Genomic DNA, 56,471 nt, shown 5'->3' on the forward strand with positions numbered 1-56,471 from the left:
TCAAGGCCAGCCAGCTGGACCTGGCCCTCTACCTCTCCGCCACCAAAACGGACAGTGATCTGGAAGCCGCGCTCCGGCTGATGCAGAGTTACTGGACCTGGCCCTCTACCTCTCCGCCACCAAAACGGACAGTGATCTGGAAGCCGCGCTCCGGCTGATGCAGAGTTACAGCCCCTCCATGTTCGTGGCCATGTTCCAGAAAGCCACCGACCCGGACGCCCGGCAGGTCATCCACGACGAGCTGGTGCTCCAGACCGCCCAGAGCCAGGACATTGCCGATGTCCGCGCCCTGAAAGACAATCTGGCGCAGATCCAGTTCTTTGTGTCCAGCGTGGGCCAGTACGCTGACGGTGTGGCCGCCGCGGCGGATGGTGCCCACGCCGCCAAGGACGGCAGCACCCAGCTGGTTGCCGGGGCACAGGCCCTGCTCAACGGTGCCAACCGGCTTTTGGACGGCACCCACCAGCTCCACAGCGGCCTGAATCAGTTCAACGAGGAGGGCATCTCCCAGCTGACCGGCGCGCTGGACACCGACCAGCTCCACGCCCTGAAAACGGTGCTGGACGCGATGATGGGCCGCATGGAGGAGTACACCAGTTTCTCCGGCGCTCCGGAGGGCGCTGTTTCCAGCATGAAGTTCCTCTACAAGACGGCCGAGAACGTGGAACCCGCAGCCTCTGTGGTCCAGCAGGCTGCCCCTGCCGAGGCCGACAACTTCTTCGTCCGGCTCTGGAAAAAGTTTATCGCTCTGTTCCAGTTCTGATTTCCCCCAATCTTTCTCAACATGCAAAAACGCCCCGTGCAGTGCACGAGGCGTTTTTTGATTCCTCCCAAAGGTTTGAAACGGATTGTTTGATCATAAACTACCGCACCTGAAAAATTCCCTCAGCGCGGACGCGCTGGGGGAATTTTTGCAGCTTGTGCTATCCAGCGGGGCGTCTCAGCCGCCCAGGTATGCGCTGCGGACCCGCTCGTTGGTCAGCAGCTCGGCACCGGTGCCGTCCATGACGACACGGCCCGTCTCCAGAACATAGGCACGGTCGGCCACGGAAAGAGCCATCTGTGCGTTCTGCTCCACCAGCAGGATGGTCATGCCCTCCTTGTGGATGTTCTGGATGATATCGAAGATCTCCTGTACCAGCAGGGGCGAAAGGCCCATGGAGGGCTCGTCCAGCATCAGCATGGAGGCATTGCTCATCAGGGCGCGGCCCATGGCCAGCATCTGCTGCTCGCCGCCGGACATGGTACCGGCCAGCTGCTTCCGGCGCTCTTTCAGGCGGGGGAACAGCTCAAAGACTTTCTCTTTGTTGGGGCCGATGGTGGAGGCGGGCTGAGTATAGCCGCCCATATCCAGGTTCTCCTCCACGGTCATGTGCAGGAACACATGGCGGCCTTCCGGCACATGGGCCAGGCCCTGCTCCACGATCTTGTGCGCGCGGACGCCCTTGATGCTCTTGCCCTTGTACAGCACATCACCCGTTTTGGGGTGCAGCAGGCCGGAGATGGTCTTCAGGGTGGTGGATTTTCCTGCACCGTTGGCACCGATCAGGGTGACGATCTCGCCCTCGTTGACCTCGAACGAGACGTTCTTCACGGCGTGGATGTTGCCGTAATACACATTGATATTGTCTACTTTCAGCATCGTCTGTGCCATGGTTCAGCCCTCCTTTTTGCCCAGGTAGGCCTCAATGACCTGCGGGTTGTTGCGGATCTCGTCCGGGGTGCCCTTGGCGATGACGCGGCCAAAGTTCAGCACGGCGATGCCTTCGCAGATGCCCATGACCAGGCTCATGTCGTGCTCGATCAGCAGCACGGCAATGTTGAACTCGTCGCGGATGCGGCGGATGGTCTCGGTCAGCTCGGCCGTCTCAGAGGGGTTCATACCGGCAGCGGGCTCATCCAGCAGCAGCAGCTTCGGGCTGGTAGCCAGTGCACGCATGATCTCCAACCGGCGCTGCGCGCCGTAGGGCAGGCTGCCGGCCAGGGTATCGGCCAGGTCTGCCATGTGGAAGATATCCAGCAGCTCAAAGGCACGCTCGGTGCAGTGCTTTTCCTCTTTCCAGTAGTTGGGCAGGCGGATGAGGGAGGAAGCCAGATCGTACTTCATGGACTCATGCAGGCCCACCTTGATGTTGTCGATGACCGACAGCTCTTTGAACAGGCGGATGTTCTGGAACGTGCGGGCCACGCCCATCCGGTTGACCTGATAGGTCTTCTTGCCCGCCGTGGGCATTCCGTCGATCAGGATGGAACCGCGGGTGGGCTGGTAAACGTTGGTGAGCAGGTTGAAGACAGTGGTCTTGCCCGCGCCGTTGGGGCCGATCAGGCCGGTGATCTCGTTGCGGCCGATCATCAGGTTGAAGCCGTCCACAGCGGTCAGGCCGCCAAAATCGATGCCCAGCTCACGGACGTCCAGAATGGGTTTTTTGTCCTTATCACGGTCGGTCAGGAAGCCGCCGGAGGGCACACTGTGTAACTTGGTCTGAAACTCACTCATGGTCTGCACCCTCCTTTGCTTTCTTATGGAACAGTTCGCCGTTCATAGCCTTTTCCACGATGCGGCTCATGGAGAAGTCGTAGCTGCCCAGCAGGCCGCCCGGACGGAAGATCATCATGAGGATCAGCACCAGAGAGTAGACCACCATGCGGTAGCTCTCAAAGCTGCGGGTCGCCTCAGGCAGGATGGTCAGCACGGTAGCGGAGAGGATGGAGCCCAGCATGGAGCCCATGCCGCCCAGAACCACCATGACCAGGATCTCGATGGATTTCATAAAGCCGAACGTGGAGGGGTCCAGAACGCCCAGATAGCAGGCGTACAGGCCGCCCGCCAGGCCTGCAAAAGCGGCGGAGAACGCAAAGGCCATGACCTTGTAATAGGTGGTCTGGATGCCGCAGCTCTCAGCGGCGATCTCGTTATCGCGGATGGCGAGGACCGCACGGCCATGGCGGGACTTCATCATCGCATGGATGAGGAAGCAGGTGATGACCACGCAGAGGAAGACATTCATGAAATTGGAGTACTTGGGGATGTTTTTCAGGCCCTTGGCACCGTAGAACAGCTTGAATCCCAGCACATCGTCGATGTTGTTCAGGGTGATGCGGATGATCTCACCAAAGCCCAGTGTCAGGATCGCCAGATAGTCGCCGGTCAGGCGCAGAGCCGGGATGCCGATGAGGACACCGAACAGGCCAGCCATCACGCAGGCCAGCACCAGGCCCAGCACAAAGGAGACGGGGCCGGGCAGCGGGCAGTACTTGGTGAACAGGGCGCAGGTGTAAGCACCCACAGCCATAAAACCGGCATGGCCCAGCGGCAGCTGGCCAGGTAACCGGTGGCAACGTTCAGGGACACGGCCAGAATGATGTTGATGCCCACGGTCATCAGCACTTTGTTCTGGTAGGTAGAGAGCATGTTCCCGGTCATGTAGGAGAGGGCCAGGAACAAGAGCACCACCAGCACGGCGTTCATGAGGTAACGCACGGGCATTTTGAGGGTTTTGCGATTCTTATTCATCTTTCCATTCCCTCCTTACACCTTTTCCTGCACCTGACGGCCGAGGAAGCCAGTGGGCTTGACCAGCAGCACAACAATCAGGATGGCAAATGTAACGGCGTCTTTCCAGGCAGAGAGGCCGATGGCGGAGACGAAGCATTCACACAGGCCGATGGCGATACCACCGATCATGGCGCCAGGGATGGAGCCGATGCCGCCCAACACGGCGGCGACGAATGCTTTCAGGCCCAGCATGGAACCCATGGTGGGAGTAGCCTGCGGGTAGGAGCAGCAGTACAGCACCGCACCGATGCCAGCCAGCGCGGAGCCGACGGCAAAGGTGAACGAAATGGTGCTGTTGACGTTGATGCCCATCAGGCGGGCGGCGTCCATATCCTCCGAGACGGCACGCATGGCCTTGCCAAGCTTGGTCTTCTGGACCAGGAACGTCAGGACCAGCATGGACAGCACCGTGACCACCAGCGTAATGATGGAGGTCAGGCCCACAGGCACCTTGCCGGCGTAGAACGTCTTAGCGGGGAAATACGCGGGGATGACTTTTGCGCCGGAGCCCATGATCAGCTCTGCGGTGTACTCCAGGAAAAAGGAGACGCCGATGGCGGTGATCAGCAGCGAGATACGGGGCGCACCGCGCAGCGGGGTGTAGGCAACTTTCTCGATCACCACGCCCAGCAGCGTGCAGGTGACGATGGTGGCGCACACGGCGGTGACCGGGCCGAGGCCCAGCTGGTTCATGACGAACCAGGACATGTAAGCGCCCACCATAATGACATCGCCATGGGCAAAGTTCAGCAGCAGGATGATGCCGTACACCATGCTGTAACCCAGTGCGATCAGTGCATAGATGCTGCCCAGGGAAAGACCGTTGATCAGCTGACTAAAAAACACTGTCATGGTTTGATTCCTTCCTTTCTTGATCCGGATAGAAATAATACAAAAATGCGGAGACGGTCGAAGCAAACCTCTACCGACGGTCTCCGCAAGTGGATCATTGAAAACTTTGCAGCTTTCCGGGCCGCGGCCCGAAGCAGCTTAGAACATCTCTTTCAGAACAGGCGCGCCATCGACATAGGTCAGGATCGCGGTGCTCTTGACGGGGTTGTTGTGCTCATCAAAGGTAAAGGTACCGGTGATGCCCTCGATGGTGCCATTCTTGATGCCATCGATCACAGCCTGCTTGTACTCATCGGTGCCTGCTTCCAGACCAGCGTCCTCAGCAGCCTGAATGCCGTAGCACAGGGTAATGGCCGCATCGTAGCCAGAGGAGAGAAGCCGTTGGGGTAGTCCTCGCCGTACTTCTCCTTGTAAGCGTTCTCAAAGTCGGGGCTGGAGCCCTTTGCGTAGTTGGCGCAGAAGTAGGTGTCCTTCAGCTGGTCGTTGGTGGCATAGCCTCCAGGCCGTCCCAGCCGTCGCCGCCCAGGAACGGAACGGTCAGGCCGACGCTCTCGGCCTGAGACAGGATCTGGCCCACTTCCTGATAGTAGTTGGGGCAGAAGACGGTCTCGGGGCCCTTGCCCAGGATGGTGGTCAGCTGCGTCTTGTAATCCACATCGCCGTCGGAGTAGCTCTCCTCATCGACGATGGTGCCGCCCAGAGCCTCAAACTCGTTGACGAAGTTCTCAGCCAGGCCCTCGTTGTAGTCAGCGCCTTTCTTGTAGATGACGGCTGCCTTGGTGTAACCCAGCTTCTGGTAAGCGTAGTCCGCCATCTTGATGCCCTGGAACGGGTCGGTAAAGGTGGCACGGAAGACGTTTTCATACACGGTGTCGGTCTCGGCATCGTAGGTAACAGCCTCAGCGGTAGCGGAAGCAGTGACCATGGGCATGTTGTAGTCCTGGCTTTCAGCGGCAACAGCCAGAGTCGGGGTGGTGGTCACGTCGCCGATCAGACCAACGATCCCCTCATCCACCATCTTGGTGAAGCACTGGACAGCCTGAGTCGCGTCGCCCTGCTCGTCCATGGTGATGGACTCGATCATCTTGCCATTGATGCCGCCGTTGGCGTTGACCTGATCCAGATACAGGTTCGCACCGTTGATAACAGCCAGACCGTAAACGGAAACATCGCCGGTCATGGGGCCCATGACGCCGACCTTGATGGTATCACCGGAAGCAGCGGCAGTGGAGCCAGCAGTGCTTGCAGCGGTGGAAGCAGCGGTGCTGCTGGAAGAGCCGCCGCAGGCAGTCAGGGCCAGAGCAGCAGCGGAAACACCAGCGGCAGCCAGAAAGCTGCGGCGAGAGATCATCTTTTTCATAATCGTATATCCTCCTTGTGTTGGAAGTTTTTCGTGTAAAAGTATGAAGCAGAGTGGCTTCCCTCAAAGCTCCTCTGCCTCGATAGGCTTATTATAGACCCTCGCCGCAAAGTGTGCAATTCACAAACCGTCCATAGTTTTTGGGGCATTTTCGGGCATTTTCTTCTATTTTAAACAAAATGAATGCATTGTTTTTGTTTACTTTTTCAAGTTATTCATCTCGTGCAAGCACGAAATGAAAGCGCTTCACCCATAACAAAAAAGTTACACAGCTCCCGCAGGCTCGTTAAGTTTCTATCAACTAACATCTTCCCAGCCCCTTGCATACAGGCCGGAAACGTGATAGGATAAAGGCGGTTAGTTAGCGCATACTATCCAATAATGCTGAGAACGTATTCAGGAGGGCAACTCTTATGAACTATCTGGAAATTGAATCCGTCATCGGCCGCGAGATCCTGGACTCCCGCGGAAACCCCACCGTTGAGGCTGAGATCACTCTGGCCGACGGCACCGTAGCCCGCGGCTGCGCCCCGTCCGGTGCTTCCACCGGCGAGTTTGAGGCGCTGGAGCTCCGCGACGGCGACAAGAGCCGTTACCTGGGCAAGGGCGTGACCAAGGCTGTGGAGAACATCAATACCGTTATTGCTGACGCTGTGGTGGGCCTGGACGCTTCCGACATCTACGCAGTGGACGCCGCCATGCTGAAAGCCGACGGCACCAAGGATAAATCCAACCTGGGCGCAAACGCCATCCTGGCTGTTTCCATTGCAGCCTGCCGCGCTGCCGCCACCTCGCTGGACATGCCCCTGTACCGCTTCCTGGGCGGCGTGAACGGCAACCGCCTGCCCGTCCCCATGATGAACATTCTGAACGGCGGCGCGCACGCCACCAACACCGTGGATACTCAGGAGTTCATGATCATGCCCGTGGGTGCTCCCTCCTTTAAAGAGGGCCTGCGCTGGTGCGCTGAGGTCTTCCATGCTCTGGCTTCCATCCTGAAAGCCAAGGGCCTGGCTACCTCCGTCGGCGATGAGGGCGGCTTTGCGCCCAACCTGTCCAGCGATGAGGAGACCATCGAGACCATTCTGGCCGCCATTGAGAAAGCCGGCTATGTGCCCGGCAAGGACTTCATGCTGGCCATGGACGCCGCTTCCTCCGAGTGGAAGAGCCCCAAGGGCAAGGGCTTCTACAAGCTGCCCAAGGCTGGCACCGAGTACACTTCCAGCGAGCTGATCGCGCACTGGAAGAAACTGGTTGAGAAGTATCCCATCATCTCCATTGAGGACGGTCTGGATGAAGAGGACTGGGAGGGCTGGCAGGAGATGACCCGCGAGCTGGGCGGCAAGGTCCAGCTGGTGGGCGACGACCTGTTCGTCACCAACACCGAGCGTCTGGCCAAGGGCATCCAGCTGGGTGCCGGCAACGCCATCCTCATCAAGCTGAACCAGATCGGCTCCGTTTCCGAGACGCTGGAGGCCATCAAGATGGCACACAAGGCTGGTTACACCGCCATCAGCTCTCACCGCTCCGGCGAGACCGAGGATACCACCATTGCAGACCTGGCCGTGGCTCTGAACACCTGCCAGATCAAGACCGGCGCTCCCAGCCGCACCGAGCGCGTGGCCAAGTACAACCAGCTGCTCCGCATTGAAGAGCACCTGGGTGCCAGCGCTGTTTACCCCGGCATGGGCGCGTTCAACGTCAAGCGCTGAAACACAAGCCATCCATTTTCTTTCCTTTCTTTTCCAGTTAAACCCATAAATCCAACCCCCTGGCAAAAAACACCCGGCACCGCAGTTCACGGTGCCGGGTGTTTTTTATGCATTCAGGTACTTAACAGGAAACGCTTCCCGCAAAGCTTACAGAGCGAAGTAACGCTTTGCGTTGTCGAAGCAGATCCCCTTGACGATCTTCTCCAGAGCCTTCTCGTCGTTGGGATACTCGCCGTTCTCGACCCACTCGCCGATCAGGTTGCACAGGATGCGGCGGAAGTAGTCGTGGCGGGTGTAGCTCAGGAAGCTGCGGCTGTCGGTCAGCATACCAACAAAGTTGCCCAGCAGGCCCAGGTTTGCCAGGCTCTTCATCTGGTTCTCCATGCCGATCTTCTGGTCGTTGAACCACCAGCCGGAACCGTGCTGGATCTTGCCGGGGATCTCATCGTTCTGGAAGCAGCCCAGAATGGTGCCGATCTGCTCATTGTCAGCCGGGTTCAGGCTGTAGATGATGGTCTTGGGGCACTCGTCGGTGTCGTTCAGAGCGCTCAGCAGAGAAGCGATCTGGCCGCCGCAGCTTGCGGTGTTCATCATATCAAAGCCGGTGTCGGGTCCCAGCAGAGCGTTCATCTTGCGGTTGACGCCGCGCAGGCAGTTGTAGTGGATCTGCATGGCAACGTTCAGGCGATGATACTGCTTGCCCAGGTGGATGAGGATGTAGGTCTGGTACTTCTCAGCCTCTTCGGTCGTGCAGGCCTCGCCAGCCATGACTTTCTGGTAGATGGCGTTGACCTCTTCCTTGGAAGCTTCACGGTAAGGCACATAGTCCAGGCCGTGGTCAGAAGCGCGGCAGCCCATCTCCACGAAGAACTCGATGCGCTTGGTCAGGGCGTCGGTCACGCAGTTGATGCAGGCCAGCTTCTCCTTGCCCACAACAGCAGCCAGCTGCGCCATGTACTCTGCAAAGCCGGGCTTCTGGATGTTGAGGGCCTTGTCAGGACGGAAAGACGGAGCCACGGTAAACTTGATGGTGGGGTCTTCCTTGATCTTCTTGTGCCACTCCAGGCTGTCGATGGGGTCATCGGTGGTGCCGATGAATGCCACGTTGCTCTGCTCGATCAGGCCGCGGACGGTCAGCTTGGGGTCGTGCTGCAGCTTGTCGTTGCACAGGTTCCACACTTCCTCAGCGGTGTCGCCGTTCAGCACGCCGTCATAGCCGAAGAAGCGGTGCAGCTCCAGGTTGCACCAGTGGTACATCGGGTTGCCGATGGCCATGGGCAGAGCCTCTGCAAACTTCTGGAAGCGCTCGCGGTCGGGCTTATCGCCGGTAATGTACTCCTCAGGCACGCCATTGGAGCGCATCACGCGCCACTTATAATGGTCGCCAAAGTAGCTGCCGTCCGGGTTGCGGCCGCCCAGCCACACCTGAGTGATATTCTCAAAGCGGCGGTTCTCATAGATCTCGCGGGGAGGGATATGGCAGTGGTAATCGCAGATGGGCATATCCTCAGCATAAGTGTGGTACAGGTGCTGAGCGGTAGGGTTCTGGAGCATGAACTCCTTATCCATAAATGCTTTCATGATCGAGTTCTCCTTTTCTTGTATTCAAGGTGAAATCATACAAAAAATGTGCTTTACTGCCCCCACAGGATACCAGCGGGAGCGGATACATCCTTAGTATACCGAAAACCGCCCATGTATACAACTGAAAATTTGACGAATTTTTAAAGCATTCCTTGTGAAAACCGCTGGAATTTATGAAAATGGCCTATTTTGGGGCAAAAATCCATCCTTACCCCCTTGACTTATTTGTATACAACAGCATAAAATAGGGGTAGTCAGGGGCCGCACCGTGGCGGCTCCGGTTTTGAGCAAAGCAACATAAAAAGGAGAACAGCAAAATGGAAACTTTGAATTACAAGGTTTTGGCAGAGACTGGTTACAACGGCTACGTCCTCAAGGATGCCCCGGTCAAGGTGATGCAGTTCGGTGAGGGCAACTTCCTCCGCGCGTTCGTGGATTACTTTATTGATATCGCCAACGAGAAGGCCGGCTTCAACGGCAAGGTCAAGCTGGTGCAGCCCATTGCCAACTTCCCCCAGATGGCTGACTGGATCAACGAGCAGGAGGGCCTGTACACCCTGTACCTGCGCGGCAGTGAGAAAGGCCAGAAAGTGGACGCCAAGCGCGTGATCTCCTGCGTGTCCGACTGTGTCTGCCCTTATCAGGATGGCAAGTGGGCTGAGGTGCTGGATCTGGCTCGCTCCGAGGATCTGGAGATCATCGTCTCCAACACCACCGAGGCCGGCATCGCTTACACCCAGGGCGACAGCGAGTTCGATCAGGTGCCCCCCAACAGCTTCCCCGCAAAGCTGACCCGCGTGCTGTATGAGCGCTACAAGGCATACAACGGCGCTGCCGACAAGGGCCTGGTCATCCTCTCCTGCGAGCTGATCGACAACAACGGCAAAGAGCTGAAGAAGTGCTGCAACAACTACGCCAAGGACTGGAACCTGGACGCTGCTTTCATCGACTGGATGAACAACGCCAACACGTTCTGCTCCACTCTGGTGGACCGCATCGTCCCGGGCCGCATCCGTGACCCGAAAGAACTGGCTGCCCTGGAAGAGGCCAACGGCTACCACGATCAGGCGCTGGATGTCGGCGAAGTGTTCGGCGTCTGGGTCATCGAGGGCCCCGCGGGCCTGGAGGACAAGCTCCCGTTCAAGAAAGCCGGCGTCAACGTCATGGTCGTGCCCGATGTCACTCCTTATAAGAAGCGCAAGGTCCGCATCCTGAACGGTGCCCACACCGGTTTTGTTCTGGGCGCTTACCTGGCTGGCTTTGATATCGTCCGTGACTGCATGCACAACGACACCGTCCGCGGCTTCATGAACAAGATGCTGCACGAGGAGATCATCCCCACCCTGCCTCTGGACAAGAAAGACCTGGAAGACTTTGCTTCCGCTGTGGAAGACCGCTTCAACAACCCGTTCGTCAACCACGAGCTGATGAGCATTTCCCTGAACTCCACCTCCAAGTGGAAAGCCCGCAACATGCCCTCTTTCCTGGCCTATATCGAGGAGCAGAAGCAGCTGCCCAAGTGCCTGACCATGTCTCTGGCTGCTTACATTGCATTCTACTCCAACGACATCCAGGAGCGCACCGCCGACGGCCTGATCTGCAAGCGCCCGGCCGGCAACACCTATAAGATCCAGGATGACGCATGGGCTCTGGACTTCTACTATGCACACAAGGACGACACCGCCGCTCAGCTGGTGCACGCTGTCCTGTCCAACACCCAGATGTGGGATCAGGATCTGACCAAGATCGAGGGCCTCGAGGCCGCTGTCCTGGCTGATCTGGAGTTGATCCGCTCTCAGGGCGCTGAGGCTGCTTACAAGAGCTGCCTGTAATTCGACAGAATATTTTCCCCGCACATCAAAGGCTGCTGCTTTGGGCAGCAGCCCTTTTGTGCTTTTGAGAGTACAAGGAGAGAAACTATGCCGCAGGCAATTCACATCAGCCCCATCGACAACGTCGTTGTCGCGCTGCATCCCATCGCCAAGGGCACTCTGGTGGAGGTAGACGGCCTTTCCGTCACCGCGCTGGAGGATATTCCCCAGGGCCATAAAATGGCCGTGAAGCCCATCAAGAACGGCGAGAATGTCATCAAATACGGCTTCCCCATCGGCCATGCCACCGCCGATGCCGAGCCGGGCACCTGGATGCACACCCACAATGTCCACACCAACCTTTCCGGTGAGGTGGAGTACAGCTACAACCCCGCCCCCGATCTGGCTCCCCTGCCCAAGGCGGCTCCGGAGACCTTTATGGGCTTCCGCCGCAAGGATGGCCGCGCCGCCATCCGCAACGAGATCTGGATCATTCCCACCGTCGGCTGTGTCAACGACATCGCCAAGAAGATGGTGGCCGACAACCAGGATCTGGTCACCGGCAGCATCGAGGGCCTGTATACCTTTACCCATCCGTTTGGCTGCAGCCAGACCGGCCATGATCACGCACAGACCCGCAAGCTGCTGGCGGCTCTGGTCCGCCACCCCAATGCCGCTGCCGTTCTGGTGCTGCATCTGGGCTGTGAGAACCTCCAGCATGACCAGTTCGTGGAAGAGCTGGGCGAGTACGACCACGACCGGGTCAAGTTCCTGACCTGCCAGGACGTGGACGACGAGTTCACCGCGGCCCGCGAGATCCTCAAGGAGCTGGCTGCTTATGCCGGTCAGTTCCAGCGCGAGCCCATTCCCGTCAGTGAGCTGGTGGTCGGCATGAAGTGCGGCGGCTCGGATGGCCTGTCCGGCATCACCGCCAACCCCACCATCGGCCGCTTCTCCGATATGATGGGCCAGCGCGGCGGTTCCACCGTCCTGACCGAGGTGCCCGAGATGTTCGGTGCCGAGGGCTTCCTGATGGATCGCTGCATCAACCACGACGTCTTCGTCAAGGCTGAGAAGATGATCAACGGCTTCAAGGAGTACTTCATCAGCCACAACGAGGTGGTTTACGACAACCCCTCCCCGGGCAACAAGCAGGGCGGCATCACCACCCTGGAGGACAAGAGCTGCGGCTGTGTCCAGAAAGGCGGCACCGCCCCCATCATGGACGTCATCGGCTACGGCGACCCCGTGGTGACCAAGGGCCTGAATATGCTCTACGGCCCCGGCAATGACCTGGTCTCCGCCACGGCCATGACAGCAGCCGGCGCGCACCTCATCCTCTTCTCCACCGGCCGCGGCACGCCGTTCTCGGCCCCGGCCCCCACCCTGAAGATCTCTACCAACACCCCGCTGGCCCAGAAGAAGTCCGGCTGGATCGACTTCAACACCGGTGTCATCGCGGATGGAGAGAAGACCATCGACGAGGCCGCGCACGACCTGCTGGATCTGGTCATCCGCGTTGCCAGCGGTGAGCAGACCAAGGCCGAAAAGCACGGCTTCCGCGAGATCTCCATCTTCAAGGACGGCGTTGTTCTGTAATGGATCAGAGGCTGCTGTGTGCCCTGTGGTGCACGGCGGCCTTTTTGTGCATTGATTCTTAATTTCGACCCGCGGAACGCGGGCAGAAAAACAGGAGGACAAACTTTATGAATCAGATCACTACCCAGTACGTCACGGAGAACGGTGCCTGCTACGAGCAGTACGTCATCACCGACCCCGCCGCCAAGACGGCCCTGACCATCACCCCCGAGCGCGGCGGCATGATCACCGGCTTCACGCTGGACGGCGAGGAGTACATCTGGACCCGCCGCCCCAACTTCAGCGAGTGCAACCGCCCCCGCTTTGGCGTGCCCGTGCTCTTCCCCAGCTGCGGCAACCCGGACAACGGCGTGCATCTCTTTGACGGCAAGGCCTACCCTATGGAGTGCCACGGCTTTGCAGACCTCTGCGCCTGGGAAGTGGAGAGCGTCGGCCCGGACGGCGTGAGCCTTGTGCTGGAGTCTACCCCGCTGACCAAGTTCCTCTACCCGTTTGATTTCACCCTGCTGGTGAACTACAATCTGGAGGGCAGCAAGGCCACCATCAGCATGACCGTCATCAACGAGGGCGACAAGCCGATGCCGTTCAGCTTTGGCTACCACCCCTACTTCAACGCCTCCGCCCTGGAGAACGTGGATTTCAACATCCAGTGCGCTACCTGCTCTGAGAACGCCAAGGGCGAGCAGCCCGCTGCCCCGGAGAAGATCACCCTGACCCGCAAGGAGGGTGCCGACAACTCCATCCGCCTTCTGACGGGCGTGGAGTTCCCCATGAGCTTTACCGACAAGGGCAACGGCCACAAGGTAACTGTGGACGCCGACGAGACTTTCACCAACGGCGTGCTCTGGCAGCAGGATGCCGAGAGCTTCGTCTGCATGGAGCCCTGGAACGGCTGGGCCAACAGCGTCAACGAAGAGGGCAAGCACGAGGTGCTGGAGCCTGATGAGGCCATGACCAGCGAGTGGAGCATCACCATTGAGAAAGTCTGAAAATCCGCTTTCCTGAACATCTGAACAAAAAATCTCCCGCAGTGTGCACAGACATCCGCGGGAGATTTTTTATTTAAATCACATAATCGTTTCCGGCTTCTTCCGGGGCTGCCAGGTCTGCGAGGGTGATCTTGCTGAAGTAATCCGAGATCATTTCGTCCAGGCCTTTCCACATGTTATAGGTGCGGCATTCGGCCATCCGATGGCAGGTGGGTGCTCCGGGAGTCAGGCAGCTCACCGTTGCCAGATTGCCCTCCGTCAGGTTCAGGATCTCCTCCACCGTGTACTGCTCCGGGCTGCGGGTCAGGCGGTAGCCGCCGCCCTTGCCGCGCAGGCCCTCCAGAAACCCGTTCTGCACCAGCACCTTGAGGATGTTCTCCAGATATTTCTCCGAGATCTCCTGCCGGGCGGCTACTTCTTTCAGGGGGACATATTTATCTGACTGGTGTTCGGCCAGGTCGATCATCACACGCAGCGCATAACGCCCTTTGGTTGAAACAATCATCCGTTTTTCTCCTTTGATTGCAAAGTGATTTACCGTTTTTGATTTTAAACCTATTATACAACAGGGTTTGTAACTTTTCAATCCGATTTTTTCGCATTTTTCCATTGACAAGGGCAGGGCACAAGCGTATAATGCTATCAAACCCACAAACCATATTGGTTTATAGAGTTGTGTGAACAGCCGGGGCCGCCCCGGAACAGCAGGGCCAAGCGCCCACATAGGGAGGACAAAGTATTATGAGCAAGATTTATACTTCCGCGGATCAGCTGATCGGCCACACTCCGCTGCTGGAGCTGGCCCACATTGAAGCACAAGAAAACCTGCCTGCAGGATCCTGGCCAAACTGGAGTATTTCAACCCGGCCGGTTCCGTCAAGGACCGCATTGCCAAGGCCATGATCGACGACGCCGAGGCTTCCGGCAAGCTCAAACCTGGTTCCGTCATCATCGAGCCCACCTCCGGCAACACCGGCATCGGCCTGGCTGCCGTGGCGGCTGCCAAGGGCTACCGCATCATCATTGTCATGCCCGAGACCATGAGCGTGGAGCGCCGCCAGCTGATGAAAGCCTATGGCGCGGAGCTGGTCCTGAGCGAGGGTGCCAAGGGCATGAAAGGTGCCATTGCCAAGGCCGATGAGCTGGCAAAGGAGATTCCCAACGCATTCATCCCCGGCCAGTTCGTCAACCCCGCCAACCCCAAGGCTCATGTTGCCACCACCGGCCCCGAGATCTGGGATGACACCGACGGCAAGGTCGATCTCTTTGTGGCAGGCGTCGGCACCGGTGGCACTGTGACCGGTGTTGGCCAGTACCTGAAGAGCCAGAACCCGAATGTCAAGGTCGTGGCTGTGGAGCCCGCCTCCTCCCCTGTCCTGAGCAAGGGCACTGCCGGTGCACACAAGATCCAGGGCATCGGCGCAGGCTTTGTCCCCGATGTGCTGGACACCAAGGTCTACGATGAAATCATCGCCGTGACCAACGAGGACGCCTTTGCAACGGGCCGCCTCATCGGCCACAAAGAGGGCGTGCTGGTGGGCATCTCCTCCGGTGCAGCCGTCTGGGCTGCCATCGAGCTGGCAAAGCGTCCGGAGAACAAGGGCAAGAACATTGTGGTCCTGCTGCCCGATACCGGCGACCGTTACCTCTCCACCCCGCTGTTTGCGGAATAATCTCCCCCGAAATACGTTACGCCGCTGTGCATCCTCTTTGCGCGGCGGCGTTTTTGTGTTACAATAAGCTCATCTTATCAATTGGAGCGTATGACATGAACTACTACGTTGCCCCCATGGAGGGGCTCACCGACCGGGTGTGGCGGCAGGCCCACCAGAAATGGTTCGGCTGGGCAGGCGGCTCGGCCCGCTATTACGCGCCCTTTTTGTCCCCGCCGGAAAACCGCGTTCTCATCAAAAAGAAGATGGCGGAACTGGCCCCGGAGGCCAACCCCGGCGTGCCCGTTATCCCGCAGCTGCTGGCCAAGGATGGCGAGCTGGCTGCCTGGATGATCGGCGAGCTGCGGAAGCTGGGCTATACCGAGGTCAATCTGAACTTCGGCTGCCCCGCCGGAACTGTTACCGCCAAGGGCAAGGGTTCCGGAATGCTGCGGGACCCGGCCAAACTGGACGCCTTTCTGGAAGCTGTTTTCTCTCATGCAGAGGGCCCCATCTCGGTCAAGACCCGGCTGGGCGTGGAGAAACCGGAGGAGTTTGCGGCTATCCTTACAATCTATAACCGCTACCCCATCTCTGAACTGACCATTCATCCCCGTGTCATGCGCCAGCTCTACCGCGGGCAGGCCGACCGGGAGGCCTTTGCCGCCGCCCTGCCCCAGTGCAAGCCGCCGGTCTGCTACAATGGTGATCTCACCACCACAGGGCAGCTCCATGCGCTGGAAGCGGAATTTCCCACCCTTTCCGGTATCATGATCGGCCGGGGCATCATTGCAGACCCGGCTCTCTTCCGCAAGGCACTGGGCGGCCCCGCCGCCACCAAAGCCGAGCTGCGGGGCTATCTGGACGACCTCTACCACGGCTATACCGAGCTCTTCGGCAGCGCCGGGTGTGCCATCAGCCGGATGAAAGGCCACTGGTTCTATCTCATCCACTGCTTTGCCGACTCTGAAAAGTTGGAAAAGCAGCTGAAAAAGCTGCGGGAACCCTGGGAGTATGAGACGGTCGTGAATCAGATTTTTACTTTGCCGCTTATTTAAAAAGTCCGCTGCCATACAGACAGCGGACTTGAAAGGACAGATGGAAACTCAGACGTTCAGATAGCTGCGCAGCAGCGCCTGCAGCAGGTCATCGCGGTCCACCTTGCGGATCAGCGAACGCGCGCCCTTGTACGTCGTAATGTAAGTCGGATCTTCGGAGAGGATATAGCCCACCAGCTGGTTGACCGGGTTATACCCTTTTTCTTTCAGTGCGTCGTACACCTGCTGCACGACTTCGTGGATCTCATAGTCCTTTTGATCGTGGATCGAGAAAATAGCAGTTGCGTCACCCACGCAAGACACCCCCTTCGATAAACTATGATTTATTGTACACGAAATGCGGCAAAACTTCAAGATTCCGGGGCCGTATTTGCACATTTTGCTCAAAATTTTCTGACAATTCCATGCAATTTGGCGGGTGGTTTTCCACCGAAAGGAGCGTTTTATGCTATATGGCATTGGGTGCGACCTGTGTGAGGTCGCCCGGATGGAAAAAAGCCTCTCCGGGGCCCATGGCCCGGCCTTTGTTCGGCGGGTGTTCGGCCCGGCAGAGCAGGCCGCGCTGGGCCTTGGTGCAGAGGCTGAGCCCTGGCCCGCCGGGCGGGCTTCCGCCCATAAGGCTGCCAGCGCGGCGGCTGATTTTGCCGCCAAAGAGGCATTCCTCAAGGCGGCAGGCACGGGGCTCGCCGCGCCGTTCTCCCTGTGTGAGATCGAAGCCGTCCGCCTGCCTTCCGGGGCCCCGAACTATCGTTTCTCCGGCAAAACGGCGGAGTGGGTGGCGGCACACCACCTGACCGCAAAGCTCTCTCTCAGCCACGACGGCGGCATGGCACTGGCGTTCTGCACGCTGGAACAGCTGCCCCCGGAAACCTGACCGCTCCTGGTGCATACAATGGAATAAACCGCGCCGCGTGCATAGCGGCCCTCTCCCCCGCCCATACTAAGGGCAGCAGGGAGGCCTGCGCACCACATAGCGGCGCTGCCTCCCCAACTGCAAGGAGGGAGATTCCATGGAGGTACACAGAGGAGAAGTTTTCTACGCCGACCTCTCGCCCGTGGTCGGCTCAGAGCAGGGCGGCATCCGCCCGGTGCTCATCGTGCAAAACGAGATCGGCAACCGCCACAGCCCCACCGTCATTGCGGCCGCCATTACATCCCGGCTGGACAAAGCCCGCCTGCCCACCCACATCAATATCCGGGCAGAGGACACAGGCCTTGCCAAGGACAGCGTGGTGCTGCTGGAGCAGATCCGCACGCTGGACAAACACCGCCTGCGGGAGCGGGCCGGGCAGATCACCCCGGAGGACCAGCGGCGGGTCAATCAGGCACTGGATGTCAGCCTGGGGCTGGATTCCTATTAAAAACAACAGACGAAAAAGGCACAAAAATGCCGCTCCCATCCGGTCTGGATGAGGGCGGCATTTGTTGTTTTGTGGAAGATCTTCTGTTTACCCGTTCTTGGCGGATTCCTCTGCATCGTGGAGCAGCGCTTGCTCGCGGATCTTGGCCAGCGTTTCCTCGCTGAGGATATGCTCTGCCTTGCAGGCGTCCTCGGCAGCGATCTTCTCGTCCACGCCCAGCTGCATAAAGAAGTGGGTCAGCAGACGGTGGCGGCTGTAAATGCGTTCCGCGATCTCACGGCCCGGATCCAGCAGGGTCAGGTTGCCCTCGCCGTCCACCGCGATATAGCCGTTTTCCCGCAGTTTTTTCATGGCAATGCTGACGCTGGCTTTGGTATAGCCCAGCTCATTGACCACGTCAATGGAGCGCACCCGGCCCATCCGCTGGGTCAGCATCAGGATCGTTTCAAGGTAATCTTCCGCGGATTGGTGGATCTGCATGGTTTGTTCGGCCTCCTGCCTTTTCCCCGCAGGGAATTTGTTCGCCGGGCATAACAGCCCGGTTAGTATATAATAGGATATCACATTCGGCAGGATGTTGCAAGCCGTTCTCAGCAGGTTTGTATAAACAAACTAAAATCATTCTTCGATTTTGTGTTATTTCACCTGTGCTTCCCGGTAAGCTTCTGGCCCAGATAAATATAAGTCTCCGCCGTGGGCATCCAGAATCACCGTCAGGGGCATATCCTCCACGGTCAGGCGGCGGACAGCCTCACAGCCGAGGTCCGGCCAGGCGATGACTTCCAGCGTTTTGACGCTCTGGGCCATCAGGCACCGGCTCCGCCCAGCGCCGCCAGATAGACTGCCCCGTTGCGGACGACCGCTTCTTTGACCGCCGCGTCCCGCTTGCCCTTGCCGATCATGATTTTGTTGCCCAGGTCCAGCAGACGGGGGCTCATGGCGTCCATCCGGCCGCTGGTGGTGGGCCCTGCCGAGCCAATGATCTCGCCCGGGCGCTCCGGGGTGGGGCCGACATAATAAATGGCACTGCCCTCCAGATCAAAGGGGAGCTTCTCGCCCTTGTCCAGCGCCTCCAGCATCCGCTTGTGGGCCTGGTCACGGGCGGTATACACCACACCGGACAGCAGCACGGTGTCGCCTGCTTTGAGAGGAGCCAGATTTTCCGCCGTGCAGGGAGTTGTGAGTTTGTATTGCATGGTCGTTTCCTCCTTACAGCTGTGCACTGGCCCGCCGGGTGACATGGCAGGAGACATTGACGGCTACGGGGAGGCCTGCCACATGGGTGGGCATCTGCTCAATGGCAAGGCCCAGGCAGGTGGTCTTGCCGCCAAAGCCCTGGGGCCCGATGCCCAGCTCGTTGATGGCTGCCAGCAGCTCCTGCTCCAATGCCGCGTAATAGGGGTCCGGGTTGGGGACATCCAGCGGGCGGAGGAGGCTTTCTTGGCCAGATACGCCACCTTATCAAAGCTGCCGCCCACGCCAATGCCCAGCACGATGGGCGGGCAGGGGTTGGAACCTGCCTGCTGCACGGTGTCCAGCACGAACTTTTGAAAGCCCTCCACGCCGTCGGCGGGCTTGAGCATCTGGATACGGCTCATATTCTCGCTGCCAAATCCCTTGGGGGCCACCGTGATGGTGCAGCCGTCACCGTCCACCAGATGCACGGTGATGGCCGCCGGGGTGTTATCGCCGGTGTTGCCGCGGCGGAGCGGGTCGGCCACGATGCTTTTGCGCAGGTAGCCGTCGGTATAGCCCCGGCGGACGCCCTCGTGGATGGCCTCCTCAAAATGCCCGTCAATGTGAACATCGGTGCCCAGCTCCACAAAGACGCAGGCCATGCCGGTGTCCTGGCAGATGGGCAGGTTCTCTTCTTTGGCGGCGGAGAGGTTGGACCAGAGCAGGTCGAGGGTGTTTTTCGCCAGCGGCCAGGGCTCTTCTGCCCGGGCTTTGGCCAGCGCTGCCTCCACATCTTTGGGCAGGCGGGTGTTGGCCTCGATGCAGAGCCGGGCCACGGTATCGGTGATGGCCTGTGCCGAAATGGTTCTCATCTCAACGCCTCCCTCTTACAGGCGGGCGACGCCCGTTTCCCGGGCAGCCTTTGCCACGGCGTTGGCCACAGCCTCGGCCACGCGGGGGTCAAAGGCACCGGGGATGATGTTCTCCTCGCTGCGGTCGGTGTCGGTGATGAGGTCGGCGATGGCGTAAGCGGCGGCCAGCTTCATCTCGTTGTTGATGTCCCGGGCACGGACGCTCAGGGCACCCTTGAACAGACCCGGGAAGCAGAGCACGTTATTGACCTGGTTGGGGAAATCGCTGCGGCCGGTGGCCATGACGCGGACACCGCCCGCCTTGGCCTCGTCGGGCATGATCTCGGGCGTGGGGTTGGCCATGGCAAAGACGATCGCATCCTGATTCATGGTCTTGCACAGCTCGGTGGTCAGGATGCCGGGCTTGGACACGCCGATGAAAACATCGGCCCCGGCCAGCGCCTCTTTCAGGCCGCCCTTGATCTGACGGGGGTTGGTCACCTCGCCCAGCCAGTTCTTGTGGGCCTCCGCACTGTTGCAGCCCTTGTACAGGGTGCCGAACTGGTCTACCGCAATGATGTCCTTTGCTCCGGCGGTCATCAGCATCTTGATAATGGCCGTGCCGGCCGCGCCGGGGCCGTTCAGGACGATATGCACATCCTCCATCTTCTTGCCCACCACACGGAGGGCGTTGATGAGGGCGGCGGTCACGACAATGGCGGTGCCGTGCTGGTCATCGTGGAAGACCGGGATATCCAGCTCTTTTTCCAGTGTCTCCTCGATCTCAAAGCACTCGGGGCTCCTGATGTCCTCCAGATTGATGCCGCCGAACGTGGGCGCAATGGCCTTGCAGGCCGCGATGACGCTGGCCGCGTCGTGGGCGTCGATGCAGATGGGGAATGCATCCACCCCGCCAAATTCCTTAAAGAGCACGGCCTTGCCCTCCATAACGGGCAGACCGGCCTCGGGGCCGATATCGCCCAGGCCCAGCACAGCGGTGCCGTTGGAGACGACTGCCACCATGTTGCTCTTGAACGTGTACTTGTACACGTCATCGGGGTTTTCCTTGATCTTGCGGCAGGGCTCTGCCACGCCGGGGGTGTAGGCAGTGGAAAGGTCGTCGCGGGTCTTCACTTCCACCTTGCTGACGATGCCGACTTTACCGTGATGGCTCTCGTGCATTTCGAGAGCAGCTTTGTTGTAATCCATGGGGCGTTCCTCCTGTTTTTGTATTAGCTCCTGCTTTTTATAATAACAAAACCCGGTGGGCATTTCCACCGCTTTTCCCAGTTTTCCGCCCGGGTTCCCGCAAAAGTCCGACAAAGTCGAACGTTTATTTGTGGAAATTTTGCAAAAAACTTTTCTTTTTCATTTTTACCCCTTATAATAGAGCATGTTTGATTTGCGCACCGCCGGGGCTCCCCGGCATTCCAACAGGAGGTATTCTTTTGAAACGTAGCATCACCAAGGCGCTCTGTCTGGTCTGCGCCGGAGCTCTGGCTCTGGGCGCGGCAGGCTGCAGCAAGTCCGACAGCTCTTCTTCCGCTTCCAGCGAGGCCGCCAGCAGCGTTCTGGGCTCCGCGGCGGATTACGATTACCAGAACTTCACTTACAGCGATGGTCTGGATGAAAACGGCTACTGGGAGGGCATCCGGGCACTGGATTATGTCACCCTGCCGGAGGATTACGCTTCCATCCCGGTCCAGCGTGCCGACGTAGAGCCCACCAGCGAGGACGTGCAGGCCCAGATCGACAGCCTGCTCAGCCAGAACTCCACCACCCAGGACGTGACCGACCGTGCCGCGGCCAACGGCGACACCGTCAACATTGATTACGCCGGCACCGTGGACGGCGTGGCCTTTACCGGCGGCACCTACACGGGCTACAGCCTGACGCTGGGCAGCGGCTCTTTCATCGACGGCTTTGAGGACCAGATCGTTGGCCACAAGCCCGGCGAGACCTTTGACGTGACCGTCACGTTCCCGGACGGCTACCGCGACTCCACCGATGCCGACGGCAACGCGCTGGTGCTCAGCGGCAAGCAGGCGGTCTTCTCTGTCACCCTGAACTCCATTGAGGAGGAGGTCCTGCCGGAGCTGACCGATGCCTGGGTGGACGAGACCCTTGGCACCAGCAACGACCTGCACAGCGTGGAGGCCCTGCGGGCGTTCTGCCAGCAGCAGCTTTACACCTCCAACCTCAACACCGCCGTCATGGATTACCTGATGGACAACGCCACGTTCAGCGAGGTGCCCAAGGCCGTGACCGATTACCAGGTGACCCAGTGCCTCAACTACTATGATAAGATGGCCCAGTACTATGGCTACGATCTGGACACGTTCGTCCAGTCCATGCTGGGCTATGACAGCGCCGATGCCATGCTGGCCGCCATGGCCGACAGCATTGAGTCCTACGCAAAAGAGGCCCTGCTCTACCAGGCTGTGGCCGAGGCCATGGATCTGGCCCCCACCCAGGAGCAGATCGACGCCTACTCCACCTACACGGACACCTACGGAGCCAACTACTGCACCATGATTGCCATGATGGATACCGTGACCGACGCCCTGACCACCGGCGCGCAGGTAAAATAATTTTCCCGCGTTCTTTTCCAGCATTCTGCACTCTCCTGCTGCCGGGAGAGTGTTTTTATTTGCAAACTTTTTGTGAATTCTCCGCTCAGCTTCTTCCGCCCTATTGACAAAGTGGGTTGTTTGGAGTATATTTTTAGCAGTCAAACAGATAGAGTGCTAATACAGAATTAGCAAAGTTCAATCTTGTTTGATAAATCTCATTTAAAAACCAACTTCCGGTATGAATGGAGGTCGATTCTATGAATACCAATCAATATACCCAGAAGACACTGGAAGCACTGCAGGCTGCCCAGCAGCTGGCGGTGGAGTACCAGCACAACGCCATGGAGCCGGAGCACCTGCTCCATGCACTGGCCACCCAGGAGCAGGGCCTGATCCCGCAGCTGCTCCAAAAGCTGAATGTGGACGCGGGCAGCTTCTCCGCCGCTGTGGCGGAAAAGCTCTCTGCCATGCCCCGGGTGTCCGGCTCCGGCCGTGACCCCGACAAGGTCTATATCTCGCAGGCAACGGATAAGGTCCTGAGCGCCGCTGCCCGGGAAGCCAAGGCCATGAAAGACGATTACGTCAGCGTCGAGCATGTGTTCCTCGGCATCCTGGATGAGCCCACTCAGAACGTCAGCGAGCTGCTGCGGGCGTTCAGCATCACCAAGGATAAGTTCCTGCAGCAGCTGACCGCCGTGCGCGGCAACCAGCGTGTCACCAACGACAACCCCGAGGACACCTACAACGCCCTGCAGAAGTACGGCCAGGACCTGGTGGATCTGGCCCGCAAGCAGAAGCTGGACCCCGTCATCGGCCGTGACCAGGAGATCCGGAACGTCATCCGCATCCTGTCCCGTAAGACGAAAAACAACCCCTGCCTCATCGGTGAGCCGGGCGTCGGCAAGACCGCCATTGCAGAGGGTCTGGCCGAGCGGATCGTCCGCGGCGATGTGCCCGAGAACCTGAAAGACCGCACCGTGTTCAGCCTGGACATGGGCGCTCTGGTGGCCGGTGCAAAATACCGCGGCGAGTTTGAGGAGCGCCTGAAGAGCGTGCTGAACGAAGTCAAGAAGAGTGAGGGCAAGATCATCCTCTTCATTGATGAGCTGCACACCATCGTGGGTGCCGGCAAGACCGATGGTGCCATGGACGCGGGCAACCTGCTCAAGCCCATGCTGGCCCGCGGCGAGCTGCACTGCATTGGTGCCACCACGCTGGACGAGTACCGCCAGTATATCGAGAAAGACCCCGCCCTGGAGCGCCGTTTCCAGCCGGTGCAGGTGGATGAGCCCACAGTGGAAGACACCATCTCCATCCTGCGCGGCCTGAAAGAGCGGTACGAAGTGTTCCATGGCGTCAAGATCAGCGATAACGCCTGATCGCCGCCGCTACCCTCTCTGACCGCTATATCACCGACCGCTTCCTCCCCGATAAGGCCATTGACCTGGTGGATGAGGCCTGCGCCATGATCAAGACCGAGATGGACAGTATGCCCAGCGAGATGGATGATCTGGCCCACCGCATCACCCAGCTGCAGATCGAGCAGGTCAGCCTGAAAAAGGAGACGGATGCCCTGAGCCAGAGCCGCCTGAAAGAGCTGGAAAAAGAGCTGGCCGAGCTGCAGGATCAGTTCCGCAGCATGAAAGCAAAGTGGGAGAACGAGAAGAACGCCATCGGCAAAGTGCAGACCCTGCGCGAGCAGATCGAGCAGACCAATGCCGCCATTGAGAAAGCCCAGCGTGAGTACGACCTGAACAAGGCCGCCGAGCTGAAATACGGCAAGCTGCCCGAGCTGCAGAAACAGCTGGAAGCCGAAGAGAAGCTGGCCAACGAGAAGAAAGAGGACAGCCTGCTGCGTGACCGTGTGACCGACGAGGAGATCGCCCGCATCGTGGCCCGCTGGACCGGCATCCCCGTGGAGAAGCTGGTGGAGGGCGAGCGCGAGAAGCTGCTGCATCTGGACGATGTGCTCCACAAACGGGTCATCGGCCAGAATGAGGCCGTGACCAAGGTGAGCGAGGCCATCCTGCGCAGCCGCGCCGGCATCGCCAACCCCAACCGCCCCATCGGCAGCTTTCTGTTCCTGGGCCCCACCGGCGTGGGCAAGACCGAGCTGGCCAAAGCGCTGGCACAGGCCCTGTTTGACGATGAACGCAACATGGTGCGGATCGACATGACCGAATATATGGAGAAGTTCAGCGTCAGCCGCCTGATCGGCGCGCCTCCGGGATACGTCGGTTATGAAGAGGGCGGCCAGCTGACCGAGGCCGTCCGCCGCAAGCCCTACAGCGTGGTGCTGTTTGATGAGGTGGAAAAAGCCCACCCCGACGTCTTCAACATCCTGCTGCAGGTGCTGGACGATGGCCGCATCACCGACAGCCAGGGCCGTACCGTGGACTTCAAGAACACGGTCATCATCCTGACCTCCAACCTGGGCAGCGACATCATCCTGAACGATCTGGAGCAGCGCCGCGCCAACGGCTCCAACGAGCTGAGCGACGAGGCAAAGCATCAGATCGACGCCCTGCTCAAGAGCAAGTTCCGCCCCGAGTTCCTCAACCGTCTGGACGAGATCGTCTACTACAAGAGCCTGACCAAGGACGAGATGCGGAGCATCGTGGACCTGCAGCTGGACGACCTGCGCCGCCGCATGGATGAGGGCAAGCACCTCAAGCTGGACGTGACCACCGCCGCCAAGGACTTCATCATTGATTCCGCCTACGACAGCGTCTATGGCGCGCGGCCCATCAAGCGGTTCATCCAGAGCCGGGTGGAGACCCTCATCGCCAAGGCCATCATCCGGGGCAGCTACGCCGAGGGCGCTACCCTGACGGTGGATTATGACGGCAATGCCCTGACTCTACGCTGAAATTTTCCTTAGATTTTACCTATTTTGTTCCCACGGACAGGTGGTAACGCTTGCACCGGGGGACTGAATATGATATTATAATCTTTGAACATGTGCTTTTCATCGCGGAACAGTCACGGTGGGAAGCACATTTTTAGTATCAGCAGCCTGGAAGCAGTTTTCCCGCCACCGGCGGGGAAACTGCCCCGTCATCCGCTGCGTGCCCGTTTGGGCTAGAAAATATCAAACAGAAAGTTGAGTGTGATTTCCCTTTATTATGGACGATGGCAGTATTACGCTCTTGGTAGCGCTGGTGATCCTGGTGGCATTCTCCGCCTTTTTCTCCGCCTCCGAGACCGCATTCTCTTCCCTGAACCAGATCCGTCTGAAAAGCCGCGCGGAGGACGGCGACACGGCCGCCGCCCGGGTGCTGGCCATGTCGGAAAAATACGACAAGCTGCTCTCCACCATCCTCATCGGCAACAATATCGTCAACATTGCCGCCGCTTCCATCGGCACCATCCTGTTTACCCAGATGCTGGGGCAGGAGCGGGGCGCGACAGTCTCCACCATCGTGCTCACCATCGTGGTGCTGATCTTTGGCGAGGTAACGCCCAAGAGCCTGGCCAAGGAGATGCCGGAGACCATTGCCACGGCAGTGTCCCCGGTGCTCAACCTGCTGCTGCTCCTCTTTACCCCGCTGACCTGGCTGTTTACCCAGTGGAAAAAGCTGCTGGGCAAGTTCATCCACAGCCGTGAGGAAGATACCATCACCGAGGGTGAGCTCATGACCATGGTGAGTGAGGCCGAAAATGACGGCGAGTTGACCGACCGCGAGAGCCAGCTCATCCGCAGCGCCATTGAGTTCGACGACGTGGAGGTGGAAGAGATCCTGACCCCCCGTGTGGACGTGGTGGCCGTGGAGGACAACATCTCGCTGGAAGAGCTGGCCCAGACCTTTGCGGAATCCGGTTATTCCCGCCTGCCCGTCTATCATGATACCATCGACAACATCATTGGCGTGGTACATGAAAAGGACTTCTACCTGGCCCGGCTCAAAAAAGCCACCACCGTGGAAGACCTCATCGCACCCACCCTGTATACCACGGGTTCCACCCAGATCTCCCAGCTGCTGCGCACCCTGCGGGAGCAGCACCACCACATGGCGGTCGTCGTGGACGAGTACGGCGGCACCGAGGGCATCATCACCCTGGAAGACATCCTCGAGGAGCTGGTGGGCGAGATCTGGGATGAGCACGACGAGGTGACCGAGGACTTCCGCCAGCAGTCGGACGGCAGCTGGCTGGTGTCCGGCTCTGCCAGCGTGGATGACCTCTACGAGACACTGGGCCTGCCCGAGGACGAGGACATTGATTCCAACACCGTCAACGGTCTGGTGCAGGAAAAGACCTGCCACCTGCCTAAGGTGGGCGACCATTTCACGCTGGACAATTTCAACGGCGTGGTCACCCGCACGGCCAAGCGCCGCGTGACCGAGGTGCGGTTCACCCCCATCCCCGCCCCGGCGGAGAAAGAGGACGACCATGACCGGGAAAAATGGCTGACCTCCCGCCACCTGCAAAACCACAATTAAGCAAAAACCCCTGAGACGCGGCTGCGTCTCAGGGGTTTTGTGTTCTATTGCGTTTGAAACGGTTACTGCTTTTTCCAACGACGCATAACGCCCATGCCCAGTGCATAGGGGCCGGTGTGCACTGCGATGGTGCAGCCGATCTGCAGCAGCTCTACCTCACAAGCGCTGCCCGGGTACCTGGCCAGCAGGGCGGCGCGGGTCTGCATCCAGAGCCGCTTGCCCTCTTCCTCATCGTAGCCATAGCCCACGGTGACGCAGTAGTCGTCCGGGTTTGCGTTGTTGCTGTCGAGATAAGCCATCAGCTGCTCCAGCGCCTTTTCAAAGCTCTTCTGGCGGCCGCGTGCCATGCCGCCGGAGAAGATCTCGCCCTCTTTGAAGAGGATCATGGGCTTGATGCCCAGGATATTGGCCGCGCGGCCCGTCACCTTGCCGATGCGGCCGCCCTTGATGAGATAATCCAGGTTGCCCACGGTGAAGAAGATCTGGTTGGTGACGCGCTCGGCGCTCAGCCAGACCACAGCCTCTTCCAGCGTGCAGCCTGCGTCCCGCATGGCCACCGCGTTTTCCACCATTTCCGATTCCGTCACGGTGGCCGCCGTGGAGTCCATCACCTCGATCTTTGCATCGGGGTAATCCTCCAGCACCAGCTCCCGGGCGTTGCGGGCGCTGCCCACACAGCCGCTCATCTTGCTGGTAAAGCACAGGCAGAGGGTGGGGCGGCCTGCTTCGGCCTGGCGGCGGAAGATCTGCTCAAAGTCCTCCAGCGAGGGCAGGCTGGTCTTGGGGTAAGCGGAGGGGTTATCTACCATGAACTGGTAGAAATCCCGCACCGCGATCTCCTTGCCCTCCTTGCGGTAATGCTCGCCATCCAGCGAGACATAGAACGGCACAACTTCCACATTGTACTGCTTTGCCTTTTCCGGGGTCCAGTCACAGGCACTGTCGGTAATGATATCAAACATAAACGCACGCTTCCTTTGTTCCGGATAAACGCCCCGTGGCTCAGACCACGTGTGGATATAAGCCTCACGCTCCGCGCCGACCGAGATATAGGTGATCTTGCAGCCCACAGCCTTTTCCAGGCACTCCACATAGTCACGGGCCTCCTGGGGCAGGTCCTCCCACTTGCGGGCTGCGGTGATATCGCAGTGCCAGCCGGCAGATACTCCACCACGGGCTGTGCGGTATCCAGTGCCTCGCCCATGGGGAAACGGGTGGTGGTAGTGCCATCGCTCAGCTTGTAAGCGGTGACCATGGGGATCTTCTCCATGTAGTCCAGCACGTCCAGCAGGGTCAGAGCCACTTCATCGCAGCCCTGGCAGAAGACGCCGTAGCGGCTTGCCACCAGGTCGATGGGGCCCACGCGGCGGGGACGGCCGGTGGCAGCGCCATACTCGTGGCCGGCCTCACGCAGGGCGTGCTTCTCTTCCTCGGTCATCGCCAGCTCCGCGGTAAAGGGGCCGTCGCCGACGCAGGAGGAGTAAGCTTTCATCACGCCGATGGAGTTGTGCAGCTTGTGGCCCGGGATGCCGGCACCGATGGGTGCGTAAGCGCCGATGACGTTGGAGGAGGTGGTGTAGGGGTAGATGCCGAAGTCGATGTCACGCAGAGCGCCCAGCTGTGCCTCAAACAGCACTTTCTTGCCGGCGGCGTCCGCATCAGCCAGGTACTGGCCCACATCGCAGATATAATCCTTGAAGATGGCTGCATACTGCTCCAGCCATGCCCACATCTCATCCACGCTGATAGGAGCGGCGTTGTAGCTGCCCTCCATCACCAGGTTCTTGGAATCCACCATGGTGACCAGGCGCTTCTTGACAGAGTCGTCCAGATGGAGCAGGTCGCCCATGCGGAGGGTCTTCTTCATGTACTTATCGCCGTAAGCGTAAGCAATGCCGCGCTTGGTGGAACCGAACTGCGCGCCGGTCTTGGACAGGCGTGCCTCTTCCAGACCATCCTGCTCCACATGGTAGGGCATGGTGATGGTCGCACGGTCGGAGATCTTCAGGTTGGCGGGGCTGATCTCGACACCCTGCTTGCGCAGGCTCTCGATCTCGCCCGCCAGATGGTGCGGGTCGATGACCATGCCGTTGCCCATAACGCAGACGACGTTGGGGCGGAGAATGCCGGAAGGCAGCAGATTCAGCACAAATTTACCGCGCTCGTTCTTCACGGTATGGCCGGCGTTGTTGCCGCCTGATAGCGCGCGACAATGTCGTACTCCTGGCTGATCAGATCGACCATGCGGCCCTTGCCTCATCGCCCCAGTTGATACCCGTAATTGCAGTAAGCATAATAAATGACCTCTTTGTAATTTTTCAAAAGACAGCCTTTTCCGTGCACCTTGCCCGGGATACGCCACCTTGGAAACAACATTTGGCCGTGCCGCCCGCGCCCGGCAGACCGCAACAGCTCAAGTATATTATAGCACGATTGCGCAACCGAAAAAAGAGGGAAAGCCGCTTTTGTACGACTTTTCCCTCTCTGCACCCCCTTTTGTCTGGGTAGTACCTGATTTTATCAGAAATTCAACCTCTCAGGCCGCGCTCTGGCGCGTCCAGCTCCCCTAGCAGGGGAGCCAAATAGAGGAAATCAGTCTTTCTTTGCCAGCTTATGGATGGTGCCGTCCGGCTCCTGGATGGAGGTGTTGTTCAGCTGGGCGCGGAGGCTGGCCTTGATGTCGTCCAGGTACTCCCGGCGCAGGGCCTGCTGCTCGGCTTTTTCGGCCTCCGTCAGGCCCGTGGTCTTGCTTTTGTGTGCCAGCTCGTTGATGCGGGCAATTTTCTCATTCGTCATGGTGTACTCCTGTATTTTATCGGAAAGTGTGATATAATTAGCATAGCCTCTCAGGCGCCCCGCTGGGTGACGGAGAGGTTTAATCCAGTATACCAAAGGATGAAACCCATGTCAAAGCAGTTGAATTTTGCACAGCAGATGGACGAAGTGTTGAAAACATTGGCCCCCGCCCGGCCAAAGCTTCTGCTCCACGCCTGCTGCGGGCCCTGCTCCAGCGCCGTGCTGGAACAGCTGTGCCAGTATTTTGAGATCACTGTCCTCTACTATAACCCCAATACCTGGCCCGCGGAGGAATACTACCGCCGGGGCGAGGAGCTGAAAAAGTTCGTGGCCGCCGCCCACCCGCTGGGGGTAACGGTGGTGGAAGACCACTACGACCCGCAGGAGTTCTACACCGCCGTGCAGGGGCTGGAACAGGAGCCCGAGCGGGGCAGCCGGTGCACCGTCTGTTACCGGCTGCGGATGCGCCGGGCGGCCCAGTATGCCGCCGAGCACGGGTTCGACTGGTTCACCACCACCCTCTCCATCAGCCCCCATAAGGACGCCAGGCGGATTAACGAGATCGGCCAGCAGCTGGAAGAAGAGTTCGGTGTAAAGCACCTGCCCTCGGATTTCAAAAAGCACAACGGCTACCTGCGCAGTTTGCAGCTCTCGGAGGAATACGGCCTCTACCGGCAGGATTACTGCGGGTGTGAGTTCAGCGCCCGGGCCCGCGGGCTATAACAAAAACGTCCACCCTGACGGATGGACGTTTTTGTTTTGCCGCCTTAGTTTTCTTCCGGCATCCGTGCCACCAGAATGGCAAAGATGACAAGGCCGATGCAGGGCACGATGTTACAGGCCATGCCCACGGCAAGGCCCGCGCGCTCTGCCACCCGGCCAATGATCCAGGGCATGAGGATGGCACCGCTGGACGCCGCCGGGAGCATGATGCCCATGCTGGTCACGCTGGTCATCTTACCGGCGCTGGCCACAGCCGTGGGGTTCATGCCCGCCATGGCAAAGGCAAAGGCGAACAGCAACAGGATGGCTGCCCCCTGCGTGTGGGCCTGCATGAGGAAGAAATAAAAGATGGTGCAGCCCACCCCCATGACCACCATGGCCTTGCGGGGCTGTTTGAACGGGAAGACGAACGCGATGAGGAGCCGGGCCACCAGAGTGGCACCCCACATGACCGTGACGGTATAGGCCGCCAGCGCGCCGGTAATGATGCCGCTGCCCTTGAAGTAGGTGACCATCCAGCCCGTGACGCTCTGCTCGGCCGCGTTCTGGCAGAAGAGCAGGCCTGTCAGCAGCCAGAACTGCACGGAGTGCAGAAAGCTCCAGTCGATCTTCTCCTTGCCGGTTTTGCTTTTGGTGCTCCCCTGCCCGTCCATGGGGGTGGTGAGATAGATGAACCAGACGAGGACGCCCAGCGCCGCCAGCACCAGCAGGGCCAGCCCGGTGCTCACCCGGCCCGCCGCTGCAATGAGGAACGGGCAGAGCAGCGCGCCGCAGGCGTAGCAGCTGTGCATCAGGTTCATGCCCCGGGTGCGGTCGGCGGAGTTGTCGCTGACCAGGATGGTGCAGGCGTTCATGGCGCTGCCCTTGGCGATGCCCACCAGGAAGAACGAGACACTCAACAGCAGCTCCGCGCCGGAGAGGCCCATCATCCCATAGCCCAGCGCATAGCCCGTGGTCAGCAGCAGGACACTGGGCTTGAAGCCCAGCACCCCGGGCAGCACGCCGGTCAGGAAACCCGCCAGCAGGTTGCCAATGCTCATCAGGGCGAGCAGAGTGCCCGTCATGCCATAGGCAAAGCCGTATTTCTCCTGCAACAGGCTGACCACCACACCGCTGGAAATGGCGCAGATCCCGCTGAAAAAGAATGTGAGGAAGCCCGCATTGCGCAGGCGGGTGTTTTGGGGTTGCTGTTCCATGGCCGTTTGCTCCTCGTCCTGTTTTTGTTACTCTTTTTTATTTAACCACAGTTTTGGGCAAATGCAATCCGCTTTTTGAATTTACAGGTGCTCCTGCAGGAAATTTGCCGCAGGACGCGGCTCGTTGAAGAGAGATCCCACGCGGAACGCACCCCGCCAAAACAGGCGCAAAAAAGAGGGGCGGACCCTACAGGGTTCGTCCCTCTTTTTACTGGTTTGCTTATTCTGCCTTTTCAGCAGCGGGCTTCTCCTCAGCCTTGGGAGCGGGAGCTGCTGCAGGAGCAGCAGCGGGCTTCTTGGGCTCCGGGGGATACGGATTGTCCTTCAGCGGGAAGAGGATGATCTTCTTCGGGCACTTCTGGGCACACATACCGCAGCCCTTGCACTTGTCATAATCCACACGGGCCACACCGTCCACAACATGGATGGCATCAAACTTGCAGGTACGCTCGCACATGCCGCAGGCAATGCAGGAGGTCGTGCAGGCTTTCATGGCCACAGGGCCCTTATCCTGGTTGGAGCACATGACCACAGGCTTGCGGGGGCCGCCAGCGTCGATCATAATAACATGCTTGGGGCAGATGTTGGCGCAGGCACCGCAGCCGGTGCACTTGTCCTTATCCACCTTGGCCACGCCGTCCACAATGTGGATGGCGTCAAACTTACAGACCTTGGTGCAGTCGCCCAGGCCGATGCAGGCGAACGTGCAGGTCTTGGGGCCGCCGTACAGGTTGGCGGCAGCCGCGCAGGTCTGGATGCCGGTGTAATCATAAGCGGGCTTGCAGTGCTCGGAGTTGCCCTGGCACTGAACCACAGCCTTTTTCTCCACAGCGCTTGCCTCGCCGCCCATGATCTTGGCAATGGCAGCAGCAGCCTTGGGGCCGCCGGGTGCGCACTTGTCGCAGGCAACGCCGTCCATGACGACAGCCTTTGCGTAATCAGAGCAGCCTGCGTAACCGCAGCCGCCGCAGTTTGCGCCTGCCAGGCAGGCGGCAACTTCTTCAATACGAGGATCTTCCTCAACCGCCATGAACTTGGCCGCCGCGACCAGAATGATCGCGCCAACGGCGCCCACGATGGTACAGAGGATAACAGCCGATGCAATATTCATAGTTCTGTCTCCTCCCTTACAGCGTCACATTAAACAGGTTCTCGACGAGGCCGCCGAAACCCATGAAAGACAGGCTGGTGATCGCGGCAGCCAGCAGGGTGATGGGCAGGCCCTTAAAGGGAGCCGGGGGATCGCAGGCTTCCACGCGCTTGCGCACGCCGCTGAACATGACCATGGCCAGCATGAAGCCGACGCCTGCACCGATGGCGCAGATCAGGGCCTCGATGTAAGCGATGCCAAAGCCCAGGCTCTCCACATCCGCGCCGTAATCGCCGACGACCAGAATGGTGACAGCCAGCACGCAGCAGTTGGTGGTGATCAGGGGCAGGTAAACGCCCAGGGAGTTGTACAGGGCCACAATGTACTTCTTGAGGAAGATCTCAATGAACTGGACCAGAACCGCGATGACCAGGATGAAGACGATGGTCTGCAGGTAGCTCAGGCCAGCCGGGTCCAGAACGAAGATCTGGATGGGGAACGTCACGGCGGTAGCCATGAACATGACGAAGATAACAGCGCCGGACATACCAACGGCGGAGTCCAGCTTCTTGGAAACGCCCAGGAACGGGCAGATACCATAGAACTTCACCAGCACGTAGTTGTTGACAAGGATCATGCTGAAGAAGATTGCAGCGAGTTTGACGAGCATCTTATTCCGCCTCCTTCTTCAGGTTGTCGATGTCACAGCAGCTCTTGCGCTCGATCCGTGCATCCAGCTTGCCCTCCAGCCAGACACAGCCGGCCATCAGGACGCCGTAGCAGAAGAACGCGCCGGGAGCCTGGGTCATAATGCTGATCTTGGCGAAAGACTCGGGCAGGATCTGGAAGCCAGCCAGGTGCCGCTGCCCAGAACCTCACGGAACGTAGCCATCAGCACAACGGTCAGGGTGTAGCCGATGCCCATGCCAATGCCGTCCAGTGCGGAATCGACCACATTGTTCTTGCAGGCGAACATCTCGGCACGGCCCAGGATGATGCAGTTAACAACGATCAGGGGCAGGAAGACGCCCAGTGCATTGTACAGGCTGACCATGTAGGCGTGCATGAACATCTGGACGATGGTCACGAAGCCTGCGATGATAACGATGTAGCAGGGCAGATGGACTTTTGCGGGGATCACGTTGCGCAGCAGCGAGATCAGGATATTGGCGCAGACCAGCACGAACGTGAAAGCTGCACCCATGCCCAGCGCGCTGGAAACTGCCGTGGTAACAGCCAGGCAGGAGCAGGTGCCCAGAACCAGACGCAGAACGGGGTTTTCTTTGATGATACCGTTGGTAAGGATGCTTACCTTGGAATTCTTTTCAGATGCCATTTCTTACCAACCTCCTTTATGCCAGCTCATTGTAGCAGCTGATGCAGTCGTTGATGGCTGCAAACAGAGCCGTGGACGAAATGGTAGCGCCGCTGTAGGCGTCAAAGTCCTGGTTCATGACGATATTCTGGGTACCGTCCATGCCGTTGAACTGAGCCAGATAGTCGGCCTTGGCCACATTGGAGCCGATGCCGCTGGTCTGCGTGGAAGCATCCACCCAGATACCGGTGACCTTGCCCTCGGCATCAAAGCCCATGATAACGGTCAGGACGCCGCCGTCGAAACCGGACTCGCCGGCCTTGATGGCCATGCTGCCATCCTCAGCCTTGACAGCACCGGAGACGTTTGCGGTGGTGTAGCCGCTCATCTCTTCCAGGGTGCTTGCGTCGGAAACAGAGGGCATCACGTCAACGTAAGCAGCCAGGGTGGTTGCACGCTCGTTTTCCGCGATGACCGGAGCGGTCATGGAGTTAACGACCGCCAGCAGCAGGCTGACGACCAACGAGATCACGCTCAGCACAACAACGGGCTTTACCGTGCTCTCCCAAGTAGTCTTATTCATTTGCCAGCAGCCTCCTTTGCAGGTTTTGCGGGTTTGATATAGCCATACGGAGTCTGACGGGTCAGGTCATTGATGTACGGGACCCACAGGTTCATGAACAGCAGCGCGAAAGACACGCCCTCGGCGTAGCTGCCCCACTCACGGATCGCAAAGGTGACAATGCCCAGCGCCACGCCATAGACCAGCTTGCCCTTGAGGGTGAACGGGCTGGTGACGTAGTCGGTTGCCATGTACACAGCACCAAACAGCAGGCCGCCGGACAGAACGCCGACCAGCGCGCCGTGCAGGCTGCGGGTAGAGATCAGGTAGAAAATGAACATGCTGCCGATGTAAGAAGCGGGGATGGCAGCGCTAATGGTCTTGGTGGCTACCAGGTAGATCAGGCCCAGCACGATGGCCAGAGCGCAGGTCTCGCCCAGAACACCGCCGTGCACGCCCATGAACAGGTCCAGCAGGCTCAGCTTGGAGGGGTCAGCCACTTTCAGCGGGGTAGCGCTGGAGAGCTGATCCACGGCCGCATCCGGGTAGACCCAGGTGTTCATCTCGCCGGCAAAGCTGATGAACAGGAAGATACGGCCTACCAGAGCGGGGTTGGCAAAGTTCATGCCGATGCCGCCGAACAGCTGCTTGACCACGATGATGGCGACGAAATCGCCCACGATGAGCTCGCCAATGGGCATCCCCACGGGGACGTTCAGGGCAAGGATGATGCCCGTGACCACAGCGGACAGATCGCCGACGGGATTGGGCTTCTTGAGCAGCTTGCAGTACAGCCACTCAAAGGCCACGCTGGCAACCACGGACACGGCCGTGACCAGCAGAGCACGCAGACCAAAAATGATCGCAGAGGCCACCACGCAGGGCACCAGAGCGACGATCACGTTGGCCATCAGGCCGGTGGTCGTCTCCTCGGAGCGCAGGTGCGGGGAGGCCGAAACAATAAGCTTCGTATCCATTACTTATTGCCTCCTTTTTTGATTTCACCAAGGTAGAATGCCTTTGCCAGGCCCATCATCTGGGTGCAGGGACGCTTGGCCGGGCAGACAAACGTGCAGGAACCGCAGTTGAAGCAGTAATCCACATGCAGCTTGCCCAGCGTCTGGACATCACGGGCAGCGTAAGCCTGGTTGACCTCCACGGGCTCCAGACCCATGGGGCAGTACTCCACGCAGCGGCCGCAGCGGATGCAGGGGTTGACCTGCGGGGGCTGTGCGGCCACGTCGCTCAGCATGATGAGGCCGGAAGTGGTCTTGGTGGTGGGGTAGCTCAGGTCCTTGACAGCGGGGCCCATCATGGCACCGCCGGCAACCACCTTGCCCAGCGTCACGCCAGGCTTGAGGCCGGCGGCGTTCAGCACGTCTTCATAAGAAGTACCGACCGGGACGATCAGGTTCTGCGGGTTTGCGCAGGCATCGCCGTCCACGGTGATGCAGCGGCTGACCACCGGCATACCGGTAGCCAGATACTTGCCCAGGCTGGACACACTGGTCACGTTCATGACGATGGCGCCAGCAGCCGCGGGCAGGCCGCCGTGCGGCACCTCGCGGCCCAGGCACTTCTCGATCAGGATCAGCTCCGCACCGGTGCCATAGACACTGGGCAGAGGCTTGACTTCGATCTCGGGCGTGTCCTTGGTCTTCTGGCACAGCAGGTCGATGCACTCAGGCTTGTTGTTCTCAATGCCGATGACGCACTTCGGGATGCCGACATACTTCAGGACAGCCTGGATGCCGCGGATGATATCGTCGGCACACAGCAGCATCTCCTGGGTATCGCTGGTCAGCCACACTTCGCACTCGGAAGCGTTGATCAGCAGGGTGTCCACCGGGTCTTTGGGCTGCAGCTTGACGTCGGTCGGGAAGCCCGCGCCGCCCAGACCAACCAGACCGCACTCCCGCACAGCAGCCAGGAAGCTGGCCTTATCGGTCACTTCCGGTGCCTGGACGGCCGGGTCAACAGTCTGCTTGCCATCCGTCTTGATGACCACCGAGTCGCACATACGGCCATTGCTCAGGCGGTACGGCTCCACGGCAGCAACGGTGCCGGAGACACTGGAGTGGATATTGGCAGAGACAAAGCCGCCTGCCTCACCGATCTTGGTGCCCACAAACACTTCGTCGCCCTTTTTCACCAGAGCCTTTGCCGGAGCACCAATGTGCTGGCTCATGAGGATGCGTACCTGCGCGGGCAGAGGCATCGGGACAGGCTTGCTTGCAGCGGTTGCCTTGTCATGCGGCGTATGCGCGCCAAGCGCCGCACGTTTCAGCTTGTTCAACATGGAATAAATCCCCCATTCTGCTTGAATTGCCATCCCCACGCCCATGCAGGCGCACTGGTACAGGGACAGCAGCTGCTTAACACACTTATTGTATCATTTTGGCGTCGGAAGTCAACGATAACTCCCCCAAAATGATGCGAATTCCTTAATTTTCTTTGCTATTTTTGACGATTAGTTATAGCTAACTTCCAATTTTTTCGGTACAAACCCACAAGAATCGCCAAGTTTGCCTTTCGGTGCGGAATATGCTATACTAAAGGAAACCATCCTGCGGAACGTCCCCCGCTCCGCCACTCATCCACCAAGGAGGATCTGAAACGATGAAATTTCTCAAAGCGCTGCTCGCCATTTTCACGTTCTTAGCCGTCGCTCTGACGGGTGCTCTGCTGTTCGTACAGGACAAGAGCGCCCCGCGCTATATCCAGATCTACACCAACGAGCAGTAACCCACAACACACACAGCAAAAGCCCCGGAGCGGCATCTGCCGTCCCGGGGCTTTTTGATTTGCGATTTTAGATCTTACTCTTCCACATCAAACGTGCAGATGAGCAAATAGCGGGTGCCAGAGGAAGAATCCTTGAACGCCACGCCAACTTTTTCCGCAAGGTGATAGTTGGTCACTTTATACAGCTCCGCGTATTTAAAGCCGCTCTTTTTCGCCGGGTTTGTACCAGGAATCACGTCAACGATGATTTTTACGTTCTTATCCAGCCCATCGGTGATACGTTTATATTCTTCAGGGTACTTCGAGATATTGCCGTAGTTATCTAGGTAATTATCCAGCAGTTCCTTTGTAATCTTGCTGTACTTCACACTGTAGGTCAACTGGGGCTGATTTGCCGCTGCCGCACCATTGTTCAGTGCATAAACAACACTTTCTGTCTCATCATCGGGGTAAACAGCATCCGGGTCAGTTGTCCCTGTATCGCAGCCGGTCAGCACCGTCAGTGCCAGCACGGCCACCATGGCGACGGCCAGCAGTTTTTTGAACAGTTTCATCATTTCTGTCCTCCTTAAAATAAAGTTAAAAAAGCCTGATTCGGTTCCGTTGTTTTTCTTTTTCACAAAGCTCCGAGAGCTTCCAAGCCACTTTAAGGATACCGGTGCACCCCGTCCCTGTCAATGGGGAGTGTGCACAAATTTTGGTGAAACTTTTTGAGCTTGCAGAATCTGGCGTTCAGTAGTCCTTTTCGCACCCCAGCAGGTACTTCATATACGCAAAGGTCCGCTCCTGTCCGATGTCCCGCACCATCTTGAGCAGCTTTTCCAGCAGGGCCCGGGTCTCCGGGTGGAGCAGGTAGTGGTCCTTGCTGTGCTCGTAGTAGTTCCAGGCGGCGGCATCGGTGTACTTGTCGCCCAGATAGATCTGGCTGGCGGCTACCCGGTCGCAGACCATCTCGCAGACGTACCGGAGAGGGATCTTCATCCCGGTCAGGCCGGTCTTGGTGGTGCTGTAGTCGATCCAGTATTCCAGATGATGCTTGTTGCGGCCCTTGTGGTGGAGCCAGGCCGAGGTGTAGCCCCTGGCCTCCCGCTCCGCCTCGTTGGGGCTGTGGTCGCCCTGATAGTAGATGCACCCCGGGATAAACTCGGTGGGGCTGTACTTGCTCAGGTCGTGGGCAAGGCCCTGCTCATAGAGCCCGCAGGCGAAGCAGTATTTCATCACCAGCAGCTTATGCCGGGTAATGGTCTCAAAATGCCCTTTGATGTTCATGGTCTCACTCCCCCCACCGTACGGTCAGGCTCCCCTCTTTCAGCTTCCGCAGGTCATCACTCTCCGAGAAATCTTCCCGGTCACGGGTGAGGCTGGGGTTGTAGTAGGGGTCGTCCAGAATCTTCTCTTTGCCGTGGATGGCATACAGCCGCTGCTGCTCCGAGGCAAAGCGGGCCGCCTTGGCCGGGTCTTTCTCGTCACCGCCGCGGCTCTTACTCTCGTAATGGGTCAGCCGGGCGTAGGGCGTCCAGGCAACGCGGTAACCCGCATCCCGCACCCGCAGGCAGAAGTCCACATCGTTGAACGCCACGGCGAACTTTTCGTCCAGCCCGCCGACTTCGTCCCAGACACTGGCTTTTACCAGCAGGCAGGCACCGGTCACGGCGGAGAAGTCCTGCACCGTGGCGGCGCGGAACAGATAGCCGCTGCCGCCCGCCTGCTTGTACTTGTGGCTGTGGCCCGCGTAGCCGCCCAGCCCCGTGACCACGCCCGCGTGCTGGAGCGTCTCGTCCGGGTAGTAGAGCATGGCACCGCAGATGGCCGCCCCGCCGGGGTGGGCACATTGGCGCAGCAGCTCGGTGAGCCAGTCGCCGTTGCGCACCTCCACGTCGTTGTTCAGCAGCAGCAGGTAGTCCCCGCTGGCCGCTTTCCGGCCAAAGTTGTTGATGCCCGAGAAGTTGAAGCCCTTTTCCGGGTAGGTGACCACTTTCAGGCCATCGTACCGCTTCCGTGCTTCTTCATAGTAGGCAAAGGTGGCCGGGTCGGTGGAGTTGTTCTCAATGACGATGACCTCGTAATTGTCCCATTCCGTCTTGCTCCAGATGCTGTGCAGGCACTTTTCCAGGTCGTCGGTGTGGTCCTTATTGGGGATGAGGATGCTGACTTTCGGGTCGCCCTCAATTTTCCACAAGACGCGGTAGGTGCTGGGGAACAATCCATCGGTGACGGTGCCCACCCGGCCCGTGCGGGTCAGGTGGTCGGCCAGCGCCTTTTTGGCCGCCTTGGCCACATAGGGCTTGGCGTCGGTGCCGCCGGAGGTGGAGCCCGCATGGACCCGCCAGTAGTAGAGCACCTGGGGCAGATGGGCCGCGCCGCCCACTTTTTCGATCAGGCGGAGGAAGAGATCATGGTCCTGGCTGCCGTCACACTCCGGGCGCTCGCCGCCCACTTCCTCATATAAGGCCCGCCGGAACACGGCCAAATGGCAGATATAGTTGCAGCAGAGCAGGTAGTCCGGCGCGTAGTCCGGCTTGAAGTGGGCCACCAGCGGCCACTGGATGCTCTTGTTGAAAAGAGCTTCGTCGCTGTAGACAAAACCGTCCGGTTTGCCCTGCGCCCTCAGGTCCAGGATGGCCCTGCCCATGGCGTACAGGGCGTGGGGAGCCAAGATGTCGTCGTGGTCAGCCAGAGCAAGATATTCCCCGCTGGCAAGGGCGGCAGCAGCGTTGGTATTGGCTGCAATGCCCTTGTTTTCGATCTTTTTGTATCCGATATGTTGATTCTTTGCCTGATATTCCCGCACGATCTCCCCGACACGGCTGTGAGCGGCATCGGAGGCATCGGCAAGGCAGAGCTCCCCGTTGGGGGCGGTCTGGTCCACGAACGAATCCAGAAACTCCCGCAGGTAATTTTCCGGGGTATTATACAGCGGGGTGAGGACGGAAATGGTCGGAAGCCCGCAGTCCTCGAACGTTTTTCCGGCCATCTCGGCCCGCTGGGCTTCCAGTACCTTTTTGGCGGGCAGGTAGCGGGCTTTTTTGCCGAAGAACCGGCGCTTGACAAAGCCCGCCCCCCGCGCCATCATGGTGCCAAGGCCCTCGTCCCGGGTCAGCTGGACAGCATAGCCCGCCAGCTCTTTGGCGCGTTTCAGTCGCAAATTCATCCCTTATGCCTCGCCGCGCTGGACGGCCTTGTACGCGTTGCAGACCGTCATGGTATCGCCGTTCATCTTGAGGTGGCCGTGGCTCAGCCATGCCACCTTGCTGCACATCCGCTCGATCTGCTCAATGGAGTGGGACACCAGAATGACGGTGGTGCCGCCGGCCATCAGCTCTTTCATCCGCTTCTCGCATTTCTGCTGGAAGAGGAAATCGCCCACCGAGAGCACCTCGTCCGCGATCAGGATGTCGGGTTTGGTGATGGTGGCAATGGCAAAGCCGATGCGGGCCACCATGCCGGAGGAGTAGTTCTTGAGCGGCACATCCAGAAAGTTCTGCAGCTCGCTGAACTCCACGATCTCATCAAACTTTTCGTCCAGATACTTGGGCGAGAAGCCCAGCACCGTACCGTTGAGGTAGATGTTCTCCCGGGCGGTCAGGTCCATATCAAAGCCCGCGCCCAGCTCAATGAGGGGGGCAATGGTGCCGTTGACCGTCACTTTGCCCTTGCTGGGCTTGTACACGCCTGCAATGGTCTTGAGCAGGGTGGATTTGCCCGAGCCGTTCAGGCCCACCAGGCCGTAAAAATCGCCGGGCATGATGTCCAGGCTGACGTCTTTCAGGGCATAAAATTCATCGTACTGCAGCCGCCCCTGCACCATGGCCAGAAGATACTCTTTCAGGCTCTCGTGCTTTTCGGTGGAGAGGTTGAAGCACATGGAAACATTGTCCACTTTAATAATTGGTTCCATTTTCTCCCCTCCTTAAATGTGCAGCACAAAGCGGTCCTGCGTTTTGCGGAACATCTGCACGCCCACCAGCATGGAAAGCAGCGCGCACACGCCGCACACCGCCAGCATGTTGAAATCCAGCGGGATGCCCCACATCAGAGTGCGGCGGAAGCCCGTGATATACCAGTACATGGGGTTGAGCTTGATGATCTGCTGCATGTTGAACCCGCCGATGGAGAACGTCATCTGGGTGGGGTCATAGAAGATGGCGGAGAAGTAGAGCAGCGCCGTGATGAACACGCTCCAGATGTGCATGATATCCCGGAAGAAGACGGTGGCCGCCGCCAGGAACAGGCCCACGCCCAGGCTGAAGAAGAAGAGCGTCACCAGCGGGTAGATCACTTCCAGAATGGTCCAGTGGAGGGGGCTGCCCGTAAACACCATGACCAGTGCCAGCGCCACAAAGCTGAACACGCAGTTGACCATGGCAAAGCAGCATTTTTCCAGCGGGAAGATATACTTGGGGATATACACCTTTTTGAGCAGCGGGGCCGCCGACAGCACGCTGGACATGCTGGAGGAGGTGGCCTCGTTGAAGAAGTTGAAGAGCAGCTGGCCGCACATCAGGAAAACGGGGAAGTTGTCGATGCCGCTGCCGCGCATATCCATCAGGCTGCTGAACACGGCCCAGTACACCAGGCACATGAGCAGCGGGTTGAGCACGCTCCACACCACGCCCAGCACGCTGCGGCGGTACTTGAGCTTAAAATCACGGCTGACCAGATTCCACAGCAGATAGCGGTAGCGCCAGAAGCCGTTGAACATTCCCTTGATTTTTGCCACGGGCGATCACCACTTTTCAAAGAATTCAAACTTCTGGGAGGCAAAGGACTCATGCAGCTTGTCCTTCGCGCTGGTCTTGTGCTCGCAGCCGCAGTCCGGCCACTGCACGTTGACGGTGGGGTCGTCGTAGGGGATGCCGCCCTCGCTGGTGGGGTCGTAGACATCGGTGCACTTATAGCAGAACTCCGCCACGTCGCTCAGCACGAGGAAGCCGTGGGCAAAGCCTCCGGGATATAGAACATCTTCTTGTTCTCCTCGCTCAGGGTCACGCCCACCCACTTGCCAAAGGTCGCGCTGTGGGGGCGGCAGTCCACGGCCACGTCGTAGACTTCACCCTTGGTCACGCGGACCAGCTTGCCCTGGGTGTGGTTCTTCTGGAAATGCAGGCCGCGCAGCACGCCGCGGGTAGAGCGGCTCTGGTTGTCCTGCACAAACTCCTTATCAATCCCGGCAGCAGCAAACTGGTCTTTCTGATAGGTCTCCATAAAATAACCGCGGTCATCGCCAAACACCTGCGGCTCAATGACCACAACACCGGGGATCTCAGTTTCCGTAAACGTAAATTTACCCATTTTTCATTTTCCTCTCTGTTTTTTCGTTATTGTTTTTGACATTTTGTTTTTTTATTTGGAAAAGCCGGAATGGCTTTTGCGCAGTGTTAGAAAAGACGTTGCGTGGATTGCCAAAGCCTCTCCTACTAGGAGAGGTGGCATTGCAAAGCAATGACGGAGAGGTTGGACAAAGCACCGCCTTGTCCATATGCGGATGTCATACAACCTCTCAGTCGCTTACGCGACAGCTCCCCTTGTAGGGGAGCCCTTGGCAAAGAGGGTCAGTGCCTCGATTTTTTCTTCGCTTTCGAGCGGAGCCTTACCACAACAAATGCAACTCCCGCCGCCAGCACCGTGCACCCCAGCGAGATGCCGATGAGCAGGCCCGCGGTCTTGCCGGGGCTGCGGGTGCCGCTGCCCAGCTGGACACCGGTGTTCCGCTCCAATAGCTCCTCCAGTCCCGTAATCGTGGCCGGCACCCGGACGCTGGCGGACTCCTGCTTGTCCTGCCCGTTGACGGTATACACGGCGTACACCGCCGGGCTGGTGCCCAAGACATACTGTTCCGGCAGCTCCAGCGTCACGGACACATCCCCTGCCGTCAGGCCGTCAGCCAACAGCAGCCGGGTGCCGGGGTCGGTCACCGTGACCATGCCCAGCGGGGCACCGCCTCCCGCCACCGTCAGCTCCCGGGTCAGGCCCTGGGCCGGGATGTCGGTATAGTTTGTGTAGTGGGCAAAGGCGTAATCCAGCAGGGTGCGGACATCGTTGTACTTGTCGGTCTTGATGTTGCTCTGCATGGTGACGCAGATGAGCCGGACACCGTTCTGCTCCGCCAGGCAGACATAGCTGTAGCGGGCAATGTTGGTGTAGCCGATCTTGGAGCCTTGAATGGCCGGGATGTAATACCGGCTGGAACCCACCCGCATTTTGTCCTGCTGGTGGAAATACCGCTCTTTGGGCTGGATGTCCGTGGGCTTCATGGGATACATCTCGTTGCGGGTAAACAGCGTCTCAAACCCCGGCTGGGTCAGGGCCCAGCGCAGGATCTGCGCCATATCATAGCAGCTGGTATAGTGGTCGGTATCGCTGATGCCGTGGGGGTTGGCAAAGTGGGTGTGCTTGAGGCCCAGTTCAGCCACCTGGGCGTTCATGGCCGCCACGCCGCCCGCAATGGTGCCATCCCCGAAATATTCGGACAGCAGGTTGGCGCCATCGTTGGCGCTGGCCATCATGGTGGCATAGAGGGCATCCGTCAGGGGCACATGCTCCCCCTCCTGCAGGGCAATGTGGCTGGAATCCGTCCCCGCGAGGGAATAGACATCCTCGTGGGTCACTTCCAGGCTCACACCGTCCCACTGGCCCTGGGCTTTCTCACAGGCAAGGCCCAGCGTCATCACCTTGGTGATGGACGCCGGGTGCAGCTCTTCGTCCATATTCTGCTGGGCCAGCACAAGGCCGGTGTCCGCGTCGATGATGCAGTACGCCTCCGTGGCCGACAGCGCCGGGCCCGCGGCCCGCGCCATGGGTGCAAACACCGCACAGACCCAGAGCAGCACCGTGCAAAGCACGGCGATCTGTTTTTTCATCTGGTATACTCCATAATTCAAAATTATTTTGTTTAGTATACCACACTTTTCCCTTGCTGAAAAGACATTCCGTGCCCGGCGGCGGGGCAAAGAACGGGCTGCAGCTGCCGCCCCTCCAGCGCCGCGTCCAGTGCGGCGGGCAGCAGGGCGAACCGGGCTTTCAGGCTCTGCGGCTTTGCCTGCGGGTCATCCTGGCCGTAGGGCACAAAGTAATAGTGCTTGCGCTGGTACAGCCGGGCAATGTTTTCTCCCGAGGCCCCCAGCCCGTCGTTGGTGGAGACGGCGATCACGACCGGCCGCCCCACCCGCAGCAGGCTCTTGGCCGCCAGCGTCACCGGCGTGTCCGAGAGGCCCGCCGCCAGCCGGGCCAGCGTGCTGCCCGTGCAGGGGGCGATCACCAGCGCCTCGGCCATGTTTTGGGGCCCAGAGGCTCCACGGCCTGCAAACTGTCCAGCACCGGGTGCCCGGTCAGGGCTTCCAGACGCTGCCGCCATTCTTCTGCCCGGCCAAACCGGGTATCACACCGGGCGGCAGCAAAACTCATGATGGGCAGCAGCTCCCAGCCCCGGGCCGTCAGTTCCCGTACCTGTTCCAGTGCGGTCTCCAGCGTGCAGAAGCTGCCGCAGACCGCAAAGGCACAGCGTCGTTTCTCGTTCATCGTGCTCCCTCCCTTTCGCGCAGCATCTCACATACCGTCCGGGCCACGATCTCCCCGGCTGTTTCCGGCGCGCAGGCAGCGGGCAGGCTCAATGCATGGATGGCCTTGTGGCCGCAGCGGGCGGCGGCATCAAAATCCGTCCCACCGGGGCGGGAAGCCAGATCCACGATCAGGCTCCCGGGCCGCAGCCGGGCCAGCACCGGAGCCGTGAGCACCTGCGCCGGGATGGTATTCACCACCGTGTCAAAGGCCGGGGCCAGCCGGGCCAGCCGGGCCAGCTCTGCCCCCTGCATCCCCAGGCTTTCCGCCTGTGCCCGCTGGGCCGGGCGGCGGGCTGCCACTGTCACATGCGCCCCCAATGCCGCCAGCCGGGTGCCAACCGCCTGCCCCACCGGGCCAAATCCCAGCAGCAGGACCGCGCTGCCCCACAGGGTGCGTTTGCGCTGGGCCAGCAAAACGCCGATGCACCCCTCCGCCGTGGGGATGGCGTTGCGGATGGCCAGCTCCTCCCGGGCAAAGTAATCCACCAGCTCCACCCCGGCTTCCGCCGCAATGGCCTTTGCTTCTTCCGAGAGCATCCCGCCCAGCGCCAGCGCCCCGGGCGTGCCGCCCGCAGCAGCTCCGCCAGCGGGGTGCGGGCCGCGTCCAGCGGCAACGGCAGCAGGATATAGTCTGCCAGCGCGATCTCTTCCGGCCCCTCCACCGCATACCCCGCCCGGGCCAGCGCCCGGCCTGCCGCCAGCTGCCGGGCATCGCTGCCGATCACCGCAAAGCGTTTTTGTCGTTCCATCCAAAAGCCCTCCTCCCCAAAGCCTGCGCCATTCTATGCACAGGTAGGGAGGAGGGTGACGGACGCAAACAAAAAGCCCCGGAGCGGGGCCGTAAGGCTCACTCCGGGGCAAATATGCAATTTTTAGTGGATTGATTACTTTGCTGCCTTAGTAGCTGCCTTAGCAACAATAGCAACATAATCGTCGCCAACAACCTTGACACCGATCTCAATCTTCTTGTCGCTGTTCTTCGCAGAGGTAGACAGAACGACATCAGCCTTCTTAGCCTTATCGCCCCAGCTGTTTTCCTTGGTTGCATCGCTGGGCTTTTTGACGATCACATAGTTGTAAACGACATTGCTAATAGTGATGATGCCGCTGCTTTCCTTCTTATCCTTGTTCTCGTCCCAAGCCTTCTTGGCCTCGTCGTCCAGATCGGTCTTGTGCTTGTAAGAGACAGCGCTGACAGCGTTCAGCTTGTTGACCAGAGCTTTCTCAACCAGGTTGTCGCTCACTGCGCAGCCAGTCAGCATGGTCAGAGCCATAACGCAAACGAGGGCAGCGGCCATCAATTTCTTAAATGCTTTCATTGTTGTATCCTCCGTAATCAGATAGTTCCCCAGAAACGGCCCGCCTTGTGCGGGCAGTTTGCTATGTTAAATTCAGCATACCCCTTTTTGTGGCAATTGTCAAGATTTCACTGCGTTTTCATCATTTTTACCAATCGGTACGGTGAGAAAACAGCGATATGACCAGTTTCGCCCCGGGGCCGCCAAGGCATTTTCCGCACGGACACACGCAAAAAGCTCCCCCGGCAAAACGCCGGAGGAGCCTGCGATTTTATTGGGTTTTTTATCTGATCTCTCGGGGCGTCCCTGACTGTGCGCACGCCGGGAGATTACTTCAGGAACTTTGCCACCGCGCGGGCCACGATGCCGCCCAGAATGCCGGAGACGAGGAACTCCATCATACCCTGCACGCCGACCAGCAGCACCACGAACATGAACGGGTTGGCCGCGCCCTTGGCAGCCACGATGTTCTGGATGTAATCGCAGCCGTAGAATGCCAGCACGATGTAGCCCATGAAGAACAGGGTGTTGAGGCCGGGAGCGCACATGGCGGAAACGATGTAGCTCCAGGTGCCGGGCTTGTCGAACCGCTTGAGGCCGTTGAAGACGAGGCCCACGCACAGGCCCATCAGCACACGCATTCCCACGCAGAGGATGAACGTGTTGACAGGGCTCACCTGGAACAGGGCGCCCGTCATGGCCGAAGCGCCGGTGACAGCGTCATAGAAGCTCACCGCGCCGAACACGCCGCCCAGGATGGCACCCGCCGCCGGGCCCATGGTGATGGCACCCACGGCGATGGGGAGCGTCAGGAAGCTCATGTAAAGCGGGCCCATGGGCACGCTGCCCAGGCCGACGGCTTTCATGACCAGCTCAATGGCGACCAGCAGTGCCAGCCGGGTGAGAGTACGAAGATCGTTATTCTTTTTCATAAAAATATTTCCTCCTGCTGCCGTTCCGCCCTAGATGTCGGATACGGCGCAAACCTGCCCGCAAAAGGTGCGGGGCCGTTTTTCTATTTTACTTTGGAATGCTTTGTCAGGGAACGTTCCAAAGGGAGATAACTTATGGATCACACGGGAAGCGGATGCCTGCCGAGCGGCGGGCGGCGGTCAGCACCCGGCTGACGGCAATGGAGGTATCCAGCATCCGGCTGCACAGCTCCTGGTCGCCGCCCTCAATGGCGCGGGCAAAGGCCTCAAACTCCGCGGCCAGCCGGGGGCGGCCGCCGTTGAGGTTGTAGTGTTCCTCTTTGCCGTCGTTGAGGTGCAGCGTCAGGCCGCCGCAGTAGTTGGCCGTGGATTTCTGCAGCAGATAGCCCTTGGTGCCCTGAATGACATACCGGGCCGGGGCCCCGCAGTCTTTTGCCGCCATGCTCACGGCCTTGAAGCCGCTGTAATCCATGGTCAGGATGCCGCTGGTGTCAATGCCGTGGTCGATGTTGGCCGCGTAGTTCACCCGGTTGGGCTCCCCGAACAGGCCCACGATGTAGCTGATGTTGTAGACATTCAGGTCCATGAGGGCACCGCCGGCGCAGTTGGGATCAAACGACGGGGCCACCTGCCCCGCACAGAACGCATCGTACCGGCTGGAATATTGGCTGAAATTGCACTGCACCAGCTTCACCGTGCCAATGCGGGGCAGCAGCTCCCGGATCTTATTATAGTTTTCCAGATACTGGGTGGTCAGCGCCTCAAAGAGGAAGACCCGTTTGTGGCGGGAGAGGGCGGCCAGCTCTTCGGTCTGGGCCGCCGTGGGGGCCATGGGCTTTTCCACAATGACATGCTTGCCCGCTTCCAGCGCCACTTTGGCATAGCGGGTGTGCTGCAAATTGGGGACGGCCAGATAGACCACATCCACCCACTGCAGCAGCTCCAGGTAGTTGGTGGTGCACTGGGGCACATGGTACCGGGCGCAGAGCTCCGCCGCCAGCGGCGCGCTCCGCTGGGTGCTGCACAGCGCCTGCACCTGAAACGGCGAGTCCGCCCCGGCCAGCCAGGGCAAAAACTCCTTGACGATCATCCCGGTGCCCAGGATGCCAAGCTTCATCTTCTGTTCCATTCTTCCTAGTTCCTATCCTGTTTGCTCGTGTCAGCCCGCCTTGGCCTCCGTCTCGTGCCGCTCCCGGCGGAATGGCCGATGGCGGCGGAAGTTCTGCCCGTGAGGCTTGCGCCTCCGGCGGGGTGATGGTGCTGCTGGGGCGCGTTGAGCTGGTAGAGCAGCGCCAGCCCCTTGAGCAGCAGCTCGGGGTCATAGGTCAGCGGGTGGCGGCAGAGGGGGGTGACATACTTTGCCAGCCCGCCGGTGACCACCAGCGTGGCCGGGCGGCCCAGCTCCTCCTCAATACGAGCGGTGATACCGTCCAGCAGCACCGCCGTGCCCAGCACCGAGCCGGAGAGCATGCAGCTCTCGGTGTTGGTGCCGATGGCGTTTTTGGGCGAGGAGAGATGCACCTGCGGCAGCTGGGCGCAGCGCTCCCCCAGTGCCCGCAGGCCCGTGGAGAGCCCCGGGCAGATAACGCCGCCCCGGAACACCCGGTTCTCGTCCACCACATTAAAGGTGGTGGCGGTGCCCAGATCGACAGTGATCACCGGCAGCGGGAAATTGGCCGCCGCGTAGGCCGCGTCCACAATGCGGTCCTTGCCCACGGCGTGGGGGTCGGGCACCCCCATGGTCAGCCCGGTGCGGATCTCCGGCGAGACGATGACGGGCTTTTTGCCCGTGTAGTGGCGGGCACACTCGGCCAGCGCCCCCGTGATCTGGGGCACGACACTGGTCAGCACGGCCCCCTCAAACCGGACGGGCCGCTCCGGGTGGCGGCGGTGGGAAAACACTTTCTCCATTTCGGCACGGTACTCCGCCGCCGTGCGGGTGCGTACCGTGTCCATGTGGGCCACAAAGCATACACGTCCGTCCTTGATGCCCCCCAGGGCGACGGTGGTGTTGCCTATATCAATGGCAAGAATCATATTGAAACCTCATTCAGCAAGGGTTTTTAATTCAAGTTATTTTACCGCATTTTCCCGCAAGATACAAGCCCATGCAAAGATTTTGTTGTGCTGGCGGAACTTTTGCATTATACTAAGGAGAGGAATCCCAAAACACAGGAGGTTTTTTGGATGGATCTGCACGGAAAATGCGTCCTTTTGGGCGTCAGCGGCGGCATTGCCGCCTATAAAATGGCAAACGTGGCCAGCGCACTCAAAAAGCTGGGGGCCGACGTGGAAGTCATCATGACCCGGAACGCCACCCAGTTCATCACGCCCCTCACCTTTGAGACCCTGACGGGCCACAAGTGCATGGTGGACACCTTTGACCGCGATTTCAAGTTTGAAGTCACCCACATCTCGCTGGCCAAGAAAGCCGACGTCATTCTGGTGGCCCCGGCCACGGCCAATGTCATTGCCAAGATGGCTCACGGCATTGCCGACGACATGCTCACCACCGTGGTGCTGGCCGCCAAGTGCCCCAAGCTGGTCTCCCCGGCCATGAACACCGGGATGCTGGAAAATCCCATCACCCAGGACAACCTCAAGACGCTGGAGCACTACGGCTTTGCGGTCATCCCCTCCGAGAGCGGCCTGCTGGCCTGCAAGGATGTGGGCAGCGGCCGCCTGCCCAAGGAGGATGTGCTCATTGAGCACATCCTGCACGCCATCGCCAAGCCCAAAGATCTGGCAGGCCTGCACATTGCCGTGACCGCCGGCCCCACCCAGGAGCCGCTGGACCCCGTGCGCTACCTGACCAACCATTCCACCGGCAAGATGGGCTATGCCGTGGCCCGCGCCGCCGCCATGCGGGGTGCGGACGTCACCCTCATCCACGGCCCCACGGCCCTGCCCCCGGTCAAGTTCACCGAGGACGTGCCCATCACCACGGCGCAGGACATGTACGAGGCCGTCACCAGCCGCTTTGCGGACATGGACATCCTTGTGATGGCCGCTGCCGTGGCCGATTACCGCCCCGCCACCGTGGCCGACGATAAGATCAAGAAAAAGGACGGCGACCTCTCCATCCCCGTGGAGCGCACCGCCGACATTCTGGGCACCATCGGCCCCCGGAAGACCAAGCAGTTCCTCTGCGGCTTCTCCATGGAGACCCGCGACATGGTAGAGAATTCCGCCGCCAAGCTGAAAAAGAAGAATCTGGACATGGTGGTGGCGAACAACCTCAAGGTCTCCGGTGCCGGGTTCGGCGTGGACACCAACGTGGTCACGTTCATCACCCCGGACGGCACCCGGGAGCTGCCCCTGATGAGCAAAGCCGACGTGGCAGACGCCATCCTGGACGAAATTTTAAAGCGCCGCGGCCACTGAGACATAAAAAAATACGCCTTGCGTCTGCAAGGCGTATTTTTTATGTCCGTTTACTGGTTGCCGGCCACCATCATCTTGCTGGCCTTATAGATATCACCGCAGCCCAGTGTGATGACCAGATCTCCCTCGCGGGCGTTCTGCTTCACCCAGTCGGCAGCCTCTTCCAGGCTGTTGACCAGCACGGAACCGGGGATCTGTGCCGCCAGCTTCGCGCTGGTGATGGTGGGGTCGTTGGGCTCGCGGCTGCCCATAATGGGGGTGATGACCGCGATATCGGGGATCTTGAGCACATCCACAAAGTCGTTGAACAGCATCTTGGTGCGGCTGTATGTAAACGGCTGGTGGACGGCGATGAGCCGCTTGTACCCCAGCTCCTTGGCGGTGTTCAGGGTCGCGCGGAGCTCGGTGGGGTGGTGTGCGTAATCGTCCACAACCACCGCGCCGTTGCACTCGCCGTAGACCTCAAAGCGGCGGCCCGCGCCCTTGAAGCTGGCGGCAGCTCGGCGCACTGCTCCACGGTCAGGCCCGCAAAGCGGCAGACGGCGCACATGGCCAGCGCGTTGTAGATGTTGTGGCGGCCCGGCACGGCCAGACGGATATGGCCCGTGACCTTGCTCCACTCCTTGAGGTCGAACTCAAAGAAGCCGGGCTTGTATTCCTGCACGTTGATGGCCTGATAATCGCCATCGTTCTCAATGCCAAAGGTGCGCACGCGGCGGTCCAGCGTGTACATGACGTCCATGGTGTTCTTGTCGTCCGCGTTGGCGAAGATCATGAACTGGGTCATCAGGGCAAAGCGCTTGAACGCAAACTTCAGCTCGCCCATGCTGCCGTAATAATCCAGGTGGTCATTGTCGATGTTCAGCACCACAGAGAGGTAGGGGGTCAGCTTGAGGAACGTCTCTGCAAACTCGCAGGCCTCAATGACGATGTCGTCGCCCTTGCCGGCCTTGCCGTAGCCGTGGATGAGGGGCAGCTTGCCGCCGATGACCGCGGAGGGATCCCTGCCCGCCAGCTCCAGCGCCGTGGTGATCATAGAAGTGGTCGTGGTCTTGCCGTGGGTACCGGAAACGCAGATGCTCTCCCTGTACAGGCGGCTCACGTAGCCCAGCAGCACGCTGCGCTCAATGGTGGGGATGCCGTAGGAGGAAGCGGCGTTCAGCTCCACGTTGTCCTTTGCAATGGCGGCGGAGTACACCACCATGTCCACGCCGATCACATTGTCCGCACTGTGGCCCAGCGAGACCTTGACTCCCATCTCCCGCTCCGAGCGGATGATGCTGCCGTCCAGCACATCGCTGCCTGAGATCTCATAGCCCTTGGCGGCCAGGATCTGGATCAGCGGGTACATGCCGCTGCCGCCGCAGCCGATGAAGTGGATCTTTTTTACATTGTCCAGCAGGTGCTGGTTGTAATCGGTAATGAACATAAAAGGCAACCTCCAATAAATAAAACGGCCGCAAGGCAGACCGCATCCATCTTAATATTCAGGGTACATACCATATTATATAATTTTTAGAAGACAAAATAAACACTTCCGAGCGAATTTTCGGAAAGAACCATAAAATCGGCCATTCTTTTGTGATAACTGTACAGAAACCGCAAAACCGGGCTGTTTTTTCCGGCACTTCATAAAAGATTTACATTCATTAGCTAACAATCCTGAGCAATCTGTGATATACTAGGGTAAGATATTTTTCTATTTTGCCGTGGCGGCGCCCCGGCCGGAAAAGAGGAGAACCCCATTGAACATTAAGATCACCGCTGACAGCACCTGTGATTTGTCCGGGGCGCTGCTGCAGGAGTGGAACATTTCGCTCATGCCCATGCATATTCTCATGGGCGAGGAGAGCTATCTGGACGGCGTGAGCATCCGCCCCGCCGATGTATTTGCCCATGTGCAGAACGGCGGCAAAATGCCCAAATCCGCCGCCGCCAATCTGGTGGAGTATGCGGATTTTTTTGACCCTTTTGCCAAAGAGTATGACGCTGTCATTCACATCTCGGTCAGCTCCAAGCTTTCGTCCTGCTACCAGAACGCCTGCCTGGCCGCCCAGCAGTTTGAGAATGTCTCCGTTGTTGACAGCCAGAACATCTGCACCGGGCAGGGCTATCTGGTCTTGCAGGCCGCCAAGTGGGCCGCCGATGGCCTGCTGCCCCGCAATATCACCATGCGGCTGCAGAACCTCGCCAAGCGGGTGCAGCTGAGCTTTGTACTCAACCAGCTGGACTATATGGCCAAGAGCGGCCGCTGCTCCGGCGTGCTGGCCTTTGGCGCCAACATTCTGGGCATCAAGCCCAGCTTGGCCGTGGTGGGCGGTGAACTGAAAGTGATGAAAAAGTACCGTGGCAGCCTGCCCATCTGCGTGGGCAAGTACATCACCGACCAGCTGGACGGCCGGGACGACATCGACACCAGCATGGTGTTCATCTCCTCCTGCCAGCCCAAGCCCGGCTGCATGGAGGCCGTGAAAGCCGGCCTGAAAAAATACGGCAAATTTGAGCAGGTCTACGAGACGGACATTGGCACCACCATTGGCGGCTACTCCGGCCCGGGCACCATCGGCATCGTGTTTGCCACCAAGAATTAAAGCAGAAAAGTTTTAAACAGGAACGGCCCCGCCGTGTGGAAAAATTTCCATACTGCGGGGCCGGTTTGTGTCTTAAGCGAAATATTCTTCTGCGATCATCTGTAATTGCTGCCGGATCACCGCAAAATCGCAGTTCAGGTCCAGCGTCCGCACTGCGATCTTATTCCCGCTCATCCGGTAAGTCCTAGATGGCAGCGGAAATTCCTCATCTGTTCTCGCATACAGCAGCATTCCTGAGACTTCATGCGGGACGTTCCCATAGCTGCTGTCCCGGTTTTTCACATAGGTGAAGATCTGGTAGAGGTTGCCCGAATGGAGCGTGTGGACATCGTACTGGGTCTGCATGGTGTGGGCATAATATTTTGCGTCGATGATAAGGACTTTCTCCCCTTTGGAGAGGGTGATGTCACTCTGCATGATGGGCAGAAACTCATCCTGCTCGTCGTCCAGGTCCCATGCCACCTGAGAGGCTGCCGCGTGCAGCTCCGGAAACTCTTTTTTGTAAAATGAGAGGATGAATTTTTCGTACAGGTGGCACATCCGCTGTTCATCCAGAAAATCCATCACCCGCATCGTCCCACCGGTCTGCGTCTGCAGCAGCCCCTTTATGACCAGATAGCAGACCGCCATCAGCATCCGGTAGGTCTGGTTGCTCCGGTCAAACCGCAGATGCCACTGGATCGCCGTCACCCGCACTTCGCTGACATCTCCAAAGTAGAGTAGCAGCTTTCGCAGCTTCTTTTTCCGCTCACGGGAAACATCCGCACGCAGCAGCAGGCGCAAGGTCGCTTTCAAAATGCGGTTCATCTCCGTATCCACCGAAAATTCATCGTAGGTGCATACCAGCTGTTTGTTCCGGATGGTCTGGTCTTTGATGGATGCGGTGAGGTCCAGTTTGCCCCGTGGGCTTGCCAGTGGTTCCGTTTTTTCCCGGTATTCTCTGCCCAGTCCACGCTTGAGCTGAGAGGAAACACCCTTTTCCAGAATTGCGGCACAGAGGTCCGCCGTATTCTGAAAGTTCTCCGCTGCCACACTCCGGTAGCCCTGCTCTTGCAGCACCTGAAACGCGTAGGACAGCATGTAATAAATATTCTGAATCGGTATCACCGAATTGCACTCCTCAATTTTCCGGCCCAGTCGCGTACTTTTTCCGGCTCATCAAACCAGTATTCCCGTAGCAGGGGGATCAGCTCATACTCCACGATGGCATTCAAGTGTTCTGCATCGGTCGTTTCTTTTGTCCGGTTGCAGAAATAGCTGTGTCCGATGCAAAAGCCCTCGCCAAGCGATTCGTCCGCTGCAATGGCCGCATTCAGCCGCAGCACACAGGCGATCAACCGGTCAAATGCATCGCTCTGCAACTCTTCCTGATAGGCCCGGAAGCCCTCGGTCTCAAAGCCCGGCTTCAGATCAACAAATGCAAACCGACGGCGAAGCGCATAATCCAGCATGGCAAGGCTCCGGTCCGCCGTATTCATCATACCGATCAGGTAAGCATTCCGTGGCACCGAGAATTTTTCGTCTGCGTACAACAACTGCAGCGGAATGCCGCGCTTGTCGTTCTCGATCAGCATAAACAGCTCGCCAAAAATCTTGCTCAGATTTCCACGGTTGATCTCGTCAATGATGAAGAAATAAGCCCGGTCTGTATCGATTTCTGCTTTTTTGCAGAAATTGTAGAATACTCCCTTTTTCAGTTCAAAGCCTGTGGCCGTCGGGCGGTATCCCATGATAAAATCCTCATAGGAGTAGCTCTGGTGGAACTGGACCATCATCACACGCTCGACGTCTTTTTCTCCCATGATAGAGTAAGCCAGCCGCTTTGCGGCATAGGTCTTGCCCACACCCGGAGCGCCCTGCAAGATAATATTCTTCTTGATTTTCAGAATATCGACCAGTTTTTCGTAATCTTCCTGCTGCATGAAAACATCCTGTAAAAAGTCGTCTTCTCCATACGGCGGGTAAGTCTTTTCCACTTCTTCTGGTTCGTCATTCAGGTCATCTGCAAACAGGGCATTCAGCTTTTCCACATATTCGGTATAGGACGTCACATCCGTCAACGTTTTCAGCACCGCCTGCCCCGGGTGCTGCCATTCTCCGTGATGCGTCCATTTTACATCGCGGATGTTGTTATAGGTATCCGTCCGGCTTGCATCAAAACGATACGCCGACTCGACCACACCACGGCCAATGATCTGGTTCCGCCCCTTTTTGACAAAAACAATATCGCCCGGCTTCATCTCGTTGGCAAACTGCCAGGTCGCATGGGCAGCATTCCGATAGGAGAGATTCTGGCCATAGACCGCTTTCATCCGCTCTTTCATCGCCTCTTTGGAGGCAAATTGCTTTAAATCGCCAATTTCACCCCAGCCAATGGCCATAATGCCTTTTTGATAGAACTCCTCCCACTTGTCCGCTCCATTTCCGGGCGCGTAAAGCCAATAATGAACCGTATCAACATTTTCGTCCGGCATGGCAGTAGGCTCCATTACAGCTTGCAGCGGCGCATCTCCCGCAGTCTTTTTCTCTTCATTTACCTGCTGAGAATAACGCCATGCCTCTGTAGACAGCTCTGCAAAATTATGCTGCGGGCATTTTCCACTTTCCAGATAGCTCTGCACTTTATCCGCAATTTCAAAATATTGCTCTGCGCTCATTTTCCCGTCGATTTTGGGCAGCACGGCCACCAGCTCCTGCGGCATCTTTCCGGATTCATACAAATACCATTCGTTCCGGCTGTCCAGATTTAAGTAAACATCCGGCGCGATCCAGTAAAGCCCCATGGTAATTTTGCTGTTGCCATTCCCCTTTTTGTTGACTACAACATCAAAACTCTTGGCTACACAGCTTTTGCTGCATTCTGATTTTTCCACTGCATAGCGCATAGCCCCTGTGTAGAATATCCACAGGTCTTCAATGTCATCTTTCCCCCGCCCCGGGAGGAAATAATAAAATGTTGCATTCTGATTGTTCAGCACCGGAATGCCATCAAAATTTGCGGGCAGGTCTGCTGAAATTTCCAGCTTCTGCAACAAAGCCGCCAAGATTTTTCGGCGCTTGTCTTCCCGCATGGAGCTCTTATTAAAAAGCCCGAACACCGTAAAGGGGTCGATATCTACCAGTTGGCTGTTCTGTTCCAGCTTTGGCATATTGAGCCCGGTCTCCGCAAAGATATCATTGACTAACTGAACCAACGGCCTGCGGTCGCCGTAAAATTGCAGTAGCTTCTGCGCAATTTCTTTATAAAGCGGAATCCACTCATATTGTGCCATTTCAACGTCCCCTTTTCATGCATTTTCTTTATTATACCCGCACTCTGGTTTTTCCACAATCCGCAGACACAACAAAAAAACGCCCCAAGATTTCTCTCAGAGCGTTTCCCTGCAAAAGCAAAGCCCTCGAGGAAGATCCTCGAGGGCTTTTGATCAAGTCGGCGACTACCTATTTTCACGCGCCGTTTCCAGCGAACTATCTTGGGCACGAGTGAGCTTAACTTCTGTGTTCGGAATGGGAACAGGTGGAACCTCACCGTCATCGTCACCGACCATATGACTGACCAAGTATAACACATCGTGCTATCTTTGTCCAGTATTTCTAGAAGGACGTGCCTTCAAAACTGAATAATCACTGCTCACATTTTTTCGTTGACTCTTGAGAGTCTCAAGCGAATTGTGGTCAAGCCCTCGATCTATTAGTACACTCTT

At 58.8% G+C, this 56,471-nt stretch carries 49 protein-coding genes, 1 rRNA gene and 8 pseudogenes; 16 read left to right on the plus strand and 42 right to left on the minus strand.

Annotated features, from left to right (window positions below):
• Positions 1-157 precede the first annotated feature (157 nt).
• Positions 158-763 (plus strand): hypothetical protein, encoded by a 606-nt coding sequence (locus tag DXA70_RS08770; protein ID WP_243001257.1) that lies wholly within the window; start codon positions 158-160, stop codon positions 761-763.
• A gap of 177 nt (positions 764-940) precedes the next feature.
• Here DXA70_RS08770 and DXA70_RS08775 read toward each other — a convergent pair whose 3' ends face one another.
• From DXA70_RS08775 to DXA70_RS08795, 7 genes are all read right to left on the minus strand, one after another.
• Positions 941-1,654, minus strand: coding sequence for an ABC transporter ATP-binding protein (locus DXA70_RS08775; RefSeq protein ID WP_181567010.1), 714 nt, complete (start codon positions 1,652-1,654; stop codon positions 941-943).
• Positions 1,655-1,657: 3 nt separating this feature from the next.
• Complete coding sequence (locus DXA70_RS08780; RefSeq protein ID WP_112115962.1) at positions 1,658-2,497, minus strand: ABC transporter ATP-binding protein; 840 nt, start codon at positions 2,495-2,497, stop codon at positions 1,658-1,660.
• Positions 2,490-3,293 carry a branched-chain amino acid ABC transporter permease gene (locus DXA70_RS08785; RefSeq protein WP_243001258.1) on the minus strand — a complete coding sequence of 268 codons (804 nt, stop codon included), beginning with the start codon at positions 3,291-3,293 and terminating at the stop codon, positions 2,490-2,492. Before DXA70_RS08785 ends, DXA70_RS08780 begins: the two co-directional genes overlap by 8 nt.
• Positions 3,197-3,514, minus strand: a complete 318-nt coding sequence (locus DXA70_RS14470; RefSeq protein ID WP_243001259.1) for a hypothetical protein — start codon at positions 3,512-3,514, stop codon at positions 3,197-3,199. Before DXA70_RS14470 ends, DXA70_RS08785 begins: the two co-directional genes overlap by 97 nt.
• Positions 3,515-3,529: 15 nt before the next feature.
• Positions 3,530-4,408 carry a branched-chain amino acid ABC transporter permease gene (locus DXA70_RS08790; RefSeq protein WP_128118246.1) on the minus strand — a complete coding sequence of 293 codons (879 nt, stop codon included), beginning with the start codon at positions 4,406-4,408 and terminating at the stop codon, positions 3,530-3,532.
• Between the two features lie 138 nt (positions 4,409-4,546).
• On the minus strand, positions 4,547-4,684 hold the full coding sequence (locus DXA70_RS14475; protein ID WP_243001260.1) for a hypothetical protein: 138 nt from the start codon (positions 4,682-4,684) through the stop codon (positions 4,547-4,549).
• 196 nt (positions 4,685-4,880) lie between these two features.
• On the minus strand, positions 4,881-5,768 hold the full coding sequence (locus DXA70_RS08795; protein WP_243001261.1) for an ABC transporter substrate-binding protein: 888 nt from the start codon (positions 5,766-5,768) through the stop codon (positions 4,881-4,883).
• 413 nt (positions 5,769-6,181) lie between these two features.
• Here DXA70_RS08795 and eno point away from each other — a divergent pair, with 413 nt between their 5' ends.
• Positions 6,182-7,480 carry a phosphopyruvate hydratase gene (eno, locus tag DXA70_RS08800; protein WP_128118247.1) on the plus strand — a complete coding sequence of 433 codons (1,299 nt, stop codon included), beginning with the start codon at positions 6,182-6,184 and terminating at the stop codon, positions 7,478-7,480.
• A gap of 147 nt (positions 7,481-7,627) precedes the next feature.
• Here the strand turns inward: eno and uxaC are convergent, their stop codons facing one another.
• Positions 7,628-9,061 carry a glucuronate isomerase gene (gene uxaC, locus DXA70_RS08805; RefSeq protein WP_128118248.1) on the minus strand — a complete coding sequence of 478 codons (1,434 nt, stop codon included), beginning with the start codon at positions 9,059-9,061 and terminating at the stop codon, positions 7,628-7,630.
• Between the two features lie 320 nt (positions 9,062-9,381).
• Between uxaC and DXA70_RS08810 the strand changes: the two genes are divergently transcribed.
• The 3 genes from DXA70_RS08810 to DXA70_RS08820 all read left to right on the plus strand — a co-directional run bounded on the left by DXA70_RS08810 (position 9,382) and on the right by DXA70_RS08820 (position 13,463).
• Complete coding sequence (locus DXA70_RS08810) at positions 9,382-10,896, plus strand: tagaturonate reductase (RefSeq protein ID WP_128118249.1); 1,515 nt, start codon at positions 9,382-9,384, stop codon at positions 10,894-10,896.
• An 87-nt stretch (positions 10,897-10,983) separates the two neighbouring features.
• The gene (locus tag DXA70_RS08815; RefSeq protein WP_112149137.1) at positions 10,984-12,474 is read left to right on the plus strand and encodes an altronate dehydratase family protein; all 1,491 of its coding nucleotides are present in this window, start codon (positions 10,984-10,986) and stop codon (positions 12,472-12,474) included.
• A 107-nt stretch (positions 12,475-12,581) separates the two neighbouring features.
• Positions 12,582-13,463: a galactose mutarotase gene (locus DXA70_RS08820; protein ID WP_022256513.1), complete on the plus strand. Its 882-nt coding sequence runs from the start codon at positions 12,582-12,584 to the stop codon at positions 13,461-13,463.
• A gap of 73 nt (positions 13,464-13,536) precedes the next feature.
• Here DXA70_RS08820 and DXA70_RS08825 read toward each other — a convergent pair whose 3' ends face one another.
• Positions 13,537-13,968, minus strand: coding sequence for an RrF2 family transcriptional regulator (locus DXA70_RS08825; protein ID WP_022256514.1), 432 nt, complete (start codon positions 13,966-13,968; stop codon positions 13,537-13,539).
• A 236-nt stretch (positions 13,969-14,204) separates the two neighbouring features.
• Between DXA70_RS08825 and cysK the strand changes: the two are divergent.
• Both cysK and DXA70_RS08835 read left to right on the plus strand, forming a co-directional pair.
• Positions 14,205-15,136: pseudogene (gene cysK, locus DXA70_RS08830) on the plus strand (cysteine synthase A).
• Between the two features lie 95 nt (positions 15,137-15,231).
• On the plus strand, positions 15,232-16,173 hold the full coding sequence (locus tag DXA70_RS08835) for a tRNA-dihydrouridine synthase family protein (RefSeq protein ID WP_128118250.1): 942 nt from the start codon (positions 15,232-15,234) through the stop codon (positions 16,171-16,173).
• 48 nt (positions 16,174-16,221) lie between these two features.
• On the opposite strand, the gene DXA70_RS08840 is transcribed toward DXA70_RS08835, so the two are convergent.
• A complete protein-coding gene (locus tag DXA70_RS08840; protein WP_128118251.1) occupies positions 16,222-16,467 on the minus strand; it encodes an IreB family regulatory phosphoprotein in 246 nt (81 codons plus the stop codon).
• 151 nt (positions 16,468-16,618) lie between these two features.
• Here DXA70_RS08840 and DXA70_RS08845 point away from each other — a divergent pair, with 151 nt between their 5' ends.
• The gene (locus DXA70_RS08845) at positions 16,619-17,047 is read left to right on the plus strand and encodes a holo-ACP synthase (protein ID WP_128118252.1); all 429 of its coding nucleotides are present in this window, start codon (positions 16,619-16,621) and stop codon (positions 17,045-17,047) included.
• A 136-nt stretch (positions 17,048-17,183) separates the two neighbouring features.
• Positions 17,184-17,534, plus strand: coding sequence for a type II toxin-antitoxin system PemK/MazF family toxin (locus DXA70_RS08850; RefSeq protein WP_022256519.1), 351 nt, complete (start codon positions 17,184-17,186; stop codon positions 17,532-17,534).
• Positions 17,535-17,621: 87 nt separating this feature from the next.
• Here the strand turns inward: DXA70_RS08850 and DXA70_RS08855 are convergent, their stop codons facing one another.
• The 4 genes and pseudogenes from DXA70_RS08855 to DXA70_RS08870 all read right to left on the minus strand — a co-directional run bounded on the left by DXA70_RS08855 (position 17,622) and on the right by DXA70_RS08870 (position 20,770).
• On the minus strand, positions 17,622-18,014 hold the full coding sequence (locus DXA70_RS08855) for a metal-dependent transcriptional regulator (protein ID WP_022256520.1): 393 nt from the start codon (positions 18,012-18,014) through the stop codon (positions 17,622-17,624).
• A 156-nt stretch (positions 18,015-18,170) separates the two neighbouring features.
• Positions 18,171-18,730 (minus strand): annotated as a pseudogene (locus tag DXA70_RS08860) (Fe-S-containing hydro-lyase).
• Positions 18,731-18,743: 13 nt separating this feature from the next.
• Positions 18,744-19,582 (minus strand): annotated as a pseudogene (locus DXA70_RS08865) (fumarate hydratase).
• A 15-nt stretch (positions 19,583-19,597) separates the two neighbouring features.
• On the minus strand, positions 19,598-20,770 hold the full coding sequence (locus DXA70_RS08870) for a malic enzyme-like NAD(P)-binding protein (protein ID WP_128118253.1): 1,173 nt from the start codon (positions 20,768-20,770) through the stop codon (positions 19,598-19,600).
• Positions 20,771-21,009: 239 nt separating this feature from the next.
• On the opposite strand from DXA70_RS08870, the gene tig reads away from it, so the two are divergent.
• From tig to DXA70_RS08885, 3 genes and pseudogenes are all read left to right on the plus strand, one after another.
• Positions 21,010-22,152, plus strand: a complete 1,143-nt coding sequence (gene tig, locus DXA70_RS08875) for a trigger factor (RefSeq protein ID WP_243001262.1) — start codon at positions 21,010-21,012, stop codon at positions 22,150-22,152.
• Positions 22,153-22,391: 239 nt separating this feature from the next.
• Positions 22,392-25,003: pseudogene (clpB, locus tag DXA70_RS08880) on the plus strand (ATP-dependent chaperone ClpB).
• A gap of 256 nt (positions 25,004-25,259) precedes the next feature.
• Positions 25,260-26,576 (plus strand): hemolysin family protein, encoded by a 1,317-nt coding sequence (locus DXA70_RS08885; RefSeq protein ID WP_128118254.1) that lies wholly within the window; start codon positions 25,260-25,262, stop codon positions 26,574-26,576.
• 62 nt (positions 26,577-26,638) lie between these two features.
• Here the strand turns inward: DXA70_RS08885 and DXA70_RS08890 are convergent, their stop codons facing one another.
• The 3 genes and pseudogenes from DXA70_RS08890 to DXA70_RS08900 all read right to left on the minus strand — a co-directional run bounded on the left by DXA70_RS08890 (position 26,639) and on the right by DXA70_RS08900 (position 29,372).
• Positions 26,639-27,538 carry a DegV family protein gene (locus DXA70_RS08890; RefSeq protein WP_022256818.1) on the minus strand — a complete coding sequence of 300 codons (900 nt, stop codon included), beginning with the start codon at positions 27,536-27,538 and terminating at the stop codon, positions 26,639-26,641.
• A 51-nt stretch (positions 27,539-27,589) separates the two neighbouring features.
• Positions 27,590-28,870: pseudogene (locus tag DXA70_RS08895) on the minus strand (adenylosuccinate synthase); the annotation flags it as partial.
• A 298-nt stretch (positions 28,871-29,168) separates the two neighbouring features.
• Positions 29,169-29,372, minus strand: coding sequence for a DUF896 domain-containing protein (locus DXA70_RS08900; protein WP_022256820.1), 204 nt, complete (start codon positions 29,370-29,372; stop codon positions 29,169-29,171).
• A gap of 99 nt (positions 29,373-29,471) precedes the next feature.
• Between DXA70_RS08900 and DXA70_RS08905 the strand changes: the two genes are divergently transcribed.
• A complete protein-coding gene (locus DXA70_RS08905; protein WP_128118255.1) occupies positions 29,472-30,095 on the plus strand; it encodes an epoxyqueuosine reductase QueH in 624 nt (207 codons plus the stop codon).
• Between the two features lie 44 nt (positions 30,096-30,139).
• Here the strand turns inward: DXA70_RS08905 and DXA70_RS08910 are convergent, their stop codons facing one another.
• The 7 genes and pseudogenes from DXA70_RS08910 to DXA70_RS08940 form a co-directional block, all read right to left on the minus strand.
• Positions 30,140-31,291 carry an MFS transporter gene (locus DXA70_RS08910; protein ID WP_128118256.1) on the minus strand — a complete coding sequence of 384 codons (1,152 nt, stop codon included), beginning with the start codon at positions 31,289-31,291 and terminating at the stop codon, positions 30,140-30,142.
• Between the two features lie 220 nt (positions 31,292-31,511).
• The gene (locus DXA70_RS08915) at positions 31,512-32,402 is read right to left on the minus strand and encodes an RnfABCDGE type electron transport complex subunit B (protein WP_128118257.1); all 891 of its coding nucleotides are present in this window, start codon (positions 32,400-32,402) and stop codon (positions 31,512-31,514) included.
• Positions 32,403-32,418: 16 nt separating this feature from the next.
• Entirely contained in the window at positions 32,419-33,051 is a 633-nt protein-coding gene (locus DXA70_RS08920; RefSeq protein WP_022256336.1) for an Rnf-Nqr domain containing protein, read from the minus strand.
• A gap of 1 nt (position 33,052) precedes the next feature.
• Positions 33,053-33,717 (minus strand): annotated as a pseudogene (locus tag DXA70_RS08925) (electron transport complex subunit E).
• 16 nt (positions 33,718-33,733) lie between these two features.
• Positions 33,734-34,279 (minus strand): FMN-binding protein, encoded by a 546-nt coding sequence (locus tag DXA70_RS08930; protein WP_128118258.1) that lies wholly within the window; start codon positions 34,277-34,279, stop codon positions 33,734-33,736.
• Positions 34,276-35,235, minus strand: coding sequence for an RnfABCDGE type electron transport complex subunit D (locus DXA70_RS08935; protein ID WP_022256333.1), 960 nt, complete (start codon positions 35,233-35,235; stop codon positions 34,276-34,278). Before DXA70_RS08935 ends, DXA70_RS08930 begins: the two co-directional genes overlap by 4 nt.
• Positions 35,235-36,557: an RnfABCDGE type electron transport complex subunit C gene (locus DXA70_RS08940; RefSeq protein ID WP_022256332.1), complete on the minus strand. Its 1,323-nt coding sequence runs from the start codon at positions 36,555-36,557 to the stop codon at positions 35,235-35,237. The genes DXA70_RS08935 and DXA70_RS08940 overlap by 1 nt, the downstream gene beginning before the upstream one ends.
• 320 nt (positions 36,558-36,877) lie before the next feature.
• Between DXA70_RS08940 and DXA70_RS15090 the strand changes: the two genes are divergently transcribed.
• Positions 36,878-37,003, plus strand: coding sequence for a hypothetical protein (locus DXA70_RS15090; protein ID WP_022256331.1), 126 nt, complete (start codon positions 36,878-36,880; stop codon positions 37,001-37,003).
• Positions 37,004-37,077: 74 nt separating this feature from the next.
• Here DXA70_RS15090 and DXA70_RS08945 read toward each other — a convergent pair whose 3' ends face one another.
• The 13 genes and pseudogenes from DXA70_RS08945 to DXA70_RS09005 all read right to left on the minus strand — a co-directional run bounded on the left by DXA70_RS08945 (position 37,078) and on the right by DXA70_RS09005 (position 48,829).
• Complete coding sequence (locus DXA70_RS08945; RefSeq protein ID WP_128118259.1) at positions 37,078-37,560, minus strand: hypothetical protein; 483 nt, start codon at positions 37,558-37,560, stop codon at positions 37,078-37,080.
• Positions 37,561-37,735: 175 nt separating this feature from the next.
• Entirely contained in the window at positions 37,736-38,272 is a 537-nt protein-coding gene (locus tag DXA70_RS08950; protein ID WP_022256329.1) for a DUF5662 family protein, read from the minus strand.
• Between the two features lie 4 nt (positions 38,273-38,276).
• Positions 38,277-40,154 (minus strand): glycosyltransferase family 2 protein, encoded by a 1,878-nt coding sequence (locus DXA70_RS08955; RefSeq protein ID WP_128118260.1) that lies wholly within the window; start codon positions 40,152-40,154, stop codon positions 38,277-38,279.
• A gap of 3 nt (positions 40,155-40,157) precedes the next feature.
• A complete protein-coding gene (locus DXA70_RS08960) occupies positions 40,158-40,901 on the minus strand; it encodes an ABC transporter ATP-binding protein (RefSeq protein ID WP_022256327.1) in 744 nt (247 codons plus the stop codon).
• 12 nt (positions 40,902-40,913) lie between these two features.
• Complete coding sequence (locus DXA70_RS08965) at positions 40,914-41,723, minus strand: ABC transporter permease (RefSeq protein WP_243001263.1); 810 nt, start codon at positions 41,721-41,723, stop codon at positions 40,914-40,916.
• 6 nt (positions 41,724-41,729) lie between these two features.
• Positions 41,730-42,295: pseudogene (gene rfbC, locus DXA70_RS08970) on the minus strand (dTDP-4-dehydrorhamnose 3,5-epimerase).
• Between the two features lie 260 nt (positions 42,296-42,555).
• Positions 42,556-43,863, minus strand: a complete 1,308-nt coding sequence (locus tag DXA70_RS08975) for a serine hydrolase (protein WP_022256324.1) — start codon at positions 43,861-43,863, stop codon at positions 42,556-42,558.
• Between the two features lie 32 nt (positions 43,864-43,895).
• Positions 43,896-44,521 (minus strand): annotated as a pseudogene (locus tag DXA70_RS08980) (dipicolinate synthase subunit B).
• Entirely contained in the window at positions 44,518-45,315 is a 798-nt protein-coding gene (locus tag DXA70_RS08985; protein WP_243001264.1) for an NAD(P)-dependent oxidoreductase, read from the minus strand. The pseudogene DXA70_RS08980 and the gene DXA70_RS08985 overlap by 4 nt, the downstream one beginning before the upstream one ends.
• 131 nt (positions 45,316-45,446) lie before the next feature.
• The gene (locus DXA70_RS08990; protein WP_128118261.1) at positions 45,447-45,881 is read right to left on the minus strand and encodes a hypothetical protein; all 435 of its coding nucleotides are present in this window, start codon (positions 45,879-45,881) and stop codon (positions 45,447-45,449) included.
• 308 nt (positions 45,882-46,189) lie between these two features.
• Positions 46,190-46,792 carry an ECF transporter S component gene (locus DXA70_RS08995; protein WP_128118262.1) on the minus strand — a complete coding sequence of 201 codons (603 nt, stop codon included), beginning with the start codon at positions 46,790-46,792 and terminating at the stop codon, positions 46,190-46,192.
• 133 nt (positions 46,793-46,925) lie between these two features.
• Entirely contained in the window at positions 46,926-47,921 is a 996-nt protein-coding gene (locus tag DXA70_RS09000) for a Gfo/Idh/MocA family oxidoreductase (RefSeq protein ID WP_278321327.1), read from the minus strand.
• A 5-nt stretch (positions 47,922-47,926) separates the two neighbouring features.
• Positions 47,927-48,829: a type III pantothenate kinase gene (locus DXA70_RS09005; protein WP_243001265.1), complete on the minus strand. Its 903-nt coding sequence runs from the start codon at positions 48,827-48,829 to the stop codon at positions 47,927-47,929.
• 150 nt (positions 48,830-48,979) lie between these two features.
• Between DXA70_RS09005 and coaBC the strand changes: the two genes are divergently transcribed.
• A complete protein-coding gene (coaBC, locus tag DXA70_RS09010; protein ID WP_022256317.1) occupies positions 48,980-50,176 on the plus strand; it encodes a bifunctional phosphopantothenoylcysteine decarboxylase/phosphopantothenate--cysteine ligase CoaBC in 1,197 nt (398 codons plus the stop codon).
• A gap of 50 nt (positions 50,177-50,226) precedes the next feature.
• Here coaBC and DXA70_RS14480 read toward each other — a convergent pair whose 3' ends face one another.
• Together DXA70_RS14480 and DXA70_RS09015 are read right to left on the minus strand one after the other, a co-directional pair.
• Positions 50,227-50,607, minus strand: a complete 381-nt coding sequence (locus DXA70_RS14480; protein WP_243001266.1) for a cyanophycin synthetase — start codon at positions 50,605-50,607, stop codon at positions 50,227-50,229.
• On the minus strand, positions 50,562-51,605 hold the full coding sequence (locus DXA70_RS09015) for a Mur ligase family protein (protein ID WP_243001267.1): 1,044 nt from the start codon (positions 51,603-51,605) through the stop codon (positions 50,562-50,564). Before DXA70_RS09015 ends, DXA70_RS14480 begins: the two co-directional genes overlap by 46 nt.
• Positions 51,606-51,921: 316 nt before the next feature.
• On the opposite strand from DXA70_RS09015, the gene DXA70_RS09020 reads away from it, so the two are divergent.
• The gene (locus DXA70_RS09020; RefSeq protein ID WP_112115990.1) at positions 51,922-52,767 is read left to right on the plus strand and encodes a DegV family protein; all 846 of its coding nucleotides are present in this window, start codon (positions 51,922-51,924) and stop codon (positions 52,765-52,767) included.
• A 72-nt stretch (positions 52,768-52,839) separates the two neighbouring features.
• Here DXA70_RS09020 and mcrC read toward each other — a convergent pair whose 3' ends face one another.
• From mcrC to rrf, 3 genes are all read right to left on the minus strand, one after another.
• Positions 52,840-53,874, minus strand: a complete 1,035-nt coding sequence (mcrC, locus tag DXA70_RS09025) for a 5-methylcytosine-specific restriction endonuclease system specificity protein McrC (RefSeq protein ID WP_128118263.1) — start codon at positions 53,872-53,874, stop codon at positions 52,840-52,842.
• Entirely contained in the window at positions 53,871-56,039 is a 2,169-nt protein-coding gene (locus DXA70_RS09030) for an AAA family ATPase (RefSeq protein ID WP_128118264.1), read from the minus strand. The genes mcrC and DXA70_RS09030 overlap by 4 nt, the downstream gene beginning before the upstream one ends.
• Positions 56,040-56,195: 156 nt before the next feature.
• A 5S ribosomal RNA gene (gene rrf, locus DXA70_RS09035) occupies positions 56,196-56,312 on the minus strand.
• Positions 56,313-56,471 lie beyond the last annotated feature (159 nt).

Source organism: Faecalibacterium sp. OF04-11AC (assembly GCF_003460645.1).
GTDB lineage: Bacteria > Bacillota > Clostridia > Oscillospirales > Ruminococcaceae > Faecalibacterium > Faecalibacterium prausnitzii_I.

Bases quoted from the DNA above. Each gene is read 5' to 3' on its own strand.
- DXA70_RS08770 (WP_243001257.1), top strand. From the start codon at position 158: ATGCAGAGTTACAGCCCCTCCATGTTCGTGGCCATGTTCCAGAAAGCC.
- DXA70_RS08775 (WP_181567010.1), bottom strand. From the start codon at position 1,654: ATGGCACAGACGATGCTGAAAGTAGACAATATCAATGTGTATTACGGC.
- DXA70_RS08780 (WP_112115962.1), bottom strand. From the start codon at position 2,497: ATGAGTGAGTTTCAGACCAAGTTACACAGTGTGCCCTCCGGCGGCTTC.
- DXA70_RS08785 (WP_243001258.1), bottom strand. From the start codon at position 3,293: ATGGCTGTGGGTGCTTACACCTGCGCCCTGTTCACCAAGTACTGCCCG.
- DXA70_RS14470 (WP_243001259.1), bottom strand. From the start codon at position 3,514: ATGAATAAGAATCGCAAAACCCTCAAAATGCCCGTGCGTTACCTCATG.
- DXA70_RS08790 (WP_128118246.1), bottom strand. From the start codon at position 4,408: ATGACAGTGTTTTTTAGTCAGCTGATCAACGGTCTTTCCCTGGGCAGC.
- DXA70_RS08795 (WP_243001261.1), bottom strand. From the start codon at position 5,768: ATGAAAAAGATGATCTCTCGCCGCAGCTTTCTGGCTGCCGCTGGTGTT.
- eno (WP_128118247.1), top strand. From the start codon at position 6,182: ATGAACTATCTGGAAATTGAATCCGTCATCGGCCGCGAGATCCTGGAC.
- uxaC (WP_128118248.1), bottom strand. From the start codon at position 9,061: ATGAAAGCATTTATGGATAAGGAGTTCATGCTCCAGAACCCTACCGCT.
- DXA70_RS08810 (WP_128118249.1), top strand. From the start codon at position 9,382: ATGGAAACTTTGAATTACAAGGTTTTGGCAGAGACTGGTTACAACGGC.
- DXA70_RS08815 (WP_112149137.1), top strand. From the start codon at position 10,984: ATGCCGCAGGCAATTCACATCAGCCCCATCGACAACGTCGTTGTCGCG.
- DXA70_RS08820 (WP_022256513.1), top strand. From the start codon at position 12,582: ATGAATCAGATCACTACCCAGTACGTCACGGAGAACGGTGCCTGCTAC.
- DXA70_RS08825 (WP_022256514.1), bottom strand. From the start codon at position 13,968: ATGATTGTTTCAACCAAAGGGCGTTATGCGCTGCGTGTGATGATCGAC.
- DXA70_RS08835 (WP_128118250.1), top strand. From the start codon at position 15,232: ATGAACTACTACGTTGCCCCCATGGAGGGGCTCACCGACCGGGTGTGG.
- DXA70_RS08845 (WP_128118252.1), top strand. From the start codon at position 16,619: ATGCTATATGGCATTGGGTGCGACCTGTGTGAGGTCGCCCGGATGGAA.
- DXA70_RS08850 (WP_022256519.1), top strand. From the start codon at position 17,184: ATGGAGGTACACAGAGGAGAAGTTTTCTACGCCGACCTCTCGCCCGTG.
- DXA70_RS08855 (WP_022256520.1), bottom strand. From the start codon at position 18,014: ATGCAGATCCACCAATCCGCGGAAGATTACCTTGAAACGATCCTGATG.
- DXA70_RS08870 (WP_128118253.1), bottom strand. From the start codon at position 20,770: ATGGATTACAACAAAGCTGCTCTCGAAATGCACGAGAGCCATCACGGT.
- DXA70_RS08885 (WP_128118254.1), top strand. From the start codon at position 25,260: ATGGACGATGGCAGTATTACGCTCTTGGTAGCGCTGGTGATCCTGGTG.
- DXA70_RS08890 (WP_022256818.1), bottom strand. From the start codon at position 27,538: ATGTTTGATATCATTACCGACAGTGCCTGTGACTGGACCCCGGAAAAG.
- DXA70_RS08900 (WP_022256820.1), bottom strand. From the start codon at position 29,372: ATGACGAATGAGAAAATTGCCCGCATCAACGAGCTGGCACACAAAAGC.
- DXA70_RS08905 (WP_128118255.1), top strand. From the start codon at position 29,472: ATGAAACCCATGTCAAAGCAGTTGAATTTTGCACAGCAGATGGACGAA.
- DXA70_RS08910 (WP_128118256.1), bottom strand. From the start codon at position 31,291: ATGGAACAGCAACCCCAAAACACCCGCCTGCGCAATGCGGGCTTCCTC.
- DXA70_RS08915 (WP_128118257.1), bottom strand. From the start codon at position 32,402: ATGAATATTGCATCGGCTGTTATCCTCTGTACCATCGTGGGCGCCGTT.
- DXA70_RS08920 (WP_022256336.1), bottom strand. From the start codon at position 33,051: ATGCTCGTCAAACTCGCTGCAATCTTCTTCAGCATGATCCTTGTCAAC.
- DXA70_RS08930 (WP_128118258.1), bottom strand. From the start codon at position 34,279: ATGAATAAGACTACTTGGGAGAGCACGGTAAAGCCCGTTGTTGTGCTG.
- DXA70_RS08935 (WP_022256333.1), bottom strand. From the start codon at position 35,235: ATGGATACGAAGCTTATTGTTTCGGCCTCCCCGCACCTGCGCTCCGAG.
- DXA70_RS08940 (WP_022256332.1), bottom strand. From the start codon at position 36,557: ATGTTGAACAAGCTGAAACGTGCGGCGCTTGGCGCGCATACGCCGCAT.
- DXA70_RS15090 (WP_022256331.1), top strand. From the start codon at position 36,878: ATGAAATTTCTCAAAGCGCTGCTCGCCATTTTCACGTTCTTAGCCGTC.
- DXA70_RS08945 (WP_128118259.1), bottom strand. From the start codon at position 37,560: ATGATGAAACTGTTCAAAAAACTGCTGGCCGTCGCCATGGTGGCCGTG.
- DXA70_RS08950 (WP_022256329.1), bottom strand. From the start codon at position 38,272: ATGAACATCAAAGGGCATTTTGAGACCATTACCCGGCATAAGCTGCTG.
- DXA70_RS08955 (WP_128118260.1), bottom strand. From the start codon at position 40,154: ATGAATTTGCGACTGAAACGCGCCAAAGAGCTGGCGGGCTATGCTGTC.
- DXA70_RS08960 (WP_022256327.1), bottom strand. From the start codon at position 40,901: ATGGAACCAATTATTAAAGTGGACAATGTTTCCATGTGCTTCAACCTC.
- DXA70_RS08975 (WP_022256324.1), bottom strand. From the start codon at position 43,863: ATGAAAAAACAGATCGCCGTGCTTTGCACGGTGCTGCTCTGGGTCTGT.
- DXA70_RS08990 (WP_128118261.1), bottom strand. From the start codon at position 45,881: ATGAAAGCATTTAAGAAATTGATGGCCGCTGCCCTCGTTTGCGTTATG.
- DXA70_RS08995 (WP_128118262.1), bottom strand. From the start codon at position 46,792: ATGAAAAAGAATAACGATCTTCGTACTCTCACCCGGCTGGCACTGCTG.
- DXA70_RS09000 (WP_278321327.1), bottom strand. From the start codon at position 47,921: ATGGAACAGAAGATGAAGCTTGGCATCCTGGGCACCGGGATGATCGTC.
- DXA70_RS09005 (WP_243001265.1), bottom strand. From the start codon at position 48,829: ATGATTCTTGCCATTGATATAGGCAACACCACCGTCGCCCTGGGGGGC.
- coaBC (WP_022256317.1), top strand. From the start codon at position 48,980: ATGGATCTGCACGGAAAATGCGTCCTTTTGGGCGTCAGCGGCGGCATT.
- DXA70_RS09015 (WP_243001267.1), bottom strand. From the start codon at position 51,605: ATGTTCATTACCGATTACAACCAGCACCTGCTGGACAATGTAAAAAAG.
- DXA70_RS09030 (WP_128118264.1), bottom strand. From the start codon at position 56,039: ATGGCACAATATGAGTGGATTCCGCTTTATAAAGAAATTGCGCAGAAG.